This is a genomic window from Paracoccus fontiphilus, assembly GCF_017356265.1.
Taxonomy (GTDB): domain Bacteria; phylum Pseudomonadota; class Alphaproteobacteria; order Rhodobacterales; family Rhodobacteraceae; genus Paracoccus; species Paracoccus fontiphilus.
Genome location: NZ_JAFNAW010000002.1, coordinates 1 through 54,979 on the forward strand (window position 1 = coordinate 1; position 54,979 = coordinate 54,979).

Genomic DNA, 54,979 nt, shown 5'->3' on the forward strand with positions numbered 1-54,979 from the left:
AGCCGGGCGGGGGCGACCCCAGGCCCGGCGGCGTGCCGCCCAGGCCACCCGAAGGCGCCGCCGTGCCGCCCCCTGCCGGGGCCTGCTGCCCGAAGGGCGACCCGCCAAGGCCACCCAGCGATCCGAACCCGCCGCCGGTGCCGGTCCCGCCCAGTCCGCCCGCCGGAATCTCCAGCCGGACATTGGACGTGTCCACCGGCGCGCCCTTGTAGTGCATGACCATTCCGGGGAAGGCGATCACGATGCCGATCATGACGATCTGGATGCAGACGAACGGCACCGCGCCCCAGTAGATCTGGCCGGTGCGCACAGGCTCCATCGTCTTGCCCGTCACGCGGTCCTTGTAGGGCTGCTTGGGCGCCACGGATCGCAGGTAGAACAGCGCGAACCCGAAGGGCGGGTGCATGAAGCTGGTCTGCATGTTCACGCCCAGGATGATCCCGAACCAGATCAGGTCGATCCCCAGGCTCTCCGCAGCAGGGGCCAGCAAGGGAACGATGATGAAGGCCAGCTCGAAGAAATCGAGGAAGAAGGCCAGCAGGAAGACCAGGATCGAGACGGCGATCAGGAAGCCCAGCTCTCCGCCCGGCAGCGAGGTCAGCAGATGCTCGACCCACAGGTGCCCGTTGACGCCGTAGAACGTCAGCGAGAAGACCCGCGCCCCGATCAGGATGAACATCACGAAGGCCGACAGACGCGTCGTCGCATAAAGCGCCTGCCGGATCACGTCCAGGCTCAGCCGGCGCTTCATCCCTGCCATCACCAGAGCGCCCACGGCACCCATGGCGCCGCCCTCGGTCGGCGTCGCGATGCCCAGGAAGATCGTGCCCAGAACCAGGAAGATCAGCGCCAGCGGCGGGATCAGCACGATGATGACCTGCTGGGCCAGACGCGACATGGCGTTCAGCCCCGTGGCCTTGTCCACCAGCGCGGCGACATAGATCAGGCCGACGGCCGCGACCAGGCCCCAGATCGGCGCATCGGCCGCGTGGTCCGGGCCAAGCCAGCGGGTGGTCAGCCAGAAGGTGCCCGCCGCGACCAGCAGCGCCACGAACAGCGACGTCACGCCCGAGCCGAGCGTCCGGGCCTCTTTCGGAAGGGCGGGAACCAGATGGGGGCGGAAGATCGACGTCAGGAAGATGTAGCCCATGTAGATCCCGGTCAGCACCAGACCGGGGATCAGCGCGCCCTTGTACATGTCACCCACCGACCGGCCCAACTGGTCGGCAAGGACGATCAGAACCAGCGACGGCGGGATGATCTGCGCCAGCGTGCCCGACGCGGCGATGGTGCCCGCAGCGATCCTCCGGTCATAACCATAGCGCAGCATGATCGGCAGCGAGATCAGGCCCATGGCGATGACCGAGGCCGCAACCACCCCCGTGGTCGCCGCCAGAAGCGCGCCCACGATGATCACCGCATAGGCGAGGCCGCCCCGGACCGGCCCGAAAAGCTGGCCGATCGTGTCCAGCAGATCCTCGGCCATGCCGGATTTCTCCAGCACGATCCCCATGAAGGTGAAGAAGGGGATCGCAAGCAATGTCTCATTGGCGACGACCCCTCCGAAGAAGCGGTCGGGCAGCGCGCCCAGAAGCGGCCAGGACAGATTGATCGAGCCGCCCGACAGCGGCGCAAGCTCGACCCCGATGACGAAGAACAGCAGGCCGTTGGCCGCCAGCGCGAAGGCGACGGGATAGCCAAGCAGCAGGAAGATGATCAGCGAAACGAACATGATCGGCGCCATGTTCTGCGCGATGAGTTCCATCATTTGCGAGGCTCCTGGCCGGTCTTGTGCGCCCTTGGATCGGCATCAGGGTGGTGCGGATCGACAAATCCCGCCTGCTCCAGCAATTCCTCATCCAGTTCCAGCGGGGCATGGTGGCCCATCGGCATGTTGTAATCGGGGATGAGGCCGCGCATGACGGCGATCTTCTTGATGATTTCGGAAATGCCCTGCAGCAGCAGCAGCACGAAGCCCGTGAACAGCAGCGCCTTGGCGGGCCACAGCATCAGCCCGCCCGCGTTCATCGACATCTCGCCGGTGCGAAAGGACCGGGCCAGCCACGGCCAGGTCAGCCACAGGCTCAGCAGGACGAAGGGCATCAGGAAGAAGATATGCCCCAGCAGTTCGATCCAGTGCTGCACCCGGCGCGACCACGTGGCGAAGACGATGTCGATGCGGATGTGTTCGTTTTCCAGCAGCGTGTAGGCCGCCGCCAGCAGGAAGGCGGCACCGTAAAGATACCACTGCAGTTCCAGCCAGGCGTTGGACGAAATGCTGAACGCCTTGCGGATGATGGCGTTGACCGCGCTGACGAAGATCGCCAGCAGGATCAGCCAGGACACGTTGCGTCCGATGACGGTGTTGACGCGGTCTATGCCGCGCGACAGGGCCAAAAGGCCACCCATTGAAAACCCTCCCTCTGGTCGGCCTTGTGGTTCCGGCCAGCTTTCTTAGCCCTTGGGGTATGCGCGAACGCCCCAAACCGGTCAAGAAATTCCGCTGGTTGGCCCCTGCGTCACAAGCGCCAGAACTGTCAGCATCGCCGTCTCGCAGGCAACCGAGACGGCACCCAGCACATCGCCGGTCTGCCCGCCGATCCAGCGCCGTGCCCGCCGCATGACCAGCAGCGCGGCGGCCAGTCCGGCGACCGAGGCAGCGATGCCGCCAAACCCGAGGGGAAGCAGCAGCAGAACCGCAATGGCAGGCGCCGCGAGCAATGCGGCCCCGGTCGGGTGCCCTGCCGCGTGGCCCAGCCCGTCGCGCCGGGCGGGCGGCAGCGTGGCCATGGCCAGGACGATGGCCGTCCGCCCCCCTGCGGCCGCGGCGACCAGGGCCATCGGTCCCACCTGCGTCAGCGCGGCGATCCGCAGCGCGCTGGTGCAGACAAGGGCCATGACCCCATAGCTGCCGATATGCGAATCGCGCATGATCCGCAGCCGATCCTCCGGGGTCCTGCCCCCGGCGGCATCGGCAAAATCGGCCAGGGCATCCTCGTGCAATGCGCCGGTCAGCCAGACCGACAGGCCGAAGGACAGCGCGGCAAGAACCGGCGGCGGCCCGTCGATCAGCAATGGCAGCCCGGCCAACGCCCCGACCAGGCCGCCCGCCAGCGGAAAGGCCCATAGCGCCGATGCAAGCGGCAGCACGCGCGGCGGCAGGAAGCGGCCAAGCGGCAGCCGCGTCAGAAAGACGATCGCCAGCAGAAGCTGCTGCAGCCTAGCCAATCCCGGCCTCGGCAAAGGTGGCCATGTCGTTGTGGCAGGACAGCGCCGCCCGCAGCACCATCAGCGCGATCGCCGCGCCCGAGCCTTCGCCCAGCCGCAGGTCCAGCGACAGGATCGGCTGCTTTTGCAGGCAGTCGATCAGGCGGCGGTGTCCCGGCTCGGCGCTTTCATGGCCGATCAGGCAATGGGCAAGGGCATCGGGATCGTCGCGCGTCAGAACGGCGGCGGCGGCGGTGCAGATGAAGCCGTCCAGGATCACCGGCAGCCCAAGCTGGCGTGCCCGCCTTATCGCGCCGCAGATGGCAGCCTGCTCTCGTCCCCCGAAGGCCGCAAGGGTGTCCAGCGCGGTTTCGGGCCGGTGCAGGGCAAGGCCCGCATCGACGGCGCGCAGCTTGTTCGACAGGATGTCCCCGGTGGCGCCCGTGCCCGGACCGACCCAGTCCACGGCCGCCCCGCCAAAGGTCGCCGCCGCCAGAACCGCCGCGACGGTCGAGTTGCCGATCCCCATTTCCCCCAGGATCACCACATCGGCCTGCGGATCGACGGCCTCGGCGCCGGCGGTCATCGCGGCCTCGACCTCGGGGCGGGTCATGGCGGCGGCTTGCGTGAAATCTACGGTGGGGCGGTCCAGATCCAGCGGCACGACCGAAAGGTCGGCCCCGGCGATGCGGCACAACTGGTTGATCGCAGCTCCGCCTGCACGGAAGTTCCGGACCATCAGGGCCGTCACCTCGGCCGGGAACGGGTTCACCCCCTGCGCCACGACGCCGTGGTTGCCCGCGAAGACAAGCGCCTGCGCCCGGTCCAACCGGGGACGGTCGCGCCCCTGCCAGCCCGCCATGAAGACGGCAAGATCCTCAAGCCGGCCAAGCGAGCCGGGCGGCTTTGTCAGGCTGTCCTGGTGCGTCCGGGCGGCCGCGGCCGCGGCATGGTCAAAGGCTTTCATCGGGATCGTCCTTCACGGGCTTCAGGCGCAGGGGCATCCCGCTGACGGACATCCAGACCTCGTCCGCGATGCGCGCCACCGCCTGGTTCATCCAGCCATGCCGGTCGCGAAAGTCGCGGGCCAGGGCGTTGTCCGGCACGATGCCCTGGCCCAGTTCGTTCGTGACCAGAACGACGGGCGACTGCATCCGGCGCAGGGTCGACGTCAGGCCCTCGATGTCCGCGTCGCCCATGCAGTTCGACAGCCACAGGGTCAGGCAATCGACCAGCCGCGCGCCCTGCCCGTCGGTGCGGCGCAGCGCGTCAGCCAGGGCCAGTGGCTCCTCGACCGTGGCCCAGCCGTCTCCCCTTGCGCGCCGATGCAGTGCGATCCGGTCGGCCATCTCGCCGTCGCGCGCCTCGGTCGTGGCGATGTAGATGCGTGGCAGGCCATGTCGGGCGGTCAGCCGTTCGGCAAGGTCCGACTTGCCCGACCGTGCTCCGCCGGTGACCAGCGTGATATGCCCCTGCTTCGTCATGGCGCCTTCTGTTCCACAAGGCGGCGCCCGAGGAAAGCGGCAATGCGTCTTTACCCCCGGCCCGCTTGCGCTAGGGTTGATTCCAATCCGTTGCAGGACACCCCGTCACCGATCCCAGGAAAGGCCGCCATGACCAAGCTGTTCACGACCACCGCGCTTCTGATCGTCATGGCCCTGCCTGCAAGCGCCGTCCAGCCGGCCGAAGGCGAGACGCTGGCCGAAAGCCAGACCTATACCTATTGGCTTCTGGACGCGATCAAGACACTGGACCCGGCGAAGAACACCGATGTCGAAGGGTCGGACGTGCTGCGCCAGCTTTTCGAAGGCCTGCTGAACGAGGATGGGACAGGCGGCATGGTACCGGGTGCCGCCGAAAGCTATGACGAAAGCGAGGACCGGCTGACCTACACCTTCACGCTGCGCGACGCGCGGTGGTCGAACGGCGATCCGGTCACGGCTGGCGATTTCGTCTATGCCTGGCGACGTGTCGTGGACCCCAGGACAGCCTCGGAATACGCGTGGTTTCTGGAATTGATGAACATCCGGAACGCCACCCAGATCATCGCCGGGCAGTTGCCGCCGGACCAGTTGGGCGTCAGGGCCATCGACGACAAAACGCTGGAGGTCAGGCTGACCGCGCCCACGCCGTTCTTCCTCAAGACGCTGGCCCATGCCACCACCTATCCCGTCCCGCAGCGCGTGGTCGAGGAACATGGCGATGCCTGGACGCAGCCGGGCAACCTGGTCGGCAACGGCGCCTTCACGCTGGACAGCCACACCCTGGGCGTGGACATCACCCTGTCGAGAAACCCGGACTACTGGGATGCGGCCAACGTCGTCATGCAGACCGTGCGCGGCGTCACCGTGAACGACAACAACGTGGGCCTGACCCGCTATCTGGCCGGAGAGCTTGACCGCGTGCAGATCCCCGCGGGCCAGTATCCCCGGTTGTCGCAGGAACATCCCGACCAGGCCGTGTCCATTCCCTATGCCTGCTCCTACGCCTACGTCTTCAACGTTTCGGACAAGGGACCTGCGGCCCTGAAGGACGTTCGCGTCCGCCAGGCGCTGAGCCTGGGCCTGAACCGCGACATCATCGTGAACCAGGTGCTGCAGGGCGGACAGAAGCCCGCCTACAGTTGGACCCATTGGGCCATCGACGGTTTTCAAGCCCCCGACGCCGAGATCGCCAGCATGACGCAGGAAGAACGCAGCGACAGGGCGCGCGCCCTGCTGGCCGAGGCGGGCTATGGGCCGGACAATCCCGTCAGCCTGACCCTGCAATACAACATGGACGAGAACCACAAGAAGCTGGCCATCGCCGCCCAGCAGTTCTGGAAGCCGCTGGGCGTCAAAATCACGTTGAACAACGTGGAATGGAAGGTCCACACCGACCGGATGCAAAGCCAGGACTTCGACATGGCCCGCTATGCCTGGTGCGCGGACTACAACGAGGCGTCCACCTTCCTCGACTGGTTCCGCACCGACGGCTACAACTCGGGCAAGTGGTCGAACGCCGAATACGACCGGCTGCTGGCTGACTCCAAGACGGCGGAGGATACGGCGCCTCTCTACAAGCGGGCCGAGGAGATCCTGGCGGCCGAGGTGCCTGCGGCCTTCGTGTATCACTATGCCAAGGTTGACATGATCAATCCGGCGATCCGGGGCATTCCGACCCGCAACGTCACGAACAGCTGGTATGCCAAGGACCTGTATCGGCTGGCCGAATAGGTCGCCGATGCTGGGCTATGTCATCCGGCGGCTGGCGATCGCGATCCCGACGCTGCTGTTGCTGATCGTGCTGTCCTTCGTGCTGATGCATCTTGCTCCGGGCGGGCCGTTCACGCAGGAACGCGCCCTGCCGCCGCAGGTGCTTGCCAACCTGAACGCCAAGTACGGGCTGGATGATCCCTTGTGGCGCCAGATCTGGAACTATGTCCATGGCGTGGTCGTCCACTTCGACTTCGGCCCCAGTTTCGTTTATCCCGACCGGACCGTGAACCAGTTGATCGCAGACGGCTTTCCGGTCACGCTGACCTATGGCAGCCTTGCCTTTCTTGCGGCCGTGACCGTGGGCGTCGCGCTTGGCACGCTTGCGGCGGTCCGGCACAACGGCTGGCTGGACTATCTGGCGGTCGGCGTCTCGATCGGCGCACAGGTGCTGCCGAACTTCGTCATGGCGCCGATCCTGGTGCTGGTCTTCACCCTGTGGCTGCGCCTTCTTCCCGGCGGAGGGTGGAGCTTTTCGGACCCGTCCTTCTGGATCATGCCGGTGGTCGCGCTGTCCACAAGCTACATGGCGTCCATCGCCCGGATCACTCGCTCCTCGATGCTCGAGGTTCTGGGCAGCGATCATGTCCGCACCGCGCGGGCCAAGGGGATGCCCGAACACCGCGTCGTCCTGCACCACGCGCTGCGGCCCGCGATGCTGCCCGTCATCAGCTATCTGGGTCCAGTCTTCGTGTCGATGATCACCGGGTCCGTGGTGATCGACATCTATTTCTCGACCGGGGGGATCGGGAAGGCCTTCGTGGACAGCGCGCTGAACCGCGACTACGCGGTGATGATGGGCATCACCATCCTGGTCGGCGCGCTGACCATCCTGTTCAACCTGCTCGTCGATATCCTGTATGCCTGGATCGACCCGAAGATCAGATACTAGCGCCATGGTCATCGATCCCCGGAAGATGCAGTCGCTTGCAGCCCGCATGGCCGGGGACGAGGTCCCGGGCCGAAGCCCCTGGGCCGATGCGCGCAGGCGCTTCCGGCGCAACAAGGCCGCGATGACCGGCCTGGCGGTGCTGGCGCTGGTGGCCTTGTTCGCCTTGTCCGGCAACCTGTTCGCCCGATGGTCGCACGAGGAGCTGGACTTCTCGGTCATGGGCCAGGTCGCCACCGCCGGACAGCCCTCGCTGGCGAACGGGCACTACTTCGGCACGGACGACCTGGGCCGCGACCTGTTCGCGCGGACCGTCCAGGGAACCCGCATCAGCCTTCTGGTGGGGATCGTGGGCGCGGGCATTGCCGTTGTCGCAGGCACCCTGTTCGGCGCCATTGCCGGTTATTCCGGCGGCCGCACCGACCAGGTGATGATGCGGACGGTCGATATCCTCATGTCGATCCCCTACATGTTCGTGCTGATCCTTCTGCTGGTGATGTTCGGGCGATCCATGACGATGCTGTTCCTGGGCATCGGCCTGATCAGCTGGTTGGACATGGCCCGCATCGTGCGCGGCCAGACCCTGTCGCTGAAGAACCGCGAGTTCATCGAGGCCGCGCGCGTCATCGGCGTTCCCGCCTGGCGCATCATCGGCCGCCACATCGTGCCGAACCTGCTGGGCGTGGTCGCGGTCTATGCGACGCTTCTGGTTCCGCTGATGATCCTGACCGAAAGCTTCATCAGCTTTCTGGGGCTCGGCGTGCAGGAACCGCTGACATCCTGGGGTGCGCTGATCGCCGAGGGTGCGGGCACCATGGGCTATGGCACCCTTTGGCAGCTGGCCTTTCCCTTGTTCTTCTTCGTCGTGACGATGTTCGGCTTCTTCTTCGTCGGCGACGGCCTGCGCGACGCGCTGGACCCGAAGGACCGCTGATGGCACTGCTGGACATCCGCAACCTGTCGGTCCGGTTCAAGACCGCTGTCGGAACGGTGCAGGCCGTCGATGACCTGGACCTGACCCTTGAGGCTGGCGAGACCTTGGGCATCGTCGGCGAATCCGGGTCCGGCAAGTCGCAGCTTGCCTTTGCGGTCATGGGGCTGCTTGCCCGGAACGGCCATGCAAGCGGCAGCGTGCGTCTGGACGGGCAAGAGATCCTGAATGCCCCGCCCAAGGTTCTGAACCGCGTCCGCGCCGAAAGGATCGCGATGATCTTCCAGGACCCGATGACCTCGCTGAACCCCTACATGCGCGTGTCCCGGCAGATGGCCGAGGTGCTGGTCATGCACAAGGGCATGTCTTGGAGGGAAGCCCATGCCAAGTCCTTGCGGATGCTGGATGCCGTCCAGATCCCTGACGCCAAGACACGCATAAACCATTACCCCCACGAGTTCAGCGGAGGCATGCGCCAGCGGGTGATGATCGCGATGGCGCTGCTGTGCGGGCCGCGCCTGCTGATCGCGGACGAACCGACCACGGCGCTGGATGTGACCGTCCAGGCGCAGATCCTGACGCTGCTGTCGGACCTTCAGCGCGATCTTGGCATGGCGATGATGCTGATCACGCATGACCTTGGCGTGGTCGCCAGCGCCTGCCAGCGGGTGGCGGTGATGTATGCGGGCCGCATCCGCGAGACGGGGCCCACCGCCGCGATCTTCGACGATCCCGCCCATCCCTACACCAAGGGCCTTCTGTCCGCCGTTCCCCGGATCGACGCCAGCGGCAGCCGCCTTGTCGCCATTCCGGGACAGCCCCCGGACATGAACGCCTTGCCAGCGGGCTGCGCCTTCGCCCCGCGCTGCCCGTCCCGCCGCGAGGATTGCGAAAGCCGGCGCCCGCCGTTGTCGGCCTTCGCCCCGCAGCGATGGCGTGCCTGCCATGCCCCGCTGGATGAGGTTCGCAGCCCCATGGACTGTTCGCCCCACCCCGACAGCGCCCGAGGACCAGCGCGCCGGGACCGGCCGTTGCTGGACGTTCGCGATCTGCAGGTCACCTTCCCGGTGCGCCCCAAGGGTGCCATGCCTTGGGCCCGGCCCCTGCCCCTTCGCGCCTTGAACGGCGTCGATTTCACCTTGGCTCCGGGTGAAACCCTGGGCGTCGTCGGTGAATCGGGCTGCGGCAAGTCCACCCTCGCCCGCGCCCTGGTCGGACTGGTTCCGGCCCAGGGCGCGGCCCGGTGGACCGACGGCAGTGATCTGGTCGGCCTGACGCCGCGCGGGATGCAGCCCTATCGGCGCGAGATCCAGATGGTGTTCCAGGACCCGCTCGCCAGCCTGGACCCCCGCATGACCGTGGGCCAAATCATCGCCGAGCCGCTGACCACGCATCGCCCGGACCTGCCAAGGTCCGAGGTGAAATCCCAAGTCAAGGCGATGATGGACAGGGTCGGCCTGCTGCCCGGCCAGATCAACCGCTATCCCCACGAGTTCTCCGGCGGGCAATGCCAGCGCATCGGCATTGCCCGCGCCCTGATCGTGAACCCCCGGCTGATCATCTGCGACGAGCCGGTCAGCGCGCTCGACGTCTCGATCCAGGCACAGGTCGTCAACCTGCTGACCGATTTGCAGGGCGCTCTGGACCTCGCGCTGATCTTCATCGCCCATGACCTCGCGGTGGTCCGGCATATCAGCGACCGGGTCATGGTGCTTTACCTTGGCAAGGTCATGGAGATCGCGCCAACCGAAGATCTTTACGCCAGACCGCGACACCCCTACACGCAGGCGCTGTTGTCGGCGGTGCCGACCGCTCGTCCCGGCGCCGACCGTATCGCCGTGCCCGTCGGGGGTGAACTGCCATCGCCCCTCCATCCGCCGTCCGGCTGCGTCTTTCGCACCCGCTGTCCCCGCGCGCAGCCCATATGCGCGGCCCAAGCGCCCGGCCTTGCCGGCGACGCGCACCGGACGGCCTGCCACTTTCCAGGCCCCCCGAGCGCAGAGGAAACAGCACGCGCGCAGGCCCGCATGGCCTGACGCGCTCGCTTGGTCAGCCTATGACGACCCGGCCCGCGCCCTCGACCGCGCGACCGATCACGACGGCCTCGGCAAAGCCGTGGTCGCGGAAGATCGACAGGGCTGCCTCGGCCTGATCCTCGGCGCAGGCGACCAGCAGGCCCCCGCTGGTCTGCGGATCGGTCAGCAGCGCGCGATCGGTATCGGAAAGACGCTCGGGCAAGGCGACCTCGGCCCCGTAGCTGGCCCAGTTGCGGCCGGACGCGCCCGTGACATGGCCGGAGGCCGCCAGGTCGCGAACACCTGCCAGCAGCGGCACGGCATCCCAGTCCAGCCGCAACTCGCAGCCCGACCCGCGCGCCATCTCCAGCGCATGGCCCGCCAGGCCGAAGCCCGTCACGTCGGTCATCGCATGGACGCCGGGCAGCCGCGCCAGATCCGGTCCCGGCGTGTTCAGCCGGGTCGTCGCGTCGATCATCGCGGCATAGCCCTGGGGCGACAAGGCGCCCTTCTTCAGCGCCGCCGACATGACGCCCACGCCCAGCGGCTTGCCCAGAATCAGCACGTCGCCCGGCCTGGCGCCGCTGTTGCGCTTGATGTGATCGGGATCGACCAGGCCAAGGGCCACCAGTCCATAGATCGCCTCGACCGAGTCGATAGTGTGCCCGCCGCCGATGGGGATGCCCGCCTCGCGGCAGGCCATCGCGCCGCCCTCCAGGATGCGCGCGATGGTTTCCCCCGACAGCGTGTTGATCGGCATGCCCACCAGCGACAGCGCCATGATCGGCGTGCCGCCCATGGCATAGACATCGCTGATCGCGTTCGTCGCGGCGATGCGGCCGAAATCCAGCGGATCATCCACGATCGGCATGAAGAAGTCGGTCGTCGCCACCAGCGCCTGCCGGTCGTTCAGCCGATACACCGCGGCGTCGTCCGAGGTCTCGATCCCGACCAGCAGCGCCTCGGGGACCGGCAGCATGGCGGTGCCGCGCAGCAGCCCGGTCAGCACGCCCGGCGCGATCTTGCAGCCGCAACCGCCGCCATGGGACAATGAGGTCAGGCGCGGTTCGGTCATTTGCTGGTCGTCCATCGGGGCCTCCGGTTCGGTTCGCGCCACGGTATCACCCGCAAATCGCATCTTCAACGAAGGGCCGTTTGCGCATAGGACGGTCCGCAAGGAGAAGCCCATGCTCAAGACCCGCATCATCCCCTGCCTGGACGTGGCCGACGGCCGCGTCGTCAAGGGCGTCAACTTCGTGGACCTGATCGACGCAGGCGACCCGGTCGAGGCCGCCCGAGCCTATGACGCCGCCGGCGCCGACGAGATCTGCTTTCTGGACATCCACGCCACGCATGAAAACCGCGGCACCATGTTCGACCTGGTGACACGCACGGCGGAACAGTGCTTCGTGCCGCTGACGGTGGGCGGCGGCGTCAGGACGCATGACGACGTGCGGGCGCTGCTGCTGGCCGGGGCCGACAAGGTCAGCTTCAATTCCGCCGCCGTGGCCGACCCCAACGTGGTGGCCCATGCAGCCGACCGCTTCGGCAGCCAGTGCATCGTCGTGGCCATCGACGCCAAGACGGTCGCGGACGGCCGGTGGGAGATCTTCACCCACGGCGGCCGCAAGCCGACCGGCATCGACGCGGTGGAATTCGCCCGCACGGTCGAGGCCAAGGGCGCCGGAGAGATCCTGCTGACCTCCATGGACCGCGACGGGACGCGGGCGGGCTTCAACATTCCGCTGACACGCGCCATCGCGGATGCGGTGAACATCCCCGTCATCGCCTCGGGCGGGGTCGGCACGCTGGACCACCTGGTCGAGGGCGTGACCCAAGGCCATGCCAGCGCGGTCCTTGCGGCATCCATCTTCCACTTCGGCACCTTCACCATCGCCGAAGCCAAGGCCCACATGGCCGCCGCCGGCATCCCCATGAGGCTGGCATGAGCGCCCTGCACGACCTGGCCGCGACCATCGCCGCCCGCAAGACCGCCGATCCCGACGGCAGCTGGACCGCGAGGCTGCTGGCGAAAGGCCCCGAGAAATGCGCCGAGAAGTTCGGCGAGGAAGCCGTCGAGGCGATCATCGAGGCCGTCAAGGGCGACCGCGCCCGGCTGACCAGCGAAGCCGCCGACGTGATCTTCCACCTGCTGGTGATGCTGGCTGCCCGCGACGTGACCCTGGCCGAGGTCGAGGCCGAACTGGACCGCCGCGCCGGGACCTCGGGGCTGGCGGAAAAGGCGGCGCGGCCGTCCTAATCGGGCAAGCCGTCTTCCAAACCCTTCCCCTTGGCGCGACTTGGGGTCTATAAGCGGGCAAACTGTCGTGCCCCGGCTGGGCTGCGGCATCATAAACATTGGCAGAGGACCGCATGAGCAACGATTCCCAGAACGGCAAGCATCACGAAGGCGACGTGGCTTTCATCCAGTCGCTGGCGGAACTGTTGAATGCAAGCGACCTGTCGGAACTGTCGGTCAAGCGCGAATACGGCGAACATGACCGCCTGACCGTCAGCTTGTCCAAGCATGGCAAGCCGGTGGCCTTTGCCGCGCCGGCCCCCGTCGCGGCTGCCGCGCCCGCCCCGCAGGCCAACGCGGTCCCGGCGCAACTGCCCGCCGTCAGCGAGGACCCGGCCAGCCTTCCGGGCGCCGTCACCTCGCCCATGGTCGGCACCGCCTACCTGTCCCCCGAACCCGGCGCCGCGCCCTTCGTGCAGATCGGCCAGGCCGTGGCGGAAGGCGACACGCTGATGATCGTCGAGGCGATGAAGACCATGAACCACATTCCGGCCCCCCGCGCCGGGACCGTCAGGCGCATCCTCATCGACGACGGCGCCCCGGTCGAATTCGGCGCGCCCCTGATGGTCGTCGAGTGAGGCGCGGATGTTCGACAAGATCCTGATCGCCAATCGCGGCGAGATTGCCCTGCGCGTGATTCGCGCCTGCCGCGAGATGGGCATCGCCTCGGTCGCGGTCCATTCCACCGCCGACGCCGACGCGATGCATGTCCGCATGGCCGATGAATCCGTCTGCATCGGCCCCGCGCCGTCATCGGCCAGCTACCTGTCGATGCCCGCCATCATCTCGGCCTGCGAGATCACGGGCGCCCAGGCGATCCATCCCGGCTATGGCTTCCTGTCAGAAAACGCGGCCTTCGTGCAGATGGTCGAGGATCACGGCATCACCTTCATCGGCCCGCGCGCGGAACACATCCGCATCATGGGCGACAAGATCACCGCCAAGGACACGATGAAGAACCTTGGCGTGCCCTGCGTGCCGGGCAGCGACGGCGGCGTGGACGATGTCGAGACCGCCCGCAGGGTCGCGGCCGAGATCGGCTATCCCGTCATCATCAAGGCCACCGCAGGCGGCGGCGGGCGCGGCATGAAGGTCGCCCATGACGACAAGGGCCTAGAGGTCGCCTTCCGCACCGCGCGGGCCGAGGCCAAGGCCGCCTTCGGCAATCCCGACGTTTATATCGAGAAATACCTGCAGAAGCCGCGCCATATCGAGATCCAGGTCTTCGGCGACGGCAAGGGCCGCGCGGTCCATCTGGGCGAACGCGACTGTTCCCTGCAGCGCCGCCACCAGAAGGTGCTGGAGGAGGCGCCCGGCCCCGCCATCACCGCCGAGGAACGCGCCCGCATCGGCAAGACCTGCGCCGATGCCGTGGCCAAGATCGGCTATTCCGGCGCCGGCACCATCGAGTTCCTGTATGAGGACGGCGAGTTCTACTTCATCGAGATGAACACCCGCCTGCAGGTGGAACATCCCGTGACCGAGGCGATCTTCGGCGTGGACTTGGTCCGCCAGCAGATCCTCGTGGCCTCGGGCGAGGAGATGGAGTTCCGGCAGGAAGACCTGTCGATTCGCGGCCATTCGATCGAGGTGCGCATCAACGCCGAAAAGGTGCCGGGCTTCTCTCCCTGCCCCGGCCGGATCACCCAGTATCACGCGCCGGGCGGGCTTGGGGTGCGGATGGACAGCGCGCTTTACGACGGCTATTCGATCCCGCCCTACTATGACAGCCTGATCGGCAAGCTGATCGTGCATGGCCGCGACCGGGCCGAGGCCTTGGCGCGCCTGGACCGTGCCCTGGGCGAATTGATCGTCGATGGCGTCGATACCACCGTGCCGCTGTTCACCGCGCTTCTGCAGGAACCCGATATCCTGTCGGGCAACTACTCGATCCACTGGCTGGAACGCTGGCTGGACCGGAAGTTCGGCTGATCCGCGCCCATGCTGACGCCTGCGCAACTGCTCAAGGGCTATGCGCGGGGCGTCTTTCCCATGGCGGAAAGCGCCTATGATCCGCGGCTCTACTGGTATGACCCGCCTTTGCGGGGTGTCCTGCCCATCGGCCGGGTCCACGCGTCGCGGTCCCTACTGAAAGATTTGCGGAAAGGTGGCTGGTCGGCGCATCTGGACGGGGACTTCGACGCGGTTGTCGCTGCCTGCGCCGATCGCGACACGACTTGGATCAACGCGCCGCTTGCCCGCCTCTACCATCGCCTGCATGAGACCGGCCACGCCCATGCCCTGGAGATCCGCCACGACGGCAGCTTCGCGGGCGGCATTTTCGGCGTGACGCTTGGCACCGCCTTCTTCGGCGAATCCATGGTTTCCACCCGGACCAACGGGTCGAAGATGGCGCTGTTGTGGATGTCCAGCCATCTGGCACGCTGCGGGTTCACGCTGTTCGACACGCAATTCCTGACCCCGCACCTGGCCCGCATGGGCGGCGTCGAGATCCCGAGAGAGCATTATCACCTGCTGCTGGCGGATGCCCTGACCCGGCGCGCGGACCTGAAGTCACATCCCCTGCCGACCGCCGATCAGCTTTGGCAGGAAATCACCCAGATATCATAGCGGGCGTCGTCCAAGGCGGACAGCGCAGGAGAGGACGAAATCATCCAGCCGCTGAACAGCGTCACGTTCTCGGACGTGTCCGTGACGGTCAGTTGCGCATAGGCGTCGGAACTTGGATCGCCTGCCGGATAGCGGCATTCGCCGAGACGAACTTCAAGCCGTCCATAACGGACAGCCTGCCCGACCTGCACCGGCAGGTCCGTCGTCCGGCCGGAAATCTTGTCGAGCCCGCGCAGCAGCGCGCCGTCGGCACGGGCCACGTCCTGAGCGGCAGCGGGGGCCGCCAAGGCTGCCAGCAGCAGGGCCGCACGGATCACGGCTGCTCTCCCTCGTCCTGCGCCTGGCTGTCCACGAACTTCATCATCAGCGACAACAGGCTGACGGCGCCCTGGACGTCCTCGATCTCGTCACCGGGGGCGAGGTTCTCGGGGCTGCCGCCGGGCTGGATCTGGATATAGGCGCCCCCCAGCAAGCCGTCCGACTGGATCAGCGCCGCGCTGTCGGCGGGAAGCGCGATCTCATCGGGGATCGTCAGCCTTGCATCAGCCATGTAGGTCGAGGGGTTCAGCGACACGCTGGACACCCGGCCAACCTGCACCCCTGCCAGCCGGACCTCGGTGCCGACGGCAATGCCATCCACGTCGGGGAAGGACGCCGTCAGCTCGTAGCCATGGTCCTGCACGAAGCCGCTGCCGAAGCCCCACAGCAAAAAGCCCGCCGCCGTCGCCAGCACTGCCGCGCCGGCCAGCAGTTCCGCCCGGTGCTCGCTTGCCGCGGTCATCTATTCCGGCTGCCACGCATCGTAGTCGCGTCGCGCCGGCTGGTCCGCGTGGTACAGCGAACCGTCGGGATAATAGGCGCCGGGCATCCCGGTCCGGTTTTCCTTGTGGGGTTTTTCCCAAGCCTTGTGGGCCAAGGGGGCCTTGGTGGGCGGCTCGTCCCAGGTATGGTGCAGCCAGCCGTGCCATTCGGGGCTGACCCGGCTTGCCTCGGATTCGCCGCTATAGATCACCCAGCGCCGGGACCCGTCCTTGTTCTGGTAGAAGATGTTGCCCTCGCCATCCTCTCCGACCTTGATGCCGTTCCGCCAAGTCCAGAACTGGGTATTGATGGTCTGGCTGTTCCACCAGGTCAGGGCGCGGAGCAGAAAGGACATGGGCGGAAACCTCTTGGTCTTTGGCTGGCAGTGATATGGCGCAAAGCGCGGCGAAGATCCAGACTGACCGCACCAAGGGCTTGTTGAAAAGGGGCCTTGCGGCCCCTTCGTCAGCCCGCCGAGGCCGTTTCCTTCTTCGGGTCGGAATGGATCAGCAGCGGCTTGGTCGCGGCGTTGTCAACCGCTTCCTCGTTCACCACGACCTCCTCGACGCTGTCCATGCCGGGCAGTTCGAACATGGTGTCCAGCAGGATGTCCTCCATGATGGAACGCAATCCCCGCGCGCCGGTCTTGCGCTTGATGGCGCGCTTGGCGATGGCCTGCAGCGCGTCTTCCGTGAAAGTCAGTTGCACCCCTTCCAGGTCGAACAGGCGCTGGTACTGCTTGACCAAGGCGTTCTTCGGCTTGGTCAGGATGATGATCAACGCTTCCTCGTCCAGGTCGGTCAGGGTGGCGATGACCGGCAGACGGCCCACGAATTCCGGGATCAGGCCGAATTTCAGCAGATCCTCAGGCTCAAGCTCCTTGAACAGCTCGCCCACGCCGCGGTCGTCGTTCTCCTTGACCGAGGCGCCGAAGCCCATCGCCGTGCCCTTGTTGCGCTGCGCGATGATCCGGTCGAGGCCCGCGAAGGCGCCGCCGCAGATGAACAGGATGTTGGTCGTGTCCACCTGCAGGAATTCCTGCTGCGGATGCTTGCGCCCGCCCTGCGGCGGCACCGAGGCCACCGTGCCCTCCATGATCTTCAGCAGGGCCTGCTGCACCCCCTCGCCCGACACGTCGCGGGTGATCGAGGGGTTGTCGGACTTGCGGGTGATCTTGTCCACCTCGTCGATATAGACGATGCCGCGCTGTGCGCGTTCGACGTTGTATTCCGACGCCTGCAGCAGCTTGAGGATGATGTTCTCGACATCCTCGCCCACATAGCCGGCCTCGGTCAGCGTGGTGGCGTCGGCCATGGTGAAGGGCACGTCCAGGATGCGGGCCAGCGTCTGGGCCAGTAGCGTCTTGCCGCAGCCGGTCGGGCCGATCAGCAGGATGTTCGACTTGGCCAGCTCGATATCGCCCTTGGCGCCGTGGTTCAGCCGCTTGTAGTGGTTGTGCACCGCGACGGACAGCACGCGCTTGGCATGTTCCTGGCCGATCACATAGTCGTCCAGGACGCCGCAGATTTCCTTGGGCGTCGGCACCCCGTCACCGGACTTCAGGCCCGAGGACTTGGTTTCCTCGCGGATGATGTCCATGCACAGTTCGACGCATTCGTCGCAGATGAACACGGTCGGTCCCGCGATCAGCTTGCGCACCTCATGCTGGCTCTTGCCGCAAAAGCTGCAATAGAGCGTATTCTTGCTGTCACTGCCGGACTGGTTCGCCATCGTCCACGTTCCTCGATTGCCGCGGACCTTTCGACCCGCAGGCGGCGCCGGTTACCCTGTGCCGCGTCTGAATTGATCCGTGGCGGTCGGCCCGCCACGGCGTCTGTTCTTTATGTTAGGGTTGACGCGCGCCCGTCACAATCCCCAACAAGTCTATTTCTTCTCGGGTTCCGCCTTGCCGCGCGGGGCAACGACCTCGTCGATCAGGCCCCAGTCCTTCGCCTCCTCGGGCGACATGAAGCGGTCGCGCTCCAGCGCCTCCTCGACCTCCTCCAGCGTCCTGCCGGTGTGCTGGACATAGATCTCGTTCAGGCGGCGCTTCAGCTTCTCGGTTTCGCGCGCGTGGATCAGGATGTCGGTCGCCTGCCCCTGGAATCCGCCGGACGGCTGGTGGACCATGACCCGGCTGTTCGGCAGCGAATAGCGCAGCCCAGGCTCGCCCGCGGCCAGCAGCAGCGAGCCCATGGACGCGGCCTGCCCGACCACCAGCGTCGACACGCGGGGGCGGATATACTGCATTGTGTCATAGATCGACAGGCCCGAGGTCACGACGCCACCGGGGCTGTTGATGTACATGCTGATGTCCTTGTTCGGGTTTTCCGCCTCCAGGAACAGCAGTTGCGCGCAGATCAGGGTGGACATGCCGTCATGGACGGGCCCCGAGACGAAGATGATCCGTTCCTTGAGCAGCCGCGAGAAGATGTCGTAGGCCCGTTCCCCGCGCGAGGTCTGTTCGACCACCATGGGAACGAGGGTGTTCATGTAGAATTCTGCCGGATCGCTCATCGTCTGTCCTTGCCTTGTGTCCCTGCTTGCGCGATTCGTCAGGGCGCTGATCCCATCTGTTAGCCGCGAAAGGTTGACAGAGTCTTAGTAACGGGCAAGGTCCGCCGCAAGGCATGGAACGAACTTCGCCCCATCGGGCAGCAGGAGGCAGGCGTGAAGCTGATCGTCGGACTGGGCAATCCCGGCGCGAAATACGCGGCGAACCGGCACAATATCGGCTTCATGGCCGTGGACAGGATCGCCGGGGATCATGGCCTTTCCCCGTGGAAGGCCCGCTTCCAGGGACTGGTCTGCGAAGGCAGGCTGGGCAATGCCCGCGTGACGCTGCTGATGCCGCAGACCTTCATGAACCTGTCGGGACAGTCCGTGGGCGAGGCGATGCGCTATCTGAAGCTGGCGCCCGCCGACGTGATCGTGCTGCACGACGAACTGGATCTTGCCCCCGGCAAGTGCCGCGTCAAGCAGGGCGGCGGCCATGCCGGTCACAACGGCCTGCGATCGATCCACCAGCACATCGGTGCGGACTATGACCGCGTCCGGCTGGGGATCGGCCATCCGGGCGACAAGGACCGGGTAGCGGGCTATGTCCTGTCCGACTTCGCCAAGGCAGACGGGGACTGGCTGGACGACCTGCTGCGCGGCATCTCGGACGGCGCGGCGGCCTTGGCCGAGGGCGACGGTCCGCGCTTCCAGAACGCGGTGGCCGCGCGGATGCAGCCTGCCCGGAACAGCGGCACCCGGCCTGCGCCGGAAAGGCCTGCGCCTGCTCCGGCTGCCCCCACCCCCGAGCCTGCCAGCCTGACCGACAAGCTGCGGCAGCTCACCGATCGGTTTCGGCAGTCGTGATCGGCGCGGGCCTTGGCGGCGCCCGCCGGTGGTTGTAGCCTGCAAGGGGGAGGACTTGCCATGGAGCCATCGCTGAACGTGCTGGGAACCCGGCTGGAGCCATGTTCGATGAAGCCCTTGACCGGGTTCTATCGAAACGGCTGCTGCGATACCGGGCAAGGCGACGCGGGCAGCCATACCGTCTGCGTGATCGTCGATGCCGAGTTCCTGGCCGTGTCGAAATACCTGGGCAACGACCTGTCCACGCCCCGGCCCGAGTTCCGGTTCGACGGGTTGAAGCCCGGCGACCGTTGGTGCCTTTGCGCCGCGCGGTTCCTGCAGGCCGCACAAGAGTTTGCCGCCCCGCGGGTGGTGCTGGAATCCACCCATGCGCGGGCCCTGGACATCATTCCCCTGGAGCTGTTGCGTGCACATGCGGTCGATGCTCAGGGCTGAACGTCTGGCCGCGCTGCTTTGGCTGCTGCCGGTCGCGGGGTTCTCGCAGCAGCTGTCCGACGGAACAGCGATCCATGCCGACGACCAACGCCGTCTGCAGGAGTATCACGCAGCGGCGGGCGATGCCTTGCTGCAGGCTTTCTCGGGCGGGGACGGGGCGGACCTGGCGGTCCTGAGCGATGTGCTGCAGGGCACGCCCCTGCCCCCGGATCGGGCAGGACCCGTGATGGCCGGCGAATGGTCCTGCCGGATGATCAAGGTGGGAGGGCTGCTGCCGATCACGGTCTATCAGCCGTTCCGCTGCCGGATCGGCAGCGATGGCGGCTTCGAGAAGCTGACTGGATCGCAGCGCACGAAGGGCCAAATCCATCAGGACGGCGACCGCCTCGTCTATCTGGGCACAGGCTTCATCGCGGGCGATACCCCGCCGCCCTATGCCGATCTGCCGCCCTTTTCAACCATCGGGTCCGACCCGCAGAGGGTGCCCGAGGTGGGCGTGGTCGAGATGCTCGACGGCAACAAGGGTCGGGTGATGTTTCCCGACCCCCATCTTGAATCGCGCTTCAACATCCTGGCGCTAAGCCGTTGATCTTCAGGTCTTGATGTCGAAGCCCAGATGCTTGGCGACGGTGAAGATGTCCTTGTCGCCGCGTCCGCACATGTTCATCACGATCAGGTGGTCCTTGGGCAGGTCCGGCGCGATCTTCATCACATGGGCCAGCGCATGGCTGGGCTCCAGCGCGGGGATGATGCCTTCCAGTTCGCAGCACAACTGGAAGGCGGCCAAGGCCTCGTCATCGGTGATGCTGACGTACTGGGCGCGGCCCGTGTCGTTCAGCCAGGCATGTTCCGGGCCGATGCCGGGATAGTCCAGGCCGGCACTGATCGAGTGGCCTTCGAGGATCTGCCCGTCGTCGTCCTGCAGCAGGTAGGTGCGGTTGCCGTGCAGGACGCCCGCCCGGCCGCCGGAAAGGCTGGCGCAGTGCTGCATCCGGTCGTCCACGCCCTTGCCGCCGGCCTCGACCCCGATGATCCGCACCTCCTTGTCGTCAAGGAACGGGTAGAACAGCCCCATGGCGTTGGATCCGCCGCCGATGGCCGCGACGATGGTATCGGGCAGCCGGCCCTCTCGCGGCAGGATCTGTTCCTTGACCTCCTTGCCGATGATCGACTGGAAATCGCGCACCATGGCCGGATAGGGGTGCGGCCCGGCCACCGTGCCGATGCAATAGAAGGTGTCGCGCACGTTGGTCACCCAGTCGCGCAGGGCGTCGTTCATCGCGTCCTTCAGCGTGCCGCGGCCGCTGGTCACGGGAATGACCTCGGCCCCCAGCAGGCGCATCCGGAAGACGTTCGGCGCCTGGCGTTCGACGTCATGGGCGCCCATGTAGACGATGCATTTCAGGCCGAAGCGCGCGCAGACCGTGGCCGTCGCCACGCCGTGCTGGCCCGCGCCGGTTTCGGCGATGATCCGGGTCTTGCCCATGCGGCGGGCCAACAGGATCTGGCCCAGCACGTTGTTGACCTTGTGCGCGCCGGTATGGTTCAGCTCGTCGCGCTTCATGTAGATCTTGGCGCCGCCCAGATGTTCCGTCAGGCGCTCGGCATGATACAAGGGCGAGGGGCGGCCGATGTAATGTTCCCACAGGTCGTTCATCTCGGCCCAGAAATCCGGGTCGGTCTTGGCGCGCTCGTATTCCGCTTCCAGATCCAGGATCAGGGGCATCAGCGTCTCGCTGACGAAGCGGCCGCCATAGATGCCGAAGCGGCCCTGTTCGTCGGGTCCGGTCTTGTAGCTGTTCACCAGATCGTCGGCCATGCGCCTGCCTTCACGGTTGGAATGGGTATTTGGGCAACGAAGAAGCCCTTACAGCGTCTTCTTATAGCCGATATGGCTGGGGGTGAAGCCCAAGCGGTCGTAGAAGCGGTGCGCATCGTCCCGCGCCTTGCTGGTCGTGAACTGCATCAGCCGGCAGTCCGCATCGCGGGCGCGCTGTTCGGCATCGGCGATGAGCGTCGCTCCGATGCCCTTGCCACGCCGGTCCCGGGCGACGCGCACGCCTTCGATCTGGGCCCGACGCGCGCCCATCTGCGACAGGCCGGTGATGAAGGTGATCTGGTAGCAGGCGACGATGGCGCCATCGTCCTCGCCGACAATCAGCAGGTTGTGGGGATCGTCCCGGATCGCTTCGAAAGCCGACAGGTAGGGTGTCAGGTCCGCCGCCCCCTCGCGGCCTTGCCCCAGGATGTCATCCGCCAGCAGGTCCACGATTGCCGCCACGTCCTGCGGCCGGGCAGGACGAAAGGCGACGGTCATTGGTTCGCCGCCGCGACAAAGGCGCGGATCAGAGCCTCGTCCTTCTCGCCCGGCTCCACCTCGACGCCCGAGGACACATCGACGGCGGGAGCCCCGGTCAGGCGGATCGCCTCGGCCACGTTCTGCGCGGTCAGGCCGCCCGCCAGCATCCAGGGACGCAGCCACTGGCGCCCGACCAGCAGGCGCCAGTCGAAGGACAAGCCATTGCCGCCGGGCAGGTCCGAGTCCTTCGGCGGCTTGGTATCCACCAGCAGCATATCCGCCACCAGCCCGTAGTCGGTCAGCGCGGGCAGGTCGGCGGGACCGGAGAGGCCAACGGACTTCATCACCGGCAGGCCGGTCAGCGCCTTGACGGCCGCCACGCGGTCCGGCGTCTCGGACCCGTGAAGCTGGATGATGTCCAGAGGCACCTGCGCCAGAACCGATCCAAGCGTTTCATCGTCAGGGTCGACGAACAGCCCGACACGGGCCACGCCGACCGGAACATGGGGCGCCAGCAAGGCCGCTTCCTCGGCCGATACGGCACGGGGCGATTTCGGGAAGAAGACAAAGCCGACATAGCGCGCACCCGCTGCCGCCGCAGCCTCGACATGCTCGGGCCTGCGCAACCCGCAGATCTTGACCTGCGCCATGGTCAGCGAGTGGCCGGCAGGGTGGTGCCGGGGGCAGGCTCGGGCGAGGCCAGGGGAACGGCGGGCGGAGCGGACTTCGGCCGGTCGAGGATGGCCAGAACCTCGTCCTTGGGGGCGGCATGGCGGTCGCGCAGGTGGCCCACCTCGTTTTCAAGCTGGGCAGCGCGAAAGGCGTGTGTGCGCGCCTCTCGGCGGATATGCGATTCTCGCAGCCATTCCCAGACAAGACCCGCCAGCATTCCCAAGGCAAATGCCAGGAAGATCACCAGGAACAACGGCAGATCGACGGACCAGCGGCCGCCCAGATACTGCCCGAAGTTCGCGGGAAAGGCCGACAGGGTGACGATGTCACGGTTGGCCAGCGCCACCGCGATCAGGATGATCGCCAGGGCCGCGATGAAGATCAGACGAAGAAAGCGCATCGGTAGTCCTTGCTTGCGGCCGCAGGGCACGGCCTGTCCGGCAACCTTCTACGCCTGTCAGGCGTCACCGTTCAACCGATCGCGCAGCAGTTTTCCGGTCTTGAAGAAGGGCACGTATTTCTGGTCGACATCCACCGACTCTCCGGTGCGGGGGTTCCGGCCGGTGCGGGCGTCGCGCTTCTTGACGGAGAAGGCGCCAAATCCGCGAAGCTCCACCCGGTCGCCGCGCGCCATCGCATCTATGATCTCTTCGAAAACGGTGTTCACGATCCTTTCGACGTCACGCCGGAACAGGTGCGGGTTCTCGTCAGCGATAAGCTGGATCAGTTCGGAACGGATCATCATCCCCCCAGGTGGCGAAACAGGTGTTCGCAGGACGTGCGACAAGACGGCAACGCGGCAAAAGGTTCCCAGTTTCCATAGCGATGCCAGTTTTGGTCCCTTCGCGCAAGAGACCTAGAACCTCCCTGCCCCTTCCGCAGGCATGAAAATGCCCGCTCCGCGAAGGCGGAGCGGGCGATATCAGGTCAAGGAACCGCGATCAGTTGTTGCGGTTCAGGGCGGCGCCCAGGATGTCGCCCAGCGAGGCGCCCGAATCCGAGCTGCCGTACTGGTCGATGGCTTCCTTTTCCTCGGCGATCTCGCGCGCCTTGATCGACAGGCCCAGACGACGGGTCTTGGTGTCGATGTTGGTGACGCGCGCATCGACCTTGTCGCCGACGCCGAAACGCTCGGGGCGCTGGTCCTGGCGGTCGCGGGCCAGATCGCTGCGGCGGATGAACGACTTGACGCCGTTGTATTCCACCTCGATGCCGCCATCCTCGATCGCCGTGACCTCGACCGTCACCACCGAGCCACGCTTCACGCCGTCAACGGCTTCGGCCATGTGCTCGTTTTCCAGGGCCTTGATCGACAGGCTGATGCGTTCCTTCTCGACATCCACGTCCTGAACGACGGCTTTCACCACGTCGCCCTTGCGGAAGTCCTGGATCGCGTCCTCGCCGCGGGCATCCCACGAGATGTCCGACAGGTGGACCATGCCGTCGATGTCGCCTTCGAGGCCGACGAACAGACCGAATTCGGTGATGTTCTTGACTTCGCCTTCGATGACGGTGCCCGACGGATGGGTTTCCGCGAAGACTTCCCACGGGTTGCGCTGCGTCTGCTTCAGACCAAGCGACACGCGGCGCTTGGCCTCGTCGATCTCCAGCACCATCACTTCGACTTCCTGAGAGGTCGAGACGATCTTGCCCGGATGGACGTTCTTCTTGGTCCAGCTCATTTCCGAAACGTGGACCAGACCCTCGACACCGGCTTCCAGCTCAACGAACGCGCCGTAGTCGGTGATGTTGGTCACGCGGCCCTGGTGGACCGAGCCGATCGGGAACTTGTCGCCCACGGTATCCCACGGATCGGCCTGCAGCTGCTTCATGCCCAGGCTGATGCGGTGGCTGTCCTTGTTGATCTTGATCACCTGGACCTTGACGGTCTCGCCGATGTTCAGGATCTCGGACGGGTGGTTGACGCGGCGCCATGCCATGTCGGTGACGTGCAGCAGGCCATCAACGCCGCCCAGATCGACGAACGCACCGTATTCGGTGATGTTCTTGACGACGCCGTTCACGGTCTGGCCTTCGGTCAGGTTGGCGATGACCTCGGCGCGCTGTTCGGCGCGGCTTTCTTCCAGGATGGCGCGGCGCGACACGACGATGTTGCCCCGGCGGCGGTCCATCTTCAGGATCTGGAACGGCTGCTTCAGACCCATCAGCGGGCCGGCGTCGCGCACGGGGCGCACATCGACTTGGCTGCCGGGCAGGAAGGCCACGGCGCCGCCCAGGTCGACGGTGAAGCCGCCCTTGACGCGGCCGAAGATGGCGCCTTCGACGCGCTCTTCATCGGCATAGGCTTTTTCCAAGCGGTCCCAGGCTTCCTCGCGGCGGGCTTTCTCGCGCGAGATGCTGGCTTCGCCGCGGGCGTTTTCCACGCGGTCCAAGTAAACCTCGACCTCGTCGCCGACCTTCAGGTTCGGCTCTTCGCCCGGGTTCGCGAATTCCTTGAGATCGACGCGGCCTTCCATCTTGTAGCCGACGTCGATGATGGCCTGTCCCGCCTCGATGGCGATGACGCGGCCCTTGACGACCGAACCTTCGTCCGGGGTGTCAATGTCGAAGCTTTCGTTCAGGAGGGCTTCGAATTCCTCCATGGTCGCTTTAGCGCACATATATGATCGGTTTCCTTTACGACGATTTTACTGGCCATGCGGTTGGCTCCGCCGGTCTTTATGGCGTCCTTCGGGAACGACAAAGGGTCGCGGCATGACGCCCGACCCGTTTCGATGCGGCCTGTTCTGACCATCTCGCCCAAAAGACTGGCGGTCATATAGGCCCGGAAGGGTCTGAATACAACAAAAAACGTCCCAGACAGGTTATATCCGTATGGAAATATCGCTTGCGCCGCATCGGGTGCCGGCGATAGGTTCGGCGGGACATAACGCCAGAGGCCCCGATGATCCGCCCTGCCCTGCTGCTTGCACTGCTTGCCACCCCCGCCACTGCCGACAACGTCACTGTCTTCGCCGCCGCCTCGCTGAAGAACGCGCTTGACGAAGTCGCGGCAGACTTCATGCGTAACACCGGCCATGAGGTGACGATCTCCTATGCCGGGTCGAACGCCCTGGCCAAGCAGATCATCGAGGGGGCGCCCGCCGACCTGTTCATCTCGGCCAGCGGCGACTGGATGGACGAGGTGGAGGGCGCCGATCTGGTGGAAACCCGGCAGGATCTGCTGGGCAACAGGCTGGTCCTGATCGCGCATGGCGATGCGCAGCCGGTCCTGATCGGGGCCGGGACCGACCTGAAAGGAATGCTGGGGGGCGGCAAGCTGGCGATGGGCTTGGTCGATTCCGTGCCCGCCGGTCAATACGGCAAGGCTGCCCTGCAAACCCTCGGGCTGTGGGACGAGGTGCAGGCCGATGTCGCGCAGGCCGACAACGTGCGCGCCGCCCTTGCCCTGGTCGCGACGGGCGAGGCGCCCTACGGGATCGTTTACGCGACCGATGCGGCTGCCGAGGACGACGTGACCATCGTGGGAGAGTTTCCTGCAAGCAGCCACCCCCCGATCACCTATCCCGCCGCGCTGCTGACCCCTGCCGCCGACGATGCCGACCGGGCCTTCTATGATGCCTTGTCCGGGGGTTCCGCCGATGCGATCTTCGAAAGGCATGGATTCACGGTGACGGACTGACTTGACCGACTGGCTGACCCCCGAGGCTTGGCAGGCCGTGCGCTTGTCTATCCGGGTATCGCTGTGGGCGGTCGCGGCCAGCCTGCCGCTGGGGGTATTCGTGGCCTATGCGCTGGCGCGCTGGCGCTTTCCGGGTCACGGGCTGCTGAACGGGCTGGTGCATCTGCCGCTGGTCCTACCTCCGGTCGTCACGGGATATCTGTTGCTGCTGACCTTCGGGCGTCGGGGCTGGATCGGCGAGTGGCTGGACCAGGTCGGCATTGTCCTGGCCTTCCGCTGGACCGGGGCGGCGCTTGCCGCGGCGATCATGGCCTTTCCGCTGATGGTCCGCGCCATCCGCCTTGCCATCGAGGCCGTGGACCCGAAACTGGAACAGGCGGCCTCGACGCTTGGGGCGCCACGTCCCTGGGTGTTCCTGACCGTGACGCTGCCGCTGATCCTGCCGGGCATCATGACGGGCGCGATCCTGGCCTTCGCCAAGGCAATGGGAGAGTTCGGCGCCACCATCACTTTCGTGTCGAACATCCCCGGCCAGACGCAGACCCTGCCCTCGGCCATCTATGCCTTCCTGCAGGTGCCGGGGGGCGAGGCTGCCGCGGCGCGGCTGGTGCTGATCGCGGTCGTGATCGCCATGGCCGCGCTGTTCCTGTCCGAATGGCTGTCCCGGCTGATCGCCCGCCGCATCCGGGGCCTGTGATGCTGACGGTCACGCTGCGCCATGCCTTTCCGGGCTTCCAGCTTGACGCGTCGTTTCAGGCGCCTGCCGGGCTGACGGCGCTGTTCGGGCATTCGGGATCGGGCAAGACCACGGTCGTCAACGCTGTGGCCGGGCTGCTGCGCCCTCAATCGGGCCGTGTGACAGTCGGGGATATGGTGCTGACCGACAGCGACGCAGGCGTCTTCCTGCCCCCGCATCGCCGCGGCATCGGCTATGTCTTTCAGGAGGCGCGGCTGTTTCCGCACCTGAATGTCCGGCAGAACCTGCTTTACGGCCACTGGTTCACCGGGCGCGGGCAGCAGGCGGACCTGTCCCGCGTGGTCGAGATGCTGGGCATCGGCCATATGCTGTCCCGCCGCCCGGCGGCCTTGTCGGGGGGCGAGCGCCAGCGCGTCGCGCTGGGCCGGGCGATCCTGTGCCACCCGCGCTTGCTGCTGATGGACGAGCCGCTGGCGGCGCTGGACCAGGCCCGCAAGGACGAGATCCTGCCCTATCTGGAGCGTCTTCGCGATCATGCCGGGCTGCCGATCCTGTATGTCAGCCATTCCCCGGCCGAGGTCGCGCGACTGGCGACAACCGTGGTGTTGATGGACAAGGGCCGCGTATCTGCGGCAGGTCCGGTCGCCGCCATGCTGTCCGATCCCGCCGTGGCCCCGCTGTTCGGCATGGCCGAGACGGGCGCCGTCCTGACCGCACGGATCGAGGCGCAGGAACCCGACGGCCTGACGCGGCTGCTCACGTCCGCCGGTCCGCTGTTCCTGCCGCGGATCGCCGCGCCCGTCGGCACCGGGCTGAGACTGCGCATCCTGGCGCAGGACGTCATGATCGCCACCGCGCCGCCCCGCGGAATATCGGCGCTGAACGTCATTCCGGCGCAGGTGCATGACATGACGGCCGTGCCGGGCGGCGTCCTTGTGCGGCTGCAGGCCGGCGACCAGATGATCCTGTCGCGCATCACGGCGCGGTCGGCGGACGTGCTGGGCCTGTCGCCCGGCGTGCCCGTTTACGCGGTGCTGAAGGCGGTTTCCGTCGCACCCGGAACGATCGGCGTTTCCAGGGGCTGATGGGCGACCCAGATCCCGCTCTCGCGCGAGAAATGCTCGTATTCCGGGGGGCGGAAAGACGGCTCGTCCATGGGGGCGATGTGGCGTTCGATGGTCAGCAGCGTTCCGTCGATCTGCAGCACCGCGAATTCGTTCTGCCGGTCCGAGACACGGGCGCACAGCGCCGTGCCGCCCTGGATCTGCAGCACCCCGGGATGCGTCGTCTGGTCCAGCATCGCGCCCGTCGCCCAGACATGCAGGTGCCCCGACAGCACGATCTGGACACCCGCCCGTTCCAGCCGGGCCAATGCCTCGGGCGCGCGGCGCGACAGTTCCTTGTCGACCTGGGCCAGATGCTCCAGGGGATGGTGCATGGCCACGACGTTCATGGCCGTCGGGTCCAGCCCTCCTGTCAGGCGGCCGATCTCGCCGTCGCGGACGATGCCCCGCTGCACGGCGAAGGGATCGACGCTGTTCATGCCCAGAACGCGCACCCCGCCCGCCTGCCGCGTCGGCGAAAGCTCTGGCCCCATGGCACGGCGATAGGCGGCATAGGGCATGAGATACCGCATCGGCAGGTTGTAGAGCGGCACGTCGTGATTGCCCGGCACCGCCATCAAGGGCGCCTCGATGCGCGACAGGAAGGCAGCGGCCTGGGCATACTGGGCGGACCGTCCGCGATGGGTGATGTCCCCCGTCAGAACCACCAGATCGGCGCGGGCATGATTGACCCGCTCCAGCAGGTGATCGAGCAATCGGGCACGGTGAAAGCCGAAATGCAGGTCCGAAAGATGGACGATGCGCGTCATTCCGCGACGCCCCTGGTCTTGCTGACATCGTCCGCAGGCACCAGAACCCGCAGGTCGCCATGCCGGACCCTCAGGTGGAAGGGGCTAACCATGCGGGTCTTTTCCCCGTCATGGGCAACCAGTTGCTGGCGCTTTCCGGTTTCGATCACCAAATTGTCGGTGACGATCAGGTCGAAGTCGCTGTCCTTGGCGCTGAACCCGAAGGCCAGGCGGAAGGCGGACCGCAGCAACGGCAGGGGCCGCCGCGCCTTGGCGATCAGCACGGCGAACTGCCCGTCCCGGATCGCCTCCGCCCCGTCCAACCCGAACGCATCCAACTGATAGGCACTGCGCGCGACAAACACGAGCGCCGTGGTGAAATGGCGCGACTGCCCGTCGACCTTGGCTGTCAGTTGCATCGGATTGCGCAGCCGGCGCAGCGCCACCAGCACCGACCAATAGGCCGCGACCCGCGACCTGCCCCACCTCTTGTAGATCCCCTCGCGCGTCTTGAGGATATGCGGATAGGCGCCAAGGCTTACGTTATTGAGGAAGATCAGGTTCTCGATCTGGCCGACATCGACGGATTTGACGCGGGCATCGAGCAGCGTTTCCAGCGCATCCTCGACCGTCTCGCCCACACCCAGGTCCCGCGCGAAATAGTTGAAGGTGCCGCCGGGCAGCACGCCCATCATGGTCCGGGTTCCCGCCAAGGCACCCGCGACCGCCGACTGCGTGCCGTCGCCGCCATAGGCCACCACAATATCGAAGCCATCCTCGACCGCCTGCCTGGCAAGGGACATCAGTTGGTCGCCCCGGTCGGTTTCGCGCAAGGCGAATTCGGCGACCTTGCCCTCCAGAGCGTCGCGGATGATGCGGGACTGCTGGCTGCCGTCCTTCTTGCCCGACCCGCGGTTCCCGATCACGCATAATCGGCAGGCGGACAGGTCCACCCTATCGGCTGTATCGCGCATCCGTCCCCCGGTGTGATTTCGCCTATCAACACGCAGAGCGCCGGGACGGTTTCACGCCCGCGGGATCAAAGTCGCTGCACGGCCTCTTGCACCGAGGGGCGCAGGCCCGCCCCGCCCGCCGCGACATAGTCCCTGAGCTGGCTCCGCATCCGCGGTTCCCAATAGTCCTTCAGGTGCGCGGCGATCTTGTCGGGCGCATCGCCAGGCTGCGTGTCGAAGAAGGTGGCGATCTGGTTGGCCATGGTGACCATCTTTTCAGGCGACATCGAAAACCTCGGCGCGCAGCCGCTGGGGGTGGCAGAACAGGTCGAACCCCTCGCCCCGCGCAAAGGCGGCAAGGGTCAGGCCCGCGCCCTCGGCCAGGCGCAGGGCGTGCAGCGTGGGGGCGGACACGGCGATCAGAATGGTGCAGCCAGCCATGACGCATTTCTGCACCATTTCGGTGGATATCCGGCTGGTCAGGACGATGGCGCCTTGGGCGGGGTCGATGCCCTGCCGGACCATGGCGCCGATCAGCTTGTCCAAGGCGTTGTGACGGCCCACGTCTTCGCGTGCCAAAACGACGCCCTGCCCCGGCAGCAGGAAGCCCGCCGCGTGAACGGCCCGCGTGCGGTCATGCAGCGGCTGCCATCCGCGCAGGGACTCGGTCGCCGACGCGATCTCCTCGACCGTCAGGACCGGACCGATCCCGGCAAGGGTGGGGAGGGACCGCACCGCGGCCTCGATGCTGTCGATGCCGCACAATCCGCAGCCAACCGGCCCCGCCAGCGACCGGCGACGGGCGGCAAGCTGGGCGCCGCGATCCTCGGCCAGCCACATCTGCGCCTCGATCCCCTTCGGGTGGGGGATCACCTCGCAGGATGCGATCTGGTCCAGGCCGGTGACGATCCCCTCGGTCAGCGAGAAGCCCACCGCGAAGTCCTGAACATCCGCAGGCGTCGCCATCATCACGGCATGGGTGGTGCCGTCATAGACCATGGCGATGGCCGTTTCCTCGGGCAGCGCGCGCGTGACGGCGACGCTGCTGCCCCCCTTTGGAAAACCGGGCCGGTGATGGGTCGCATCCGTGGCCCCGAAGGGCGGCGGCATTTCCATGGTTCACTCCGCGGCGGTCAGAATCCGCCGCGACCGTTCGGCCTGTTCGTTATAGCTTTCCTGCCAGTCCGTCGGACCGTTCGAGGGGCTGACCTGCACCGCCGTCACCTTGAATTCCGGGCAGTTCGTCGCCCAATCCGAGAAGTCGGTCGTGACCACGTTAGCCTGCGTCGCCGGGTGATGGAAGGTGGTATAGACCACGCCCGCCGCCACCCGGTCGGTCAGCACCGCCCGCAGCGTCGTTTCCCCCGAACGAGAGGCCAGCCGCACCCAGTCGCCGTCCTTCACCCCCCGGAACTCGGCGTCGTGGGGGTTGATCTCCAGCACGTCCTCGGGGTGCCAGGCGACGTTCTCGGTCCGCCGGGTCTGCGCGCCCACGTTGTAATGGGCGAGGATCCGCCCCGTAGTCAGCAGCAGCGGGAAGCGCGGGCCGGTGCGTTCGTCGGTCGCCACATATTCGGTGACCATGAAATGCCCCTTGCCCGACACGAAGCCATCCACGTGCATCAAGGGTGTGCCGTCCGGCACCGTCTCGTTGCAGGGCCACTGGACGGACCCCTTCTCCTCCAGCACCTCATAGGTGACGCCCGCGAAGCTGGGGGTCGTGGCCGCGATCTCCTCCATGATCTGGCGGGGGTGGGTATAGTGCCAGCCCGCGCCCAGGGCGTTCGCCAGAAGCTGCGTGACTTCCCAATCCTCGTAACCGTTGCGGGGGGCCATCACCTTGCGGACGCGGTTGATGCGGCGTTCGGCATTGGTGAAGGTGCCGTCCTTTTCCAGGAACGACGATCCCGGCAGGAAGACATGGGCATAGTTCGCGGTCTCGTTCAGAAACAGGTCGTGGACGATCACACATTCCATCGCCGCAAGCCCTGCCGAGACGTGCTTGGTATCCGGGTCGGATTGCAGGATATCCTCGCCCTGGCAGTAGAGGCCCTTGAAGGTGCCCTCGACCGCCGCGTCCAGCATGTTCGGGATGCGCAGGCCGGGTTCGGGATCGATCTCGCAGTTCCAGGCCTTTTCGAAGATCGCGCGAACATCGGGCAGCTTGACGTGACGATAGCCGGGCAGTTCGTGCGGGAAGCTGCCCATGTCGCAAGATCCCTGCACGTTGTTTTGACCGCGCAAGGGGTTCACGCCGACGCCGGGACGGCCGATGTTGCCGGTCAGCATGGCAAGGTTGGCGATGCCGATCACAGTCGTGGAGCCCTGGCTGTGTTCCGTCACGCCCAGGCCGTAGTAGATCGCGCCATTGCCGCCGGTTGCATAAAGCCGCGCGGCGGCACGCAGGTCGGCGGCGGGAACGCCGGTCAGCAGTTCCACGTTCTCGGGCGCGTGGCGCGGGTCGCTGACGAAATCGACATAGAACTGGAATTCGTCCCAATCGCAGCGGGTGCGGATGAAATCCTCGTCAAACAGCCCCTCGGTCACAATGACATGGGCCATTGCCGTGACGACGGCCACGTTAGTGCCGGGCTTCAGCGGCAGGTGATACTGCGCCTCGATGTGGGCGGACCGCACGATGTCGGTGCGGCGGGGATCGACCACGATCAATTTGGCGCCCTGGCGCAGTCGCTTTTTCAGGCGGCTGGCAAAGACCGGGTGGCCGTCGGTCGGGTTTGCACCGATGACCACCACCACATCGGCGGCCTCGACGCTGTCGAAGTCCTGCGTCCCGGCGGACGTGCCGTAGGTCTTTCCCAGGCCATAACCCGTCGGTGAATGGCAGACGCGGGCGCAGGTGTCGGTGTTGTTGTTACGGAAGACCGCGCGGGTCAGCTTTTGCACCAGATAGGTTTCCTCGTTGGTGCAGCGGCTGGAGGTGATGACGCCCACCGACTTGCGGCCGTATTTCTCCTGTATGCCCTTCATCTTGGCGGCGGCGAAGGCGATCGCCTCGGCCCATTCGACCTCGCGCCACGGCTGGTCGATGCTGTCGCGGATCATCGGCTTCAGGATGCGATCCTTGTGCTGGGCATAGCCATAGGCGAAGCGGCCCTTGACGCAAGAATGGCCCCGGTTGGCCTTGCCGTGCTTGTAGGGGACCATGCGTACCAGTTGGTCGCCGTTCAGTTCCGCCTTGAAGCTGCACCCCACGCCGCAATAGGCGCAGGTCGTGATGACCGACCGTTCGGGCGTGCCCAGTTCGATCACGGATTTTTCCTGCAGGGTCGCGGTCGGGCAGGCCTGCACGCAGGCGCCGCAGGACACGCAGTCCGAGGTCAGGAAGTCGTCGCTCACGGCCCCCGCCTTGACGCGGCTGTCGAAGCCGCGGCCCTCGATGGTCAGGGCGAAGGTGCCCTGCACTTCCTCGCAGGCGCGGACGCAGCGGGAACAGACGATGCACTTGGCCGGATCATAGGTGAAATACGGGTTACTCTCGTCCTTGGGGACATACAGCGCGTTTATCCCCGCCCCGTCGCGCGTGGCGAAGTGATTGACCAGCGAACGATCTTCGGGCGCCTTGTAGCGCACGTCGCGCAGGCCGACGTTGCCCGCCATGTCCTGCAGTTCGCAGTCGCCATTGGCCGCGCAGGTCAGGCAGTCGAGCGGGTGGTCGCTGATGTAAAGCTCCATCACCCCCTTGCGCATCCGGCGCAGCTTGTCGGACTGGGTGTGGACGACCATGCCCTCGACCACCGGCGTGGTGCAGGACGCGGGCGTGCCGCGGCGGCCTTCGATTTCCACCACGCACAGGCGGCACGATCCGAAGGCCTCCATGTTGTCGCTGGCGCAGAGTTTCGGGACCATGATCCCGGCCTCGGCGGCGGCGCGCATGACGGATGTGCCCTCGGGCACCGTCACGGCGATCCCGTCCACGCTGATCGTGACCGGCAGGCCGCTGCGGGCGGGGGTGCCCATGTCGCGGTCGTCGCCCGGCGGGTATTGGGGGATGATGAAGTCTCTCATTCGGCTGCCTCCTTGAAGGTGGCGAAATCGTCGGGGAAGTTTCGGAGCGCGGACATGACCGGAAACGGCGTGAAGCCGCCAAGCGCGCACAATGATCCGTCCTTCATCGTCTCGCACAGGTCGGTCAGCAGCGGGATCGCGTCCGGGTCGCCCTGGGCGATGCGGTCGATGGTTTCCACACCGCGCACCGCGCCGATCCGGCAGGGCGTGCACTTGCCGCAGGATTCGACGGCGCAGAACTCCATCGCGAAGCGCGCCATGCGCAGCATGTCCACGGTGTCGTCGAAGACCACAAGCCCGGCATGGCCGATCAGCCCGCCTTGGCTGTCGAATTCCTCGTATCCCATCGGCGTGTGGAACTGGTCGATGTGCATGTAGGCGCCCAGCGGGCCACCCACCTGCACCGCCTTGACGGGCCGCCCGCTGGCGGTGCCGCCGCCGATGTCGTTCACGACCTCGCCCAGGGTCAGGCCGAAGGCGGTCTCGAACAGACCGCCGCGCTTGACGTTTCCGGCGATCTGCAAGGTCACGGTGCCGCGCGATCGGCCCAGGCCGAAGTCGGCGTAGTGTTTCGCCCCGCGTTCGAATATCACCGGGATCGTGGTCAGCGAGATGACGTTGTTCACGACCGTGGGCTGGCCCAGGAAGCCCTGAAGCGCGGGCAGCGGCGGCTTGGCGCGCACGGTGCCGCGCTTGCCTTCCAGGCTGTTCAACAGGCTGGTTTCCTCGCCGCAGACATAGGCGCCCGCGCCGGTGCGGACCTCCATGTCGAAGGCGCGGCCCGATCCCAGTACATCGGCGCCCAGCAGGCCTCGCTGGCGGGCGATCTTCACCGCTTGCGTCAGGATATGAATGGCGTCGGGGTATTCGGACCGCAGATAGACATAGCCCCGCGTCGCGCCCACGCCCAGGCCAGCAATGGCCATGCCTTCGATCAACTGGAAGGGATCGCCCTCGATGATCATGCGGTCGGCGAAGGTGCCGCTGTCGCCCTCGTCGGCGTTGCAGACGATGTATTTCTGCGGGGCCTCTGCCTCGGCCACGGTCTTCCACTTGATGCCGGTCGGAAAGCCCGCGCCACCACGCCCGCGAAGGCCGCTGTCGATGACCTCCTGCACGATCTGGGCCTTGGTCATGCCCAGCGCGCGGCGCAGGCCCACAAGACCGCCATGCGCCCCGTAGTCGTCCATGTCCAAGGGGTTGATCAGTCCGCAGCGGGCAAAGGTCAGGCGGGTCTGGCGGGCGAACCAGTCGATGTCCTCGACCCGGCCAAGCCCGTTCAGCTTGCCGTCCAGAAGATCCGGCACTTGGTCGGGGGTCACGTTTCCGTAACCGATCCGGCCCTCGGGTGTGTCAACCTCGACCAGAGGCTCCAACCAGACCATGCCGCGCGTGCCGTTGCGGACAAGCTGCACGTCCAGTCCGCGCGCCGCAGCCTCGCGTGCGAGAGCATCGGCGACATCATCCGCGCCAAGCGCCTTGGCGGCGCTGTCCCCGGGAACGAAGATCTTCATGCGCCCACCTCGGCCAGAATGCGGTCCATGCGGGCGTCGTCGACGCGGCCCACGACCTTGCCGTCCACCATGGCGGCGGGGGCGCAGGCGCACATGCCCAGGCAATAGACGGGTTCCACCGTCAGGGCACCGTTGGACGTGGTGCCGTGCCAGCCAATTCCCAGCTTTTGCAAGGTGGATTCGGCAAGCGCGTTGGCGCCCATGGACTGGCAGGCCTCGGCCCGGCAGATCTTCAGGACGTGGCGTCCCGCCGGATGATCGCGGAAGTCGTGGTAGAAGCTGATGACGCCATGCACCTCGGCCCGGCCCAGGTTCAGGATGTCCGCCAGCACCGGCACGGCAGCCTGCGGCACGAAACCCCAGGTCTCCTGCAACGCGTGCAGCATCGGCAGAAGTGGCCCTTCCAGAGAGGCAAGCGGCGCGACGACGCCCCGGATCTCCTCCTCGGTCGGGGCTGGCGCATGGGAATGCATATGCTGGCCTTTCGACGATCCTTTGGCGGATATCAAAGCAGGTTCAACATTCCGAAATCAATATCGTTGTTCCGTCAGTTGATAGAGATCATCTATCGTTCGCCATACGCCGCGCCTCGGTCAGCAGCGCCTCCAGCACGGGGGTATGAGGTTCCCGCCAAGGTGCCACCAGACCGACGACATGGCTTGCGCCGTCCCCGTCCAGCGGAATGGTCCGCAGCGGCTTGCCCTGGGTCAGGAAACCCGCGATGTCCTCGGGCAGGATGGTGATCCAGCCCCCTTCCAGCACATGGGCGACCAGAACTACCGTGGAACTGGATTCAACCGTCGCCTGGGGGGTCACGCCCGCCTCGATCAGGTTGCGGTTAATGATCCGGCGGTTCTGCATGTCGCTTGTCAGCAGGCACAGCCGGTGCCCCGCCAGATCGGACCAGGCCACGCGATCCCGCGCGACCAGCGGAGAATCCTGTGCGCAGACCAGCATATAGCGTTCGTCATACAGGCTGACCGTGCTGACCCGGCCCAGCGGCTCGTTGTCCAGATACGAAATCCCCGCGTCGACGGTCAGATCGTCGATCATCTGCAGGATCTCGACCGAGGTGCGCGACAGGATCGTCATGCCGACATTCGGATGGGCGGCGCCGAAGCGCGCGCTGATCCGCGCGGCCCAGGTCAGCGCCGTGGGGATCACGGCAATGCGCAACTGGCCCGAAAGGCCGTGGCGGGTCGCCCGCATCTCGTCCCGCAACTGGCGGGTGTCGCCGACGATGCGGCGCGCCCAGACCAGGGCCGACTGCCCCTCGGGGGTCAGCCCGCCGAAGCGCGAGCCGCGGAAGACCAGAAGGACGCCAAGCTGTTCTTCCAACTGCTTGATGCCTGCCGACAGCGTGGGCTGCGTGATGCCCAGGCTGGCTGCGGCGCGTCCGAAATGGCGTTCCTTGGCGACGGCCAGGAACATTTCCAGCTTGTCGATCATTCGGCGGGTGCGACCGCGGCGTCTGTCTGGCGGTCCTTCCGACCGCCCAGAAGCCGCACCATCAGCACGAAGAACAGCGGCGCGAACAGAATCCCCATCACGGTTGACGCGACGGTGCCGCCGATCACCGTGGCGCCGATGGCGTTGCGGCCGTTGGCCCCTGCGCCCGTGGACAGCAGCAGCGGCAGGACGCCCAGCGTAAAGGCGATCGAGGTCATGACGATGGGGCGGAACCGCTGGCGCGCGGCCTCGACCACGGCCTTGAACAGCGGAACGCCGGCGTCCGACTGTTCGCGCGCGAATTCGACGATCAGGATGGCGTTCTTGCCGGTCAGGCCGATCACCGTCAGCAGGCCCACCTGGAAGAAGACGCCGTTGTCGAAGCCGCCGAGGAACGCCCCCAGCAGCGCCCCCAGGACGCCGATGGGCATGACCAGGATCACCGCCAGCGGGATGGACCAGCTTTCGTAAAGCGCGGCCAGGCACAGGAACACCGCCGCCAGCGACAGCGCGTAAAGCAGCAGGGTCTGGTCGCCGGATTCCTGCTCCTCCAGCGACAGGCCGGTCCAGGCCACGGCAAATCCGGGCATGTCGGACACGATGCGCTCGACCTCGGCCATGGCGTCGCCGGTGCTGACGCCGGGGGCCGGGCCGCCCTGGATCTGCATGGCCGGGATGCCGTTGTAGCGGCTGAGCCCCTGCGGGCCGAAGGTCCAGTCCCCGGTCGAGAAGTTGGAAAACGGCACCAGGCCGCCGCTGGCGTTCCTGACGCGCCACTTGTCGAAGTCGCTGGGGGTGGATCGCGACGTCGCCTCGCCCTGAACATAGACGCGCTTGATGCGGCCCCGATCCACGAAATCGTTGACGTAGCGCCCGGTCCAGGCGACCTGCAGCAGACCGGCCACGTCGGTCGCCGTGACGCCCATGGCGCCCGCCTGCCGCCAGTCGATGTTCAGCTTGAACTGGGCCGCGTCCTCCAGCCCCGAGGGGCGGGTCTGGGCGATCACCTGGCTTTGCGCGGCCATGCCCAGGAACTGGTTTCGCGCCTCCAGCAGTTGCTCGTGCGACTGGCCGCCCCGCGCCTGCAGGAAGAAGTCGAAGCCCGAGACGTTGCCAAGCTCGATCACGGATGGCGGCACGATGGGAAAGACCATCGCGTCCTGGATGCCGCTGAGTGCACCGAAGGCCCGGCCCGCGACCGCCTGCACGTCCTGTTCGGGGTTGGGGCGTTCATCCCAGTCCTTCATGCGCACGAAGGCCATGCCGACGTTCTGCCCCTGCCCCGCGAAGCTGAAGCCCACGACGCCGAACATCGAATCGACTGAATCCTTTTCCTGGTTCAGGAAATAGTCCTGCACCTGGTCGACAACGGCCGCCGTCCGTTCCGCGGTGGCCCCGGTCGGGCCCTGGATCAGCACGAACATGATGCCCTGATCCTCGTCCGGCAGGAAACCCTCGGGGGTGCGCAGGAACAGCAGAACCATGGCCGCGCCGATGCCTGCATAGATCAGCAGCATCCGCAGCGGGCGCCGCACCAGCCAGCCCACCGCGCCGGTATAACCGTTGGTGGTGCGGTCGAAGTTGCGGTTGAACCAGCCGAACAGCCCGGTCCTGGAATGATGGTCCTTGGACCGCAGCAGCGTGGCGCAGAGCGCGGGCGTCAGCGTCAGCGCCACCAGCACCGACAGGCCCATGGCCGAAACGATGGTGATCGCGAACTGCTGGTAGATCACCCCGGTCGAGCCGCCGAAGAAGGCCATCGGCACGAACACCGCCGACAGCACAAGGGCGATGCCGATCAGCGCGCCGGTGATCTGGCCCATGGACTTGCGCGTGGCCTCGCGCGGTTCAAGACCGTCCTCCTCCATGATGCGTTCGACGTTTTCGACGACGACGATGGCATCGTCCACCAGCAGGCCGATGGCCAGCACCATGGCCAGCATGGTCAGCGTGTTGATGGTGAAGCCGAAGGCCGCAATGATGCCGAAGGTGCCCAGCAGGACGATCGGCACGGCCAGCGTCGGGATCAGCGTCGCCCGCCAGTTCTGCAGGAAGACGTACATGACGATGAAGACCAGCACGATGGCCTCGATCAGCGTCTTGACGACCTCCTCGATGGAGATTTCCACGAAGGGCGAGGTGTCGAAGGGGATGACGTATTCCACGCCCTCGGGGAAGAACCCGGCGAATTCCTCCATCCGTGCCTTGACGCGTTCGGCGGTGTCCAGCGCGTTGGCGCCGGGCGCCAGCGACAGCGCCATCCCGGCGGCGGGCCGGCCGTTATAGGTCGCCTCGGTGGCATAGCTTTCCGCCCCGATCTCGACCCGCGCCACGTCGCGCAGCAGGACAAGGCCGCCGTTCTCCTCGGCGCGCAGGACGATCTGGCGGAAATCCTCGGGGGTGGTCAGCAGGGACTGCGCGGTTACGGTGGCGTTCAGTTGCTGCCCCTCGACCGTTGGCAGGTCGCCGAAGGCCCCGGCCGAGATCTGGGTGTTCTGGGCGGAAACGGCGGCCACCACGTCCGATGGCGCCATTTCGTAGGCGGCCAGCTTGTCGGGGTCCAGCCAGATGCGCATGGCATAGGGCGCGCCGAAGACCTGCACGCTGCCCACGCCCTCGACCCGGGACAGGTCGTCCACCAGGTTCGAGAACATGTAGTCCGAGAGATCCGTCTGGTCATAGCTGTCGTTGCCGATCAGGCCGATCACCATCAGGAAGCCGGCGGTCGATTTCTCGACCACCACGCCCTGGCGCTGCACGGGTTCGGGCAGCAGGGGCGTGGCCTGGGACAGCTTGTTCTGGACCTGGACCTGGGCGATGTCCACGTCGGTCCCGGTCTCGAAGGTCAGCGTGGTTTCCGACGCCCCCGCCGATGACGACGAGGACGAGATGTAGCGCAGCCCGTCGAGGCCGGTCATCTGCTGTTCGATCACCTGCGTGACGGTGTTCGCGATCGTCTCGGCCGAGGCGCCGGGATAGGTGGCGCGCACCGTGACCGAGGGCGGCGCGATCTGCGGATACTGCGCGATGGGCAGCGTCAGGATCGACAGGATGCCGATGCCCATGATGATGATCGAGATCACCCAGGCGAATACCGGACGGTCGATGAAGAAACGGGCCATGATCTGTCACGCCTTCGTTGTCTGGATCGTCAGTTGCCCGACGTGGCTGCGGTCTCGGCGGCGGCCTGTTCGGCGGGCGCCCCTGCGGCGGCTTGTCCGTCGGGGGCGGCGGGTTCCTGACCGCGTTCCTGCGGAACCACGGTGGCGCCCGGTCCGATCTTCTGGAGGCCCGCCACGACCACGCGGTCGCCGGGCGCCAGGCCGTCCGTCACCACCCAGTTCACGCCGCGATCCTGGGCAATCTCGAGCGCGCGTTCCTCGACGACGTTCTGGTCGTTCACGACCATCGCGACGGGTCGCCCGCGCCGGTCGCGGCTGACGCCTTCCTGCGGGGCCAGGATCGCGTCCTTCAACTGCGCCTGCGGGATGTCGGCCAGAACGAACATGCCGGGCAGCAGGAAACCGTCCGGGTTGGCGAATTCCATCCGCAGCGTGATGACGCCGGTGGTCTCGTCCACATGCGGCTCGGCGGCGGTCATGGACCCAGTGTGCTCATAGGTGCTGCCGTCGGCCAGGCGCAGGGACACGGTGCGGTCGGTCCCTTCAGGCAAGGCGGCCTCGGGGCCCATGCGCTGCCAGCGGATGATCTCGGCGGCGGACTGGGTCACGTCCACGCGGATCGGGTCGATCCGGCGGATCACGGCCAGGGGGGTTTCCTGCCCCGCCGTGACCAGGGCGCCGGGGCTGACCTGCGCCAGGCCGATCACGCCGTCGATGGGCGCGGTGATGGTGGTCCGGTCCAGGTCGATCTGCGCCGCCAGCACCTGCGCCTCGGCGGCCTTCACGGCGGCTTCGGCCGCATCGCGTTCCGCGATGGCGCTGTCCTGCGTCTGTTCGCTGGCAACGCGCCGGTCGCGCAGGGTCACCACGCGCTCGGCCTCGCGCCGGGCGGCATCGGCCTGGGCTTGCGCCTGCGCCAGCGCGGCCTGGGCCTGGGCCACGGCGGCCTCGTAGGTGCGGGGATCGATGCGGTACAAGGGATCGCCCTCGGCCACGAGGCTGCCTTCGTCGAACAGACGCTCGACGATCAGGCCGCCGACCTGCGGGCGCAGTTCGGATTCCGCCGAGGCCACGACCCGGCCCGGCAGGCTGGCGGTCAGCGTCACGTCCTCGGCCTTCAGGGTCACGACGGTGACGGCGGGGGGCGGCATCTCTCCGCCCGGAGCCTGGGCGGAAAGACCGCCGGGAAACGTCGCCGCGATGACGCCGGCAAGAACAAGAAGTCGAGTCAGCGTGGCCATGCTGTCCGTCCGTCTGGGAGAATAAACCGATGGTGGCGCCTGCCCGTTCGCAGGGGCAGCCCGTCGCCGGCGATCACGCTAGCGTCATGCAGGCCAAAGAACAACGGTTTCGTTGCAGTTGCCCGCGCACGGAGAATGCTTGCCTGAACCCCGATCCGAAGGCACTCTGGTCCCTGAACCTGGCAACTTGGGGGGAGCCGATGCCAGCCTATCTGATCGCGGACGTGAAGGTGACGGACGACGCATGGGTGCCCGACTATGCCGCCCGCGTCCACGAGATCGCGGCGAAGCACGGCGGGCGCTATCTGTCGCGGTCGGGCCATATCGACACGCTCGAGGGCAAGCCGCTGGGCAGCACGCTGGTCGCGCTGATCGAATTTCCGTCAAAGGAGGCCGCGCGGGCCTTCGCCGACGATCCCGAATATGCCCCCTTCGCCGAGGCGCGCAAGGCCGGCAGCGTCAGCAACTTCCACCTGATCGACGACAGCGATCTGGCGGGCAGCATCCCCTATCTGCCGAAAGGCTGAGACAGCCGGATTGCGGGTGTCGGCCAAAGGTGCAAGGAACAGGCGCGGCGACCAACGCCGGCCTGTTTCGGATAACTCATGCATTTTGCCTATGGCCCTTCCCTGATTCGGGTGAACATGCCCGACCACGCGACGCTGATGGCCGAGGTTTCGCGCCGATTCCACGCCAGCGAAGGCTTTGCCCTGGCGACGATCAACCTGGATCACCTGGTCAAGCTGCGGCAGGACGATGCTTTCCGCGAGGCCTATGCCGGCCAGGACCTTGTGGTGGCGGACGGCAATCCGATCGTCTGGCTGTCGCGGCTGGCCGGACGGCCGGTGGACCTGGTCCCGGGGTCCGACCTCGTGATCCCGCTGGCCCGGCTGGCAGCGTCCGAAAGTGTCGGCATTGCCCTGGTGGGAACCACCGACGAGGCCTTGTCCGCCGCCACGGACGAGATCACCCGCCGCATCCCGGACTGCCGGATCGTCGCCCGGATCGCGCCGCCGATGGGGTTCGACCCCGACACCGACGCGGCGCGCGAGCTGTTGCGGCAGGTGCGGGACAGCGGCGCGCGGCTGTGCTTCCTTGCCCTCGGCGCGCCCAAGCAGGAACGCCTGGCTGCGCTTGGCCGTATCGAGGCGCCGTCGGTCGGGTTCGCGTCGGTCGGCGCCGGGCTGGATTTCCTGGCCGGAAACCAGACGCGCGCGCCGGAATGGGTCCGGCGCATCGCGATGGAATGGGCGTGGCGGATGGTGTCCGCGCCGAAGCGGCTGGTGCCCCGCTATGCCCGCTGCGCCGCCATCCTGCCGTCCGAGGCCGTGGCGGCGCTGAAGCTGCGGCGCTGATCAGCAGCCCGTCCGGCCCAGCACGACCGAAACCGTGCGCAGAAGGATCGCAAGGTCGCTGCCGAAGGACAGGCTGCGCTCATAACGGTCGTCGTACCAGGCGCGGGCCGCGAAGGTGGTGCGGTTGCGGCCGGCGGTCTGCCAGAACCCGGTGATGCCGGGACGCAAGCGGTAATATCCGTCGCCCGAATACAGGTTCTGTTGGTCCGGCATCATCGGGCGGGGCCCGACCAGGCTCATCTCGCCGGTCAGGACGTTCCACAACTGCGGCAGCTCGTCCATGGAACTGGCGCGCAGCAGGCGGCCAAAGGCGGTGACACGCGGGTCCTGGCGCAGCTTCTGCGCCGCGTCCCATTCCTGCCGGGCCTGCGGGTTGCCGGCCAGATAGGATTCAAGCCGCTGGTCCGCGTCATGGACCATGCTGCGCAGTTTCCACATGCGGAAGATGCGGCCGTCGCGGCCGATGCGCTTTTGCGAATAGAACGGGTTCTTTCCGTCGACCATCACGATCAATGCCAGCAGCAGCACCAGCGGCACCACGATGGGCGAGGTCAGAAGAACAAGAAGCATATCCAAAGGACGCTTGACCAAGCTGCGATAAAACCACGGGCTCTGCTTGGCATGGGACGGAATGGCCGAAACACGGGCCATGACGACCGACTGGGACTTAACCGACATTTTTACCTGCACATCACTAAAAACAATGCACCCCGAACCACTGAGGCGCTCACTCGCAACGATTGGAACATAGCATTCCGCCAAACCGCTGAATATGGCTAAACTTTAATTTAAATGGTTAGGAACCTGCCATTTTGGATAGTTTGTCTGCCCGCTCTGCCTGCAGGCGCCCCTCGGACCGGCCGGAACAACCCTGAGTCGATCAGCCGCCGGCCCTCGCCGCATGTGTGATTCTGGCGCGGTCCCGTGTCTGACAAGCAGCGGCCGTCACATTCGCGGTGCCGCTTGGTTGATCTATGCCTGTTTCCGCCTATGCTGCGCTGCGACATGCCTGCCCGCACGAAGGGATAAGGAAACCACGCCATGACCGACGAGACCCGCCGCCGCGCCGAGGACATCCGCACCCAGATCGAGGATCTGACCCAGGCCGCCCTGCCCGAACCCAAGGCCGATCCGCTGTCCGTGCGATCCGCCGATCCCCAGCTTGCCGCCGAAATCCGCCGCCGCATGGACGAGATCGATCTGGGCGACACCGGCTCGATCGTGCGCTTCGGCACGCGCGCGCAGGCCGGACTGCAGGAAATCAGCCAGAAGATGCTGGCGGACGTCAAAAGCAAGGACGTCGGGCCCGCGGGCGAAAGCCTGCGCAGCATCGTGACCACCATCCGCGGCTTTTCGACCAGCGAACTGGACATGCGCCGGACGCGAAGCTGGTGGGAAAAGCTGCTTGGCCGGTCGGCGCCCTTCGCCAAGTTCGTGGCCAACTACGAGCAGGTCCAGACCCAGATCGACCGCATCACGGTCGAGTTGGAGCGTCACGAGCAGACGCTGCTGAAGGACATCAAGTCGCTGGACCTGCTGTATGGCCATACGCTGAACTTCTATGACGAACTGGCGCTGTACATCGCCGCCGGCGAGGAAAAGCTGCAGGACCTGGACACGACCGCCATTCCGCAGCTTGAGGCCCGGCTCAAGTCCGCGCCCGAGGACGAGCAGGTGATGCAGGCCCAGGCGCTGCGCGACCTGCGCGCCGTGCGCGACGACCTGGAGCGGCGCGTCCACGACCTGAAGCTGACCCGGCAGGTGACGATGCAGTCCCTGCCCTCGATCCGGCTGGTGCAGGAAAACGACAAGTCGCTGGTGACAAAGATCAACTCGACCCTGGTGAACACCGTGCCGCTGTGGGAAACGCAACTGGCGCAGGCGGTCACCATCCAGCGCAGCGCCGAGGCCGCGCGCGCCGTCAAGGAAGCCAGCGACCTGACGAACGAGCTGCTGACCCGCAACGCCGACAACCTGCGCCAGGCCAATGTCCAGATCCGCACGCAGACGGAACGCGGTGTCTTCGACATCAATTCGGTCAAGGCCGCCAATGCGCAGCTGATCGCCACCATCGAGGATTCGTTGCGCATCGCCGACGAGGGCCGCACCCGCCGCGCCGCCGCCGAGGGCGAGCTGGCGAAGATGGAAGCGGAACTTCGCGACACGCTGGCCCGTGCGACGGCCCGGCGCCAGGAAGGGCCGTCGGCGCCGGGGACGCCGATCCGGCAATGAGCGTGGGTGTCCAAGTCCGACGCTGGCTGCCGCTGCTGGGGCTTCTGGCACTGGCGGCCTGCCAGGCGCCCGAGTCCGCCTCGCCGGTTCCCGAGCCAAGACCCATGGCCCGGCCCGAGGACCTTGGCCCCTCGCAAGAGCAGTTGCGCAAGGCCCGGGCCGAGCGGAACCGCGCGGCCAACGCCGCCGCTGCCGAAGCCCTGGTCAAGGCAAGCGCCACCAGCACTGCGCAGCGCGACTTTTACGATCGCGCGGAACGGGCCCTGCGCGGCCAGGGCCGCCTGCGCCGCGACCGGGTGCCGCTGGACGCGCCCATCGACGCCGACTTGCTGACGCGCAACTTCATCGCCATCGCGCTGCGCGACGAATACGCGCAGGGCGGGATGCAGGCCGTCGATGGCGGCGTGCCCGCCCCCTTGCGCCGCTGGCAGGATCCCGTGCGGCTGCAGATCGAGTTCGGCACCACCTCGGACGTTGCGACCCGCCGCGCCTATCGCGTCGAGGTCAGCCAGTTCGCCGCAAGACTGGCCGAGGTGACGGGCCACCGGGTTTCCCTGACCGACAGCGGCGGCAACTTCGTCGTGATGGTCCTGTCCGACGACGAACGCCGCGCCATCGGCCCGCGCCTGGCGCAGCTTGTCCCCGGCATTCCGCCGCAGGACATCGAGGTGATGCAGGCCCTGGACGCCGACAACTTCTGCACCGTCTTCGCCTATTCGCGGGGCGCCACGCCCGTCTATTCGAACGCCGTCGCCCTGATCCGGGCCGAGCTTCCGCCCCTGCTGCAAAGCTCGTGCATCCACGAGGAAGTGGCGCAGGGCATGGGCCTTGCCAATGACAGCCCCGATGCCCGCCCCTCGATCTTCAACGACGACGAGGAATTCGCCCTGCTGACCCGGCATGACGAACTGCTGCTGAAGATCCTGTACGACCCGCGCCTGCGCCCCGGCATGACCCCGGCCGAGGCCGAGCCGGTCGTCCGCCGGATCGCTTCCGAGCTGCTGGCCCAAAGCCTCTGACTTGCGCCGGGCCTTCCCGGCCCCCTAACATGGGCCAGGCATCCCGAGGAGGCGACAATGGCGATCTTCGACATTCTGGGCGGCGAGTTCATCGAGGTCATCGAATGGACCGACGACAGCCGCGACACGATGGTCTGGCGCTTTCCGACCGTCGGCAACGCGATCAAGTACGGCGCCAAGCTGACGGTCCGCGAAGGCCAGGCCGCCGTCTTTGTCCATGAAGGGCAGCTTGCAGACACCTTTGGTCCCGGCCTCTACATGCTGGAAACCAACAACCTCCCGATCATGACCCGGCTGCAGCATTGGGACCACGGCTTCCGCAGCCCCTTCAAGTCCGAGGTCTATTTCGTCAACACGACGCGCTTCAACGACCTGAAATGGGGCACGCGCAACCCGATCATGGCGCGCGACCCGGAATTCGGCCCGGTTCGCCTGCGTGCCTTCGGCACCTATTCCATGCGCGTCACCGACCCCGCCCGCTTCATGACCGAGATCGTGGGCACGGATGGCGAGTTCACCAGCGACGAAATCGCCTTCCAGATCCGCAACGTGATCGTGCAGGAGTTTTCGCGCGTCATCGCCGGTTCGGGCATCCCGGTCCTGGACATGGCCGCCAACACAGGCCAGTTGGGCGAGCTGATCGCCAAGGCCATCGAACCCACGATTGCCGCCTATGGCCTGACGATTCCCGAGTTCTACATCGAGAACATCAGCCTGCCCCAGGATGTCGAGAAGATGCTGGACAAGCGGACATCCATGGGCATCCTGGGCGATCTGGACCGTTTCGGCCAATATGCCGCAAGCGAGGCGATGGTGAATGCCAGCCAGAACCCCGGCGCGGCAGGGGCCGGGATGGGCGCCGCCATGGGCGCGGTGCTTGGCGCGGGCATGGCGGCACGGCCCGCCTCGGGGCCCTGGGGCAGCGTTCCTCAGCCCGGCGCGGCCACTCCGCCGCCCATGCCGCCAACGGGCGCCGTCTGGCACGTGGCCCTGAACGGCCAGGCCGAGGGACCGTTCGACCGCGCGGGGCTGGAGCGTCTTGCGACCGAGGGGCGGTTCATGCGTGAAACGCTTGTCTGGGCTCCGGGTCAGGATGGCTGGCGCAAGGCGGGTGACGTGCCGGAACTGTCGCAGCTTTTCCCCTCCATGCCGCCGCCGCTGCCCGGCTGATGGCCTGATGCCCACGCCCCAGATGGAACATCGCTATCCCTGCGAGCAGTGCGGGGCCAGCCTGCGCTTCCAGCCGGGCCAGCAGATGCTGGTCTGCGACTGGTGCGGCCACCGGCAGGCGATAGGCGCGGGTCCCGCCCAGGCGCCGGCGCGCCAGAGCCGGGGCGGGTCGGAAGGCGAAGACGCGATCCTGGCCGATCCCGAAACCGGCCGGGCGCTGCAATGGGACGCGGGTCACAAGTCCCCCGACCTGGTCGAGATCCCGCTGGAAAAGGGCCTGCGGCTGGACGCCGCCTCCGACATCGCCGCGACCGTCCGCCTGCTGTCCTGCCCCAACTGCGGCGCCCAGATCGAGATGGGCGACACGACCCACGCCAGCGCCTGCCCCTTCTGCGCCACGCCGGTCGTCACCGACACGGGCACCAGCCGCAAGATCAAGCCCCAGGGCGTCCTGCCCTTCCGCCTGACCGAGAATCAGGCCCATCGCGCGATGGAGGATTGGCTGGGCAACCTGTGGTTCGCGCCGTCGGGCTTGACCGCCTATGCCCGACGGGGCCGCAGGATGCGCGGCATCTATTCGCCCTACTGGACCTTCGATGCCCAAACCCGGACAGACTATGCCGGACAGCGCGGCGATCACTATTATGAGACCGTCTGGGTCACGCAGCAGGTCAACGGCCGCAGCCAACAGGTGGCGCGGCAAGTCCGGCGGACCCGCTGGCGGCCGGTGTCGGGCCGTGTCGCGCGGGACTTCAACGACGTGCTGGTGCTGGCCTCGGCGTCCTTGCCGCGCAAGTTCTCGGACGGGCTGACGCCGTGGGACCTGTCGCATCTGCGGACCTACCGCCCCGACTACCTTGCCGGGCTGGAGGCCGAGGCCTACACGATCCCGCTGGCCGAGGGTCACAAGATCGCCCGGGCCGAGATGGCGGGCGTGATCCTCAACGACGCCCGCCGCGACATCGGCGGGGACGAACAGCGGGTCGAGCATGTCCAGACCGAACATTCGGCCGAGACGTTCAAGCACATCCTCCTGCCGGTCTGGACGGCCGCCTACCGCTACAACGGCAAAAGCTATCGCTTCGTCGTCAACGGCCAGTCCGGCCGCGTCATGGGAGAGCGCCCCTGGTCGGCCTGGAAAATCGCCGCGGCCGTCATCGCCGCTCTGGTTGCGCTAGCGGCTTTCCTGTATGTGGCCGATGCGGGCGGCTATATCGACCTGGAGGCCGCCTTGCAGGGGGGCGATGTTGTCATCCAGGGCTATTGAACGGAGGGGACGATGATCCTGTGCGCAGGGGAATCCTTGATCGACATGGTGCCGGACAACGGCAGCTTCCGCCCGCTGGCGGGCGGCTCGGTCTACAACACGGCCATCGCGCTTGGCCGGCTGGGCGAGCCCGTGGCCTATCTCTGGCCGATCAGCCGCGATCCCTTCGGCGACGTTCTTCTGCGCCCTCTGGCCGAGGCCGCGGTCAACACCGACCTTTGCCCCCGCACCGACCGTCTGACGACGCTGGCGCTTGTGACGCTGACCGGGGGCGAGGCCCGCTATTCCTTCTATGACGAAGGCTCTGCCGGGCGGATGCTTGCGCCCGAGGATCTTCCGCCCCTGCCCGGCCATATCGAGGCCCTGTTCGCGGGCGGCATCAGCCTGGTCCCGGACCCTTGCGGCGCGGCCATCGAGGCGCTGATCGCGCGCGATGGCGAGCGGCTTCCGGTCATGCTGGACCCCAACATCAGGCCCTTCTTCATCAACGATGCCGACGCCTACCGCGCGCGGCTGTCGCGGCTGATCGCGCGCTCCGATATCGTCAAGCTGTCCGGCGACGATCTGGAATGGCTTCATCCCGACGTGACGCCCGAAGATGCCGCCCGTCAGGTCCTGTCCCAGGGGCCCCGGCTGGTGCTGCAGACCGGCGGCGCGGCCGGTGCGCGGGCGCATTGGGCAGGCGATGTCGTCTCGGCCCCGGCGATCCGAACGACCGTGGCCGACACGATCGGCGCTGGCGACACGTTCAACGCCGGTGTCCTCGCCAGCTTGCGGCGGCAGGGCGTGTTGTCGAAGGAAGGTCTGGCTACGATCACCGCCGACCAGATCGCCGCCGCCCTGACCCTTGGCGCGCAAGCCGCAGCCATCACCGTATCGCGCCCCGGTGCAAACCCGCCCTGGGCGCATGAGATGCCCGGCGCGAATGTTCTTTCCGAACAACAATCCTAAGGGCTGGAACTGTCGCATGGATATTCTGGACAAGATCAAGGCCTACAAGCTGACCGAGATAGCCGCCGCGAAGGCAGCACGCCCGCTTGCCGATGTCGAAGCGCAGGCCCGCGCGGCATCCGCCCCGCGCGGCTTTGCCAAGGCGCTGGCGGCGAAGGCCCGGACCGGCGCCGCCCTGATTGCCGAGATCAAGAAGGCGAGCCCTTCGAAGGGCCTCATCCGGCCGGACTTCGATCCACCGGCCCTGGCTCGCGCCTATGAGGCAGGCGGCGCCGCTTGCCTGTCCGTGCTGACCGACGCGCCCAGCTTCCAGGGCGCGCCGGACTTCCTGACTGCGGCGCGGGGGGCCTGTTCGCTTCCGGTCCTGCGCAAGGACTTCCTTTACGATCCCTACCAGGTTGCCGAAGCCCGCGCCTGGGGCGCCGACTGCATCCTGATCATCATGGCCTCGGTCGATGATGGCTTGGCGGCCGAGCTTGAGGATGCCGCGACCCACTGGGGCATGGATGCCCTGATCGAGGTTCACGACGCAGGCGAACTGGACCGCGCCCTGCGCCTGAAGTCACCTCTAGTCGGTATAAACAACCGCAATCTCAAGACGTTCGAACTGTCTCTTGATGTAACGCGAGAACTTGCTCCGCGCATCCCTGCGGATCGTGATATCGTTTGCGAAAGCGGCCTTTTCACGGCAGAAGATCTTTCCGCCATGATGCAGGTCGGCGCCCGGCGCTTCCTGATCGGAGAAAGCCTGATGCGGCAAGCGGACGTGACGGCCGCCACCCGCCAGATCCTGGACATAGCCGCATGACCCTGACCCATTTCGACGCGGCGGGACAGGCCCACATGGTCGATGTGTCCGACAAGGACATCACGACCCGAGAGGCGGTTGCCCAGGGTTGCGTCGTGATGGGCGCCGAGACCCTGGCCCTGGCGCAGGGGGGCGCAAAGAAGGGCGACGTCCTGGGGGTCGCCAGGCTGGCGGGGATCATGGCGGCCAAGCGCACCTCGGACCTGATCCCGCTTTGCCATCCGCTTCCAATCAGCAAGGTGTCGCTGGAGCTTGATGCCGACCACAACTTGCCCGGCATCCGCGTCACGGCAACAGTGCGCACCACCGGCCAGACCGGGGTAGAGATGGAAGCGTTGACGGCTGTCTCGGTCGCCTGCTTGACGATCTACGACATGCTGAAGGCCGCAGAGAAGTCGATGGTCATACAGGATGTTCGTCTAATAAGGAAAAGCGGCGGCAAGTCAGGTGATTACGAGGCAAACCTGTGATCTCGGTCGAGGAAGCGCTGGCGCATGTCCTGTCCCTTGCGGGTCCTGTCGCCAGCGAGCAGATCCCGATTGACCAAGCCTTGGGACGGGTCCTTGCAGAACCTGCCGTTGCACGGATCACACAGCCTCCGTTCAACGCGTCCGCCATGGACGGCTATGCCGTGCGCACGACAGAGTTGCATCAGGCCTTGACCGTGATCGGCGAGGCCGCGGCTGGCCGTCCGTTTACCGGCGGCGCCAAACCCGCCAGCGCCGTCCGCATCTTCACGGGCGCTCCGGTTCCCCCCGGTTATGACCGCGTTGTCATGCAAGAGAATGTCGCCCGTGACGGCGACCTCATCACGATCACTGAGACCACCGGCGGCGACAACATCCGTCCCGCCGGCGACGACTTCCGGATCGGCGACCATCATGCGCCCACCCGCAGGCTGAGCACCGCGGATATTGCCTTGCTGGCCGCGATGAATGTTCCCGTGGTGAGCGTCGCGAAACGTCCGCGTGTCGCCATCCTTGCAGGCGGCGATGAGCTGGTAGGGCCGGGCACCACGCCGGCGCCGGGGCAAATCGTCAGTTCGAACGACCTGGCGATCGCAGCCCTGGTGCGCGAGGCAGGAGCGGAGCCCGTGATCCTGCCGATCGCACGGGATACCGTTGAAAGCCTGCATCAGGGCTTTGCCGCTGCAGCCGGGGCCGATCTGCTCGTCACCATCGGAGGCGCCTCGGTCGGCGACCATGACCTCGTGGGTCGGGTGGCGTCCGAACTGGGCCTGCAGCAGGCCTTCTACAAGATCGCCATGCGCCCGGGAAAGCCGCTGATGGCCGGCCGCCTGGGCGCGACGCCGATGGTCGGATTGCCGGGAAACCCTGTTTCAGCAATAGTTTGCGGGGTTTTGTTCGTCCAACCTCTTGTCTTGGCGATGCAGGGCCTTGCCTCGCGAAAGCGTCTCCTCAAGGCCCGCCTTGCGCTTGACCTGCCTCCGGAAGGAAACAGGCAGCATTATCTTCGCGCGACCTTGGCAGAGAGCGACGATCTGCCGCTCATCCGGCCTTTTGCAAGCCAGGATTCCGCGCGATTGTCCTTGATGGCGCAGGCGGATGCCCTGCTGGTCCGCCCCGCCGGTGATCCCGCGCGACGCGCGGGAGACCTTGTCAGCTTTTTGCCCCTTCGCGGCTGACGATTAACGAATTTTTCAAGTTCAGCTGTTCTGTTCGTTGACGTGATTCTGCTTTTGCGATAGAACAGATACGGAACAATACGATGCCGGGGATCGACGGAATGCTGACCAAGAAGCAAATCCAGTTGCTGGATTTCATCCAGAAGCGCATGGCGCGCGACGGTGTCCCGCCATCCTTCGACGAAATGAAGGAAGCCTTGGACCTGCGGTCCAAGTCCGGCATCCACCGGCTTGTGACGGCGCTTGAGGAACGTGGCTTCATCCGCAGGCTTCCCCACCGCGCCCGCGCGCTGGAAATTGTCCGCCTGCCCGACGCTTTGGTCGAGGCCGAGGGCGCTAAAGCAGGTTTCACGCCCAAGGTCATCTCCAACACCCGTGCACCCCGCCCTCGCGGCGCGATCACGATTGCCGACAGCCCGGCGGTCGAACTGCCGCTGATGGGCCGTATCGCGGCCGGTGTCCCGATCGAGGCGATTTCCGAAGTCTCGCACCATGTCGCCGTGCCCGGCACCATGCTGAGTGGGCGCGAGCATCATTATGCCTTGGAAGTTCAAGGCGACTCGATGATCGAGGCCGGGATCAACAATGGCGACGTCGTGGTGATCCGCGAGCAGGACACGGCGGAAAACGGCGACATCATCGTGGCCCTGGTCGAGGGTCACGAGGCCACGCTGAAGCGCTATCGCCGCCGCGGTGGCATGATCGCGCTCGAGGCTGCAAACCCGGCTTACGAAACCCGCATCCTGCCCGAGGAAAGCGTTCGCATCCAAGGGCGACTGGTTGGCTTGATCCGCAGCTACTAAGGTACGACGCGGGTCAGAGGTGGTCGAAAAAGCCCTGACCCGCCCGGCCAAGCAGTTCCTCGGCAAGGTCGGCGCCCATGGCGGCTCCGTCAGTCAGGCCGCCTTCCCGATGACCGCTGATCGCCGCCGAACCATCAGGGCGCAGGATTTCTCCACGCAGCAGCAGGCGTCCCTCGCGCAGTTCCGCCAGCCCTGCAATCGGGGTCTGGCAGGATCCATCGAGCCTGGTCAGATAGGCGCGTTCAGCGGCGATGCGATGGCCGGTATCGCCGTCATGGATCGCGGCCAGCATCATGGCCGCTCGTTCATCGTCGCGCCGCCGCTCGATCCCGATGGCGCCCTGGGCCACGGCGGGCAGCATCTCGGCGGGGTCGATTGCGTTCCGCGCGACATGAAGCATGTCCAGCCGCGACAAGCCAGCCATCGCCAGGAAGGTCGCCGCCGCCACGCCCTCGTCCAGCTTTCTCATGCGCGTCTGCACGTTGCCGCGGAATTCGACAAGCTGCAGGTCAGGACGCCGGTAGGCAAGCTGGGCGCGGCGTCGCAGGCTGGAACTGCCCACGACCGTTCCTGCGGGAAGCTCTCCGATCGAGGCGAAATGGGGGCTGACGAAGGCATCGCGCACATCCTCGCGCGGCAGCAGGCAGTCGATGACCAGGCCGTCGGGCTGGATGGTCGGCATGTCCTTCATCGAGTGGACGGCGATGTCGATCTGCCCGGCAAGAAGCGCATCCTCGATCTCGCGCGTGAACAGGCCCTTGCCGCCGATCTCTTTCAGGGGGCGGTCGGTGATCCGGTCGCCGGTGGTCTTGATGACCACGATGTCGAAGGCGTCGGACGGCAGGCCATGGGCGTCGGACAGGCGGTCGCGCGTCTCGTGCGCCTGGGCAAGCGCCAGCATCGAGCCTCTGGTGCCGATCTTGAGGGGGCGGGTGGAGTCGGGCATCTGCATCATGTGCCCGGCATAACCGCCGGGACGCGGCTTGACAACGCCCGAAGGCTCGCCTTGAAGGAACCGCAGGAGGCCCCATGACCAAACTTCTGCTGCGTGCCCTTGCAGGCGAAACGCTGCCCACCCCGCCGATCTGGATGATGCGCCAGGCCGGGCGCTATCTGCCGGAATACCGGGCCACCCGCGCCCAGGCAGGTGATTTCCTGTCGCTGTGCTACACGCCCGATCTTGCGGCCGAGGTCACGCTGCAACCGATCCGCCGTTTCGGCTTTGATGCCGCGATCCTGTTCGCCGACATCCTGCTGGTGCCGCAGGCGCTGGGGGCCGACCTTTGGTTCGCAACGGGCGAGGGTCCGCGCCTGTCGACGGTGGCCTCGGCCGAGGACGTGGCGCGGCTGAAGTCGGCGGATCAGATCCATGATCGCTTGGGGCCGGTCTATGAAACCGTGCGCATCCTGTCGCGCGAACTGCCGCGGGAAACCGCGCTGATTGGCTTCGCAGGCGCGCCCTGGACGGTGGCAACCTATATGATCGCGGGTCGCGGCACACCCGACCAGGGTCCGGCCCATGCGTTGAAGGATCGGGATCGGGCGACCTTTGCCGCGCTCATCGACCGCATCACCGAGGCGACGATCCTCTATCTGTCGGCGCAGATCGACGCGGGGGCCGAGGTCGTGAAGTTGTTCGACAGCTGGGCCGGCAGCCTGAAGGGCCGGGATTTCGACGATTTCGCCGTCGCGCCTGCCCGCCGCATCATCGAGGCCTTGAAGCAGCGCCACCCCCATGTGCCGGTGATCGCCTTTCCGCGGGAAGCAGGCGACCGCTACATCGGCTTTGCCCGGGCGACTGGCGCCGATTGCGTCGCGCTTGATAATTCCGTCAGCGCGGAATGGGCCGCCAGCCATGTCCAGGTCGATGGCTGCGTCCAGGGCAACCTGGACCCGCGGCATATGGTCGCGGGCGGGCCGGAGCTTGTGGCCGAGGCGCAGCGGATCACCCGTGCCTTCCGGGGCGGGCCGCATATCTTCAACCTGGGCCACGGGATCACCCCGGATGCAGACCCCGACAACGTCGCCGCGATGATCGAGGCCGTGCGCAGCGCATGATCTGGGTCGCGGCGACGCTGATCGCGGCGACGGCGCAGACTGTCCGGAACGCCGCGCAGGCAGGGTTGACGCGCGAGATCGGTACCATCGGGGCCACCGCCGTCCGGTTCCTGTTCGGCTTCCCCTTTGCCGTCCTGGCGCTGCTTCTGGCTGCGGCATGGTGGCCGATGCCCCGACCGGACCTGACCGTGATCGGGTGGGCCGCCCTGGGGGCCATGGCACAGATCGCCGCAACGGCCTTCATGCTGCTGACGATGCGGGACAAGGGCTTTGGCGTCGCCACCGCGCTGATGAAGACGGAACCCGTCACCCTGGCCGTGATCGGGGCCATCGTCCTGGCCGAACCGCTTGGTCCCGCGCGGCTTGGCGTCATCGCCTTGGCGACGCTGGGTGTCGTGCTTGCCTCTGGCGCGACCTGGGGCCGCGCGGGCTGGGGGG

57 protein-coding genes (1 of these 57 cut by a window edge) are annotated in these 54,979 nt (G+C 66.6%); 28 read left to right on the forward strand and 29 right to left on the reverse strand.

Annotated elements, in window-relative coordinates; genetic code table 11:
* The 5 genes from J0F76_RS01075 to cobU form a co-directional block, all read right to left on the reverse strand.
* A partial coding sequence (locus tag J0F76_RS01075; protein WP_207464796.1) for a TRAP transporter large permease occupies positions 1 to 1,768 on the reverse strand: 1,768 nt, incomplete at its 3' end.
* Positions 1,765 to 2,409 (reverse strand): TRAP transporter small permease subunit, encoded by a 645-nt coding sequence (locus tag J0F76_RS01080; RefSeq protein WP_207464798.1) that lies wholly within the window; start codon positions 2,407 to 2,409, stop codon positions 1,765 to 1,767. The genes J0F76_RS01080 and J0F76_RS01075, both read right to left, overlap by 4 nt.
* A gap of 81 nt (positions 2,410 to 2,490) precedes the next feature.
* The gene (gene cobS, locus J0F76_RS01085) at positions 2,491 to 3,228 is read right to left on the reverse strand and encodes an adenosylcobinamide-GDP ribazoletransferase (RefSeq protein WP_207464800.1); all 738 of its coding nucleotides are present in this window, start codon (positions 3,226 to 3,228) and stop codon (positions 2,491 to 2,493) included.
* Positions 3,221 to 4,174 carry a nicotinate-nucleotide--dimethylbenzimidazole phosphoribosyltransferase gene (gene cobT / locus J0F76_RS01090; protein WP_207464802.1) on the reverse strand — a complete coding sequence of 318 codons (954 nt, stop codon included), beginning with the start codon at positions 4,172 to 4,174 and terminating at the stop codon, positions 3,221 to 3,223. The genes cobS and cobT overlap by 8 nt, the downstream gene beginning before the upstream one ends.
* Positions 4,161 to 4,691 carry a bifunctional adenosylcobinamide kinase/adenosylcobinamide-phosphate guanylyltransferase gene (gene cobU, locus J0F76_RS01095; protein ID WP_207464804.1) on the reverse strand — a complete coding sequence of 177 codons (531 nt, stop codon included), beginning with the start codon at positions 4,689 to 4,691 and terminating at the stop codon, positions 4,161 to 4,163. Before cobU ends, cobT begins: the two co-directional genes overlap by 14 nt.
* Before the next feature lie 129 nt (positions 4,692 to 4,820).
* Here cobU and J0F76_RS01100 point away from each other — a divergent pair, with 129 nt between their 5' ends.
* The 4 genes from J0F76_RS01100 to J0F76_RS21120 are packed head-to-tail and all read left to right on the forward strand — an operon-like array spanning position 4,821 to position 10,317.
* On the forward strand, positions 4,821 to 6,422 hold the full coding sequence (locus J0F76_RS01100) for a peptide ABC transporter substrate-binding protein (RefSeq protein WP_207464806.1): 1,602 nt from the start codon (positions 4,821 to 4,823) through the stop codon (positions 6,420 to 6,422).
* Positions 6,423 to 6,429: 7 nt separating this feature from the next.
* On the forward strand, positions 6,430 to 7,353 hold the full coding sequence (gene oppB, locus J0F76_RS01105; RefSeq protein ID WP_207464808.1) for an oligopeptide ABC transporter permease OppB: 924 nt from the start codon (positions 6,430 to 6,432) through the stop codon (positions 7,351 to 7,353).
* 4 nt (positions 7,354 to 7,357) lie between these two features.
* Positions 7,358 to 8,284: an ABC transporter permease subunit gene (locus J0F76_RS01110; RefSeq protein ID WP_207464810.1), complete on the forward strand. Its 927-nt coding sequence runs from the start codon at positions 7,358 to 7,360 to the stop codon at positions 8,282 to 8,284.
* Positions 8,284 to 10,317, forward strand: coding sequence for a dipeptide ABC transporter ATP-binding protein (locus tag J0F76_RS21120; protein ID WP_207464812.1), 2,034 nt, complete (start codon positions 8,284 to 8,286; stop codon positions 10,315 to 10,317). The genes J0F76_RS01110 and J0F76_RS21120 overlap by 1 nt, the downstream gene beginning before the upstream one ends.
* 13 nt (positions 10,318 to 10,330) lie before the next feature.
* On the opposite strand, the gene selD is transcribed toward J0F76_RS21120, so the two are convergent.
* Positions 10,331 to 11,386, reverse strand: coding sequence for a selenide, water dikinase SelD (selD, locus tag J0F76_RS01120; RefSeq protein ID WP_207464814.1), 1,056 nt, complete (start codon positions 11,384 to 11,386; stop codon positions 10,331 to 10,333).
* A 97-nt stretch (positions 11,387 to 11,483) separates the two neighbouring features.
* Between selD and hisF the strand changes: the two genes are divergently transcribed.
* The 5 genes from hisF (at position 11,484) to aat (ending at position 15,166) form a co-directional block, all read left to right on the forward strand.
* Positions 11,484 to 12,245 (forward strand): imidazole glycerol phosphate synthase subunit HisF, encoded by a 762-nt coding sequence (gene hisF, locus J0F76_RS01125; RefSeq protein WP_207464816.1) that lies wholly within the window; start codon positions 11,484 to 11,486, stop codon positions 12,243 to 12,245.
* Complete coding sequence (locus tag J0F76_RS01130; RefSeq protein ID WP_207464819.1) at positions 12,242 to 12,556, forward strand: phosphoribosyl-ATP diphosphatase; 315 nt, start codon at positions 12,242 to 12,244, stop codon at positions 12,554 to 12,556. The genes hisF and J0F76_RS01130 overlap by 4 nt, the downstream gene beginning before the upstream one ends.
* A gap of 113 nt (positions 12,557 to 12,669) precedes the next feature.
* The gene (gene accB, locus J0F76_RS01135) at positions 12,670 to 13,173 is read left to right on the forward strand and encodes an acetyl-CoA carboxylase biotin carboxyl carrier protein (RefSeq protein WP_207464821.1); all 504 of its coding nucleotides are present in this window, start codon (positions 12,670 to 12,672) and stop codon (positions 13,171 to 13,173) included.
* A 7-nt stretch (positions 13,174 to 13,180) separates the two neighbouring features.
* Positions 13,181 to 14,527, forward strand: coding sequence for an acetyl-CoA carboxylase biotin carboxylase subunit (accC, locus tag J0F76_RS01140; protein WP_207464823.1), 1,347 nt, complete (start codon positions 13,181 to 13,183; stop codon positions 14,525 to 14,527).
* Between the two features lie 9 nt (positions 14,528 to 14,536).
* A complete protein-coding gene (gene aat / locus J0F76_RS01145) occupies positions 14,537 to 15,166 on the forward strand; it encodes a leucyl/phenylalanyl-tRNA--protein transferase (protein ID WP_207464826.1) in 630 nt (209 codons plus the stop codon).
* Here aat and J0F76_RS01150 read toward each other — a convergent pair.
* The 5 genes from J0F76_RS01150 to J0F76_RS01170 all read right to left on the reverse strand — a co-directional run bounded on the left by J0F76_RS01150 (position 15,133) and on the right by J0F76_RS01170 (position 18,484).
* Entirely contained in the window at positions 15,133 to 15,483 is a 351-nt protein-coding gene (locus J0F76_RS01150; RefSeq protein ID WP_341351541.1) for a DUF2155 domain-containing protein, read from the reverse strand. The genes aat and J0F76_RS01150 overlap by 34 nt on opposite strands.
* On the reverse strand, positions 15,480 to 15,947 hold the full coding sequence (gene mlaD / locus J0F76_RS01155; protein WP_207464828.1) for an outer membrane lipid asymmetry maintenance protein MlaD: 468 nt from the start codon (positions 15,945 to 15,947) through the stop codon (positions 15,480 to 15,482). Before mlaD ends, J0F76_RS01150 begins: the two co-directional genes overlap by 4 nt.
* Entirely contained in the window at positions 15,948 to 16,322 is a 375-nt protein-coding gene (locus J0F76_RS01160; protein ID WP_207464830.1) for an NADH:ubiquinone oxidoreductase subunit NDUFA12, read from the reverse strand.
* 110 nt (positions 16,323 to 16,432) lie between these two features.
* Positions 16,433 to 17,698: an ATP-dependent Clp protease ATP-binding subunit ClpX gene (gene clpX / locus J0F76_RS01165; protein ID WP_207464832.1), complete on the reverse strand. Its 1,266-nt coding sequence runs from the start codon at positions 17,696 to 17,698 to the stop codon at positions 16,433 to 16,435.
* A gap of 153 nt (positions 17,699 to 17,851) precedes the next feature.
* Positions 17,852 to 18,484: an ATP-dependent Clp protease proteolytic subunit gene (locus J0F76_RS01170; protein WP_207464834.1), complete on the reverse strand. Its 633-nt coding sequence runs from the start codon at positions 18,482 to 18,484 to the stop codon at positions 17,852 to 17,854.
* Between the two features lie 153 nt (positions 18,485 to 18,637).
* Here J0F76_RS01170 and pth point away from each other — a divergent pair, with 153 nt between their 5' ends.
* From pth to J0F76_RS01185, 3 genes are read left to right on the forward strand one after another with little or no spacing between them, the layout of a single operon-like run.
* The gene (gene pth, locus J0F76_RS01175; RefSeq protein ID WP_207464836.1) at positions 18,638 to 19,330 is read left to right on the forward strand and encodes an aminoacyl-tRNA hydrolase; all 693 of its coding nucleotides are present in this window, start codon (positions 18,638 to 18,640) and stop codon (positions 19,328 to 19,330) included.
* Between the two features lie 60 nt (positions 19,331 to 19,390).
* On the forward strand, positions 19,391 to 19,765 hold the full coding sequence (locus tag J0F76_RS01180) for a DUF2237 family protein (RefSeq protein ID WP_207464838.1): 375 nt from the start codon (positions 19,391 to 19,393) through the stop codon (positions 19,763 to 19,765).
* Positions 19,752 to 20,354 (forward strand): DUF4893 domain-containing protein, encoded by a 603-nt coding sequence (locus J0F76_RS01185; RefSeq protein ID WP_207464840.1) that lies wholly within the window; start codon positions 19,752 to 19,754, stop codon positions 20,352 to 20,354. Before J0F76_RS01180 ends, J0F76_RS01185 begins: the two co-directional genes overlap by 14 nt.
* Positions 20,355 to 20,357: 3 nt before the next feature.
* Here J0F76_RS01185 and trpB read toward each other — a convergent pair whose 3' ends face one another.
* From trpB to rpsA, 6 genes are all read right to left on the reverse strand, one after another.
* A complete protein-coding gene (gene trpB / locus J0F76_RS01190) occupies positions 20,358 to 21,584 on the reverse strand; it encodes a tryptophan synthase subunit beta (protein ID WP_207464842.1) in 1,227 nt (408 codons plus the stop codon).
* A 48-nt stretch (positions 21,585 to 21,632) separates the two neighbouring features.
* The gene (locus J0F76_RS01195; RefSeq protein ID WP_207464844.1) at positions 21,633 to 22,082 is read right to left on the reverse strand and encodes a GNAT family N-acetyltransferase; all 450 of its coding nucleotides are present in this window, start codon (positions 22,080 to 22,082) and stop codon (positions 21,633 to 21,635) included.
* Positions 22,079 to 22,714, reverse strand: a complete 636-nt coding sequence (locus tag J0F76_RS01200; protein ID WP_207464846.1) for a phosphoribosylanthranilate isomerase — start codon at positions 22,712 to 22,714, stop codon at positions 22,079 to 22,081. The genes J0F76_RS01195 and J0F76_RS01200 overlap by 4 nt, the downstream gene beginning before the upstream one ends.
* Positions 22,715 to 22,716: 2 nt before the next feature.
* A complete protein-coding gene (locus tag J0F76_RS01205) occupies positions 22,717 to 23,136 on the reverse strand; it encodes a LapA family protein (RefSeq protein ID WP_207464848.1) in 420 nt (139 codons plus the stop codon).
* A 57-nt stretch (positions 23,137 to 23,193) separates the two neighbouring features.
* Positions 23,194 to 23,478, reverse strand: coding sequence for an integration host factor subunit beta (gene ihfB / locus J0F76_RS01210; RefSeq protein ID WP_207465095.1), 285 nt, complete (start codon positions 23,476 to 23,478; stop codon positions 23,194 to 23,196).
* A 199-nt stretch (positions 23,479 to 23,677) separates the two neighbouring features.
* Positions 23,678 to 25,357, reverse strand: a complete 1,680-nt coding sequence (rpsA, locus tag J0F76_RS01215) for a 30S ribosomal protein S1 (protein ID WP_207464850.1) — start codon at positions 25,355 to 25,357, stop codon at positions 23,678 to 23,680.
* Positions 25,358 to 25,641: 284 nt separating this feature from the next.
* Between rpsA and modA the strand changes: the two genes are divergently transcribed.
* From modA to modC, 3 genes are read left to right on the forward strand one after another with little or no spacing between them, the layout of a single operon-like run.
* A complete protein-coding gene (gene modA, locus J0F76_RS01220; protein ID WP_207464852.1) occupies positions 25,642 to 26,379 on the forward strand; it encodes a molybdate ABC transporter substrate-binding protein in 738 nt (245 codons plus the stop codon).
* Between the two features lies 1 nt (position 26,380).
* Positions 26,381 to 27,076, forward strand: a complete 696-nt coding sequence (gene modB / locus J0F76_RS01225; protein ID WP_207464855.1) for a molybdate ABC transporter permease subunit — start codon at positions 26,381 to 26,383, stop codon at positions 27,074 to 27,076.
* Entirely contained in the window at positions 27,073 to 28,161 is a 1,089-nt protein-coding gene (gene modC / locus J0F76_RS01230) for a molybdenum ABC transporter ATP-binding protein (protein ID WP_207464857.1), read from the forward strand. Before modB ends, modC begins: the two co-directional genes overlap by 4 nt.
* Here modC and J0F76_RS01235 read toward each other — a convergent pair.
* From J0F76_RS01235 to J0F76_RS01280, 10 genes are all read right to left on the reverse strand, one after another.
* A complete protein-coding gene (locus tag J0F76_RS01235; protein ID WP_207464859.1) occupies positions 28,101 to 28,949 on the reverse strand; it encodes a metallophosphoesterase family protein in 849 nt (282 codons plus the stop codon). The two genes, modC and J0F76_RS01235, sit on opposite strands and share 61 nt — an antisense overlap.
* Positions 28,946 to 29,854 (reverse strand): diacylglycerol/lipid kinase family protein, encoded by a 909-nt coding sequence (locus J0F76_RS01240; protein ID WP_341351542.1) that lies wholly within the window; start codon positions 29,852 to 29,854, stop codon positions 28,946 to 28,948. Before J0F76_RS01240 ends, J0F76_RS01235 begins: the two co-directional genes overlap by 4 nt.
* 113 nt (positions 29,855 to 29,967) lie before the next feature.
* On the reverse strand, positions 29,968 to 30,168 hold the full coding sequence (locus J0F76_RS01245; protein WP_207464863.1) for a formate dehydrogenase subunit delta: 201 nt from the start codon (positions 30,166 to 30,168) through the stop codon (positions 29,968 to 29,970).
* Positions 30,158 to 30,991, reverse strand: a complete 834-nt coding sequence (gene fdhD, locus J0F76_RS01250) for a formate dehydrogenase accessory sulfurtransferase FdhD (RefSeq protein ID WP_207465097.1) — start codon at positions 30,989 to 30,991, stop codon at positions 30,158 to 30,160. Before fdhD ends, J0F76_RS01245 begins: the two co-directional genes overlap by 11 nt.
* A gap of 9 nt (positions 30,992 to 31,000) precedes the next feature.
* Positions 31,001 to 33,907, reverse strand: coding sequence for a formate dehydrogenase subunit alpha (gene fdhF, locus J0F76_RS01255; protein WP_207464865.1), 2,907 nt, complete (start codon positions 33,905 to 33,907; stop codon positions 31,001 to 31,003).
* The gene (locus J0F76_RS01260) at positions 33,904 to 35,421 is read right to left on the reverse strand and encodes a formate dehydrogenase beta subunit (RefSeq protein ID WP_207464867.1); all 1,518 of its coding nucleotides are present in this window, start codon (positions 35,419 to 35,421) and stop codon (positions 33,904 to 33,906) included. The genes fdhF and J0F76_RS01260 overlap by 4 nt, the downstream gene beginning before the upstream one ends.
* On the reverse strand, positions 35,418 to 35,894 hold the full coding sequence (locus J0F76_RS01265; RefSeq protein ID WP_207464869.1) for a formate dehydrogenase subunit gamma: 477 nt from the start codon (positions 35,892 to 35,894) through the stop codon (positions 35,418 to 35,420). The genes J0F76_RS01260 and J0F76_RS01265 overlap by 4 nt, the downstream gene beginning before the upstream one ends.
* An 88-nt stretch (positions 35,895 to 35,982) precedes the next feature.
* On the reverse strand, positions 35,983 to 36,870 hold the full coding sequence (locus J0F76_RS01270; protein WP_207464871.1) for a LysR family transcriptional regulator: 888 nt from the start codon (positions 36,868 to 36,870) through the stop codon (positions 35,983 to 35,985).
* A complete protein-coding gene (locus J0F76_RS01275; RefSeq protein WP_207464873.1) occupies positions 36,867 to 39,992 on the reverse strand; it encodes an efflux RND transporter permease subunit in 3,126 nt (1,041 codons plus the stop codon). The genes J0F76_RS01270 and J0F76_RS01275 overlap by 4 nt, the downstream gene beginning before the upstream one ends.
* Positions 39,993 to 40,021: 29 nt before the next feature.
* Positions 40,022 to 41,233: an efflux RND transporter periplasmic adaptor subunit gene (locus tag J0F76_RS01280; RefSeq protein WP_207464875.1), complete on the reverse strand. Its 1,212-nt coding sequence runs from the start codon at positions 41,231 to 41,233 to the stop codon at positions 40,022 to 40,024.
* A 200-nt stretch (positions 41,234 to 41,433) separates the two neighbouring features.
* Here J0F76_RS01280 and J0F76_RS01285 point away from each other — a divergent pair, with 200 nt between their 5' ends.
* Both J0F76_RS01285 and J0F76_RS01290 read left to right on the forward strand, forming a co-directional pair.
* Positions 41,434 to 41,760, forward strand: coding sequence for a DUF1330 domain-containing protein (locus J0F76_RS01285; protein ID WP_207464877.1), 327 nt, complete (start codon positions 41,434 to 41,436; stop codon positions 41,758 to 41,760).
* Between the two features lie 117 nt (positions 41,761 to 41,877).
* Positions 41,878 to 42,588 (forward strand): WecB/TagA/CpsF family glycosyltransferase, encoded by a 711-nt coding sequence (locus J0F76_RS01290; RefSeq protein WP_242689906.1) that lies wholly within the window; start codon positions 41,878 to 41,880, stop codon positions 42,586 to 42,588.
* Here the strand turns inward: J0F76_RS01290 and J0F76_RS01295 are convergent, their stop codons facing one another.
* Positions 42,589 to 43,266, reverse strand: coding sequence for a sugar transferase (locus J0F76_RS01295; protein ID WP_207464881.1), 678 nt, complete (start codon positions 43,264 to 43,266; stop codon positions 42,589 to 42,591). It lies immediately after the preceding gene.
* A 363-nt stretch (positions 43,267 to 43,629) separates the two neighbouring features.
* Here J0F76_RS01295 and J0F76_RS01300 point away from each other — a divergent pair, with 363 nt between their 5' ends.
* From J0F76_RS01300 to lexA, 9 genes are all read left to right on the forward strand, one after another.
* Positions 43,630 to 44,820 carry a toxic anion resistance protein gene (locus J0F76_RS01300; RefSeq protein WP_207464883.1) on the forward strand — a complete coding sequence of 397 codons (1,191 nt, stop codon included), beginning with the start codon at positions 43,630 to 43,632 and terminating at the stop codon, positions 44,818 to 44,820.
* Positions 44,817 to 45,839, forward strand: a complete 1,023-nt coding sequence (locus J0F76_RS01305; RefSeq protein WP_207464885.1) for a DUF2927 domain-containing protein — start codon at positions 44,817 to 44,819, stop codon at positions 45,837 to 45,839. The genes J0F76_RS01300 and J0F76_RS01305 overlap by 4 nt, the downstream gene beginning before the upstream one ends.
* Before the next feature lie 57 nt (positions 45,840 to 45,896).
* Positions 45,897 to 47,009, forward strand: coding sequence for an SPFH domain-containing protein (locus J0F76_RS01310; RefSeq protein WP_207464887.1), 1,113 nt, complete (start codon positions 45,897 to 45,899; stop codon positions 47,007 to 47,009).
* A 7-nt stretch (positions 47,010 to 47,016) separates the two neighbouring features.
* Positions 47,017 to 48,276, forward strand: a complete 1,260-nt coding sequence (locus J0F76_RS01315; protein WP_207464889.1) for a TFIIB-type zinc ribbon-containing protein — start codon at positions 47,017 to 47,019, stop codon at positions 48,274 to 48,276.
* Positions 48,277 to 48,288: 12 nt separating this feature from the next.
* Positions 48,289 to 49,227, forward strand: coding sequence for a carbohydrate kinase family protein (locus tag J0F76_RS01320; RefSeq protein ID WP_207464891.1), 939 nt, complete (start codon positions 48,289 to 48,291; stop codon positions 49,225 to 49,227).
* Between the two features lie 16 nt (positions 49,228 to 49,243).
* Positions 49,244 to 50,035 (forward strand): indole-3-glycerol phosphate synthase TrpC, encoded by a 792-nt coding sequence (gene trpC, locus J0F76_RS01325; protein WP_207464893.1) that lies wholly within the window; start codon positions 49,244 to 49,246, stop codon positions 50,033 to 50,035.
* Positions 50,032 to 50,505 carry a cyclic pyranopterin monophosphate synthase MoaC gene (gene moaC / locus J0F76_RS01330; RefSeq protein WP_207464895.1) on the forward strand — a complete coding sequence of 158 codons (474 nt, stop codon included), beginning with the start codon at positions 50,032 to 50,034 and terminating at the stop codon, positions 50,503 to 50,505. The genes trpC and moaC overlap by 4 nt, the downstream gene beginning before the upstream one ends.
* Positions 50,502 to 51,680, forward strand: coding sequence for a molybdopterin-binding protein (locus J0F76_RS01335; RefSeq protein WP_207464897.1), 1,179 nt, complete (start codon positions 50,502 to 50,504; stop codon positions 51,678 to 51,680). Before moaC ends, J0F76_RS01335 begins: the two co-directional genes overlap by 4 nt.
* A gap of 101 nt (positions 51,681 to 51,781) precedes the next feature.
* Positions 51,782 to 52,483, forward strand: coding sequence for a transcriptional repressor LexA (gene lexA / locus J0F76_RS01340; protein WP_207465099.1), 702 nt, complete (start codon positions 51,782 to 51,784; stop codon positions 52,481 to 52,483).
* Positions 52,484 to 52,496: 13 nt separating this feature from the next.
* On the opposite strand, the gene hemC is transcribed toward lexA, so the two are convergent.
* Positions 52,497 to 53,429 carry a hydroxymethylbilane synthase gene (gene hemC, locus J0F76_RS01345; protein ID WP_377707326.1) on the reverse strand — a complete coding sequence of 311 codons (933 nt, stop codon included), beginning with the start codon at positions 53,427 to 53,429 and terminating at the stop codon, positions 52,497 to 52,499.
* Between the two features lie 83 nt (positions 53,430 to 53,512).
* Here hemC and hemE point away from each other — a divergent pair, with 83 nt between their 5' ends.
* A complete protein-coding gene (gene hemE, locus J0F76_RS01350) occupies positions 53,513 to 54,541 on the forward strand; it encodes a uroporphyrinogen decarboxylase (RefSeq protein WP_207464900.1) in 1,029 nt (342 codons plus the stop codon).
* On the forward strand, positions 54,538 to 54,979 hold the 5' portion of the coding sequence (locus J0F76_RS01355; RefSeq protein ID WP_207464902.1) for a DMT family transporter. It continues 437 nt past the right edge of the window; the window shows 442 of its 879 coding nt (coding positions 1–442); it begins with the start codon at positions 54,538 to 54,540; its stop codon lies beyond the right edge, outside the window. Before hemE ends, J0F76_RS01355 begins: the two co-directional genes overlap by 4 nt.

Excerpts from the sequence above, each read along its gene's own strand:
- J0F76_RS01305 (WP_207464885.1), top strand. The coding sequence starts at position 44,817 with ATGAGCGTGGGTGTCCAAGTCCGACGCTGGCTGCCGCTGCTGGGGCTT.
- fdhF (WP_207464865.1), bottom strand. The coding sequence starts at position 33,907 with ATGAGAGACTTCATCATCCCCCAATACCCGCCGGGCGACGACCGCGAC.
- J0F76_RS01180 (WP_207464838.1), top strand. The coding sequence starts at position 19,391 with ATGGAGCCATCGCTGAACGTGCTGGGAACCCGGCTGGAGCCATGTTCG.
- J0F76_RS01265 (WP_207464869.1), bottom strand. The coding sequence starts at position 35,894 with ATGCATTCCCATGCGCCAGCCCCGACCGAGGAGGAGATCCGGGGCGTC.
- J0F76_RS01245 (WP_207464863.1), bottom strand. The coding sequence starts at position 30,168 with ATGTCGCCTGAAAAGATGGTCACCATGGCCAACCAGATCGCCACCTTC.
- lexA (WP_207465099.1), top strand. The coding sequence starts at position 51,782 with ATGCTGACCAAGAAGCAAATCCAGTTGCTGGATTTCATCCAGAAGCGC.
- clpX (WP_207464832.1), bottom strand. The coding sequence starts at position 17,698 with ATGGCGAACCAGTCCGGCAGTGACAGCAAGAATACGCTCTATTGCAGC.
- oppB (WP_207464808.1), top strand. The coding sequence starts at position 6,430 with ATGCTGGGCTATGTCATCCGGCGGCTGGCGATCGCGATCCCGACGCTG.
- J0F76_RS01260 (WP_207464867.1), bottom strand. The coding sequence starts at position 35,421 with ATGAAGATCTTCGTTCCCGGGGACAGCGCCGCCAAGGCGCTTGGCGCG.
- J0F76_RS01280 (WP_207464875.1), bottom strand. The coding sequence starts at position 41,233 with ATGGCCACGCTGACTCGACTTCTTGTTCTTGCCGGCGTCATCGCGGCG.
- J0F76_RS01100 (WP_207464806.1), top strand. The coding sequence starts at position 4,821 with ATGACCAAGCTGTTCACGACCACCGCGCTTCTGATCGTCATGGCCCTG.
- trpB (WP_207464842.1), bottom strand. The coding sequence starts at position 21,584 with ATGGCCGACGATCTGGTGAACAGCTACAAGACCGGACCCGACGAACAG.
- J0F76_RS01300 (WP_207464883.1), top strand. The coding sequence starts at position 43,630 with ATGACCGACGAGACCCGCCGCCGCGCCGAGGACATCCGCACCCAGATC.
- J0F76_RS01270 (WP_207464871.1), bottom strand. The coding sequence starts at position 36,870 with ATGATCGACAAGCTGGAAATGTTCCTGGCCGTCGCCAAGGAACGCCAT.
- rpsA (WP_207464850.1), bottom strand. The coding sequence starts at position 25,357 with ATGTGCGCTAAAGCGACCATGGAGGAATTCGAAGCCCTCCTGAACGAA.
- J0F76_RS01275 (WP_207464873.1), bottom strand. The coding sequence starts at position 39,992 with ATGGCCCGTTTCTTCATCGACCGTCCGGTATTCGCCTGGGTGATCTCG.
- J0F76_RS01080 (WP_207464798.1), bottom strand. The coding sequence starts at position 2,409 with ATGGGTGGCCTTTTGGCCCTGTCGCGCGGCATAGACCGCGTCAACACC.
- J0F76_RS01315 (WP_207464889.1), top strand. The coding sequence starts at position 47,017 with ATGCCCACGCCCCAGATGGAACATCGCTATCCCTGCGAGCAGTGCGGG.
- J0F76_RS01310 (WP_207464887.1), top strand. The coding sequence starts at position 45,897 with ATGGCGATCTTCGACATTCTGGGCGGCGAGTTCATCGAGGTCATCGAA.
- accB (WP_207464821.1), top strand. The coding sequence starts at position 12,670 with ATGAGCAACGATTCCCAGAACGGCAAGCATCACGAAGGCGACGTGGCT.
- cobU (WP_207464804.1), bottom strand. The coding sequence starts at position 4,691 with ATGACGAAGCAGGGGCATATCACGCTGGTCACCGGCGGAGCACGGTCG.
- moaC (WP_207464895.1), top strand. The coding sequence starts at position 50,032 with ATGACCCTGACCCATTTCGACGCGGCGGGACAGGCCCACATGGTCGAT.
- hisF (WP_207464816.1), top strand. The coding sequence starts at position 11,484 with ATGCTCAAGACCCGCATCATCCCCTGCCTGGACGTGGCCGACGGCCGC.
- J0F76_RS21120 (WP_207464812.1), top strand. The coding sequence starts at position 8,284 with ATGGCACTGCTGGACATCCGCAACCTGTCGGTCCGGTTCAAGACCGCT.
- accC (WP_207464823.1), top strand. The coding sequence starts at position 13,181 with ATGTTCGACAAGATCCTGATCGCCAATCGCGGCGAGATTGCCCTGCGC.
- J0F76_RS01160 (WP_207464830.1), bottom strand. The coding sequence starts at position 16,322 with ATGTCCTTTCTGCTCCGCGCCCTGACCTGGTGGAACAGCCAGACCATC.
- J0F76_RS01295 (WP_207464881.1), bottom strand. The coding sequence starts at position 43,266 with ATGTCGGTTAAGTCCCAGTCGGTCGTCATGGCCCGTGTTTCGGCCATT.
- J0F76_RS01130 (WP_207464819.1), top strand. The coding sequence starts at position 12,242 with ATGAGCGCCCTGCACGACCTGGCCGCGACCATCGCCGCCCGCAAGACC.
- J0F76_RS01235 (WP_207464859.1), bottom strand. The coding sequence starts at position 28,949 with ATGACGCGCATCGTCCATCTTTCGGACCTGCATTTCGGCTTTCACCGT.
- J0F76_RS01185 (WP_207464840.1), top strand. The coding sequence starts at position 19,752 with ATGCTCAGGGCTGAACGTCTGGCCGCGCTGCTTTGGCTGCTGCCGGTC.
- cobT (WP_207464802.1), bottom strand. The coding sequence starts at position 4,174 with ATGAAAGCCTTTGACCATGCCGCGGCCGCGGCCGCCCGGACGCACCAG.
- J0F76_RS01285 (WP_207464877.1), top strand. The coding sequence starts at position 41,434 with ATGCCAGCCTATCTGATCGCGGACGTGAAGGTGACGGACGACGCATGG.
- J0F76_RS01170 (WP_207464834.1), bottom strand. The coding sequence starts at position 18,484 with ATGAGCGATCCGGCAGAATTCTACATGAACACCCTCGTTCCCATGGTG.
- J0F76_RS01195 (WP_207464844.1), bottom strand. The coding sequence starts at position 22,082 with ATGACCGTCGCCTTTCGTCCTGCCCGGCCGCAGGACGTGGCGGCAATC.
- fdhD (WP_207465097.1), bottom strand. The coding sequence starts at position 30,991 with ATGCCGCCGCCCTTCGGGGCCACGGATGCGACCCATCACCGGCCCGGT.
- J0F76_RS01110 (WP_207464810.1), top strand. The coding sequence starts at position 7,358 with ATGGTCATCGATCCCCGGAAGATGCAGTCGCTTGCAGCCCGCATGGCC.
- ihfB (WP_207465095.1), bottom strand. The coding sequence starts at position 23,478 with ATGATCCGTTCCGAACTGATCCAGCTTATCGCTGACGAGAACCCGCAC.
- J0F76_RS01320 (WP_207464891.1), top strand. The coding sequence starts at position 48,289 with ATGATCCTGTGCGCAGGGGAATCCTTGATCGACATGGTGCCGGACAAC.
- J0F76_RS01200 (WP_207464846.1), bottom strand. The coding sequence starts at position 22,714 with ATGGCGCAGGTCAAGATCTGCGGGTTGCGCAGGCCCGAGCATGTCGAG.
- modA (WP_207464852.1), top strand. The coding sequence starts at position 25,642 with ATGATCCGCCCTGCCCTGCTGCTTGCACTGCTTGCCACCCCCGCCACT.
- mlaD (WP_207464828.1), bottom strand. The coding sequence starts at position 15,947 with ATGACCGCGGCAAGCGAGCACCGGGCGGAACTGCTGGCCGGCGCGGCA.
- hemE (WP_207464900.1), top strand. The coding sequence starts at position 53,513 with ATGACCAAACTTCTGCTGCGTGCCCTTGCAGGCGAAACGCTGCCCACC.
- selD (WP_207464814.1), bottom strand. The coding sequence starts at position 11,386 with ATGGACGACCAGCAAATGACCGAACCGCGCCTGACCTCATTGTCCCAT.
- trpC (WP_207464893.1), top strand. The coding sequence starts at position 49,244 with ATGGATATTCTGGACAAGATCAAGGCCTACAAGCTGACCGAGATAGCC.
- hemC (WP_377707326.1), bottom strand. The coding sequence starts at position 53,429 with ATGCCCGACTCCACCCGCCCCCTCAAGATCGGCACCAGAGGCTCGATG.
- J0F76_RS01290 (WP_242689906.1), top strand. The coding sequence starts at position 41,878 with ATGCCCGACCACGCGACGCTGATGGCCGAGGTTTCGCGCCGATTCCAC.
- J0F76_RS01205 (WP_207464848.1), bottom strand. The coding sequence starts at position 23,136 with ATGCGCTTTCTTCGTCTGATCTTCATCGCGGCCCTGGCGATCATCCTG.
- aat (WP_207464826.1), top strand. The coding sequence starts at position 14,537 with ATGCTGACGCCTGCGCAACTGCTCAAGGGCTATGCGCGGGGCGTCTTT.